Raw genomic sequence first — 57,671 nt, 5'->3', positions numbered from 1 at the left:
TCGCTGGAATCGCAGTATCCCGCGCGGAACTCCCCCGCGACAGCGTCGAGCGACGCGGGCCGTCCAGGCTAACCGGCAAGGCCGTTCGCCTCCGAATCGGCGTTTCACCTGCTGCCGCGCAACGAAATCTTGCCGCGCCGCACCAGTCGGACGCGGACCGTTCAGGGACCTTTGGCCGCTGGTCCGGCCGCTGCGAGCGTGCCACACTGGGCGATCCTGGCAGCGAACCGCGCATTCCGGTTAAAACCGAGATCGTTTTCGAAATGACGATCAAGAGTCTCGAAAAGAGGCGGATCAATGACAAGTCCGCGAAATCGTTCAATGACACTGGCGGCGACAGGGACCGCCCTGTTCGTATTCACCGGCGGCCTCGCGGGTGCCGCGACCTATCGGGGCGCGTGGGCGGGAGTGTTCAGCGTCAAGGCGAACTGCGACGCCTCGAGCGCGAGCCGGAACGACCCGCCGGATCTCCTGACCTATCCCTGTGAATACCACACCAGCGACCCGCGCAGCCCGAGCGGCGGCGGACAGGCCGGTTGGTATTACTTCTACCGCTACCGGACCGACTGAGCCGCGAAACCGGCGCCGTTCCGTGGCTGAATCGCCAGCGCACCCCGGAATGGGTCCTGGCCACCGAGGCGGGATTCATGGCCTTCGGTCCGGATCTCCCCGCGGTCCGCGGCGGCATATCCCCTGGCGCACCAACGAAATCCGCCGACTAGGAGGACTCCCGTGCCGACAGACCGACCGCTGAGAAACCTGGCGAGAACGATCACAGTGCTCGCCGCCGGGGCGTTGCTTCCGCTGTCCGCGCCGCACCTGCCCGCGAAACCGTTGTCCGCCAACGCAGCCTCGGCCCAAGACCAGACACAAGTCGGGCCGCCAGTCCGGCCGCACGGAACCACCACGGTCACCAACTTCACCTCGAGGAACTGGTCGGGCTACTTCACCACCAACGCGGCCCACACGACCGACTTCCGTTCCGTCCACGCGCGGTGGATCCAGCCCAAGGTCACCTGTCCGGCGAACAAGGACGCCTGGGTCGTCTCCTGGGTCGGCATGGACGGCTGGTGGAACGACGTCGTCGAGCAAGGCGGCTCTTCGGCGCGCTGCGTCAACGGCGTCCCGCAGTACGCGCTCTGGTGGGAGATGTTCCCGCACAACGACATCCAGCTCGCGAACCCGATCAGGCCGGGCGACCTGATCGACGCCAGCGTGACCTACGAAGCCGCGACCAAGAAGTTCCGCATCGTCGTCAAGGACCAGACGACCGGGCAGACGCTGATCCAGGTCCAGCCCTGCTATCCGGAGATGGGCGGATGCCCCGGGTCAACGCCGAGGCGATCACCGAGACGCCGCTCGGCGGAAACGCCGGCGACGGCGTCTTCTTCCTGCCCAACTACGGGGCCGTGAGATACGAGCAGGTGTCCGTGACCGACACCAGCGGGCACGTCGGCTCTCTCGACAACGCCCATTGGGATCTCGGGCATGTCAACCAGGTCAGCCCGACAAGCGGCGTCACCAAGCAGACCGCACTGCCGCTCGGGCCGCGCGGCGCGTCCTTCAGTACCGTGTGGGTGCACGAATAACGGCGCGTGCGGGTGGCGGGTTCCCCGCCCTCGTGCTGTCGTGGTGACCGCGTCACCGTGACACCGGAACGCGGCTCGGCAACAATCGTTTCCGCCGACGTCGGAAGAACGGAAAGTTCCCCGTTTTCCTGGATTTCTCCTGTGCGAACACGAGAAAGGTGGCGAGATGCGAAAGAACGTTGTCCTGCCCGTGGTGGCCGCGAGCGTCGCGGCGCTGACGATGAGCCTGACGTCCCAGCCCGCGACGGCGGTGCCGTTGCGCCCGTGCGGACCTCCGGCGGCGACCAAGGGCCACGGCACGAAGGGCACCCCGTTCACGCTCAAATCGATGTACGACGACGATGGCCCGCAGGAGGGCGTGGTGGTCGTCGGCGAGGAGTTCGAGATCCTGACCCAGGTTTCCGGCCAGGTGTGGGACCTCGTCTTCACCTACAACCGGAAACCCTTCTTCACCGGCAATGACACCTCGAAGCCGGGCGGGATCCGGGAGGTTCGGATGACCCGGTACCTCGGCGGGAAATCGCACGTGGCGGCACACGCGAAGAACGAGAAGACCGGGGAGGTCATCGACGGCGCCGTCGATCTGCCGGTCGCGCCTCCGGGCTGCGGCAGGGGCGGCGAAGACTGACCCAGCGAAGATCCGCGTGTGCCCTGTGCCGCGGCACAGGGCACACCGATCGTGCTGGGCGACAGCACGACAGAGCCGGACGCGCCGCCGCGAGTCGATCCAGCTTTCTGTCCTACGGCAGAAAGACCGTTGTGCGAAACGCGTCCGCCGGTGTCCACGTCATCTGTTCAAGGACTCATGATGCCCATCATCCTCCCCATTTTCACCGCACTGGCCCTGGCTTTCGCCCCTGCGACGTGGCGGGTCGTGCCCACCGCCGATCGCGCCGGGCAAGCCGAAGACTTCCTGCAGGCGACCTCCGCCGTGACAGCCGACGACGTCTGGGCGGTGGGGCACGACGCCGGCGCCCAGACCGGCGGCCTGGACCGCACCCTGGCCGAACACTGGAACGGCAGCAGCTGGCAGATCGTCGCCACCCCGAATCCGGACGGCGACTCCGATCTGCTGAGCGTCGCGGCGCTCACCCGCACCGACGTGTGGGCGGTCGGGCTGTCCCGTCCCACGCTCAACACGCTGGTCCCGCTCGTCGAGCACTTCGACGGGACTTCCTGGTCCATCGTGCCCGTGCCCAGCCCCAACCCGGACCCGCCCACCGGATCCGGCCAGTTCACCGAACTCACCGGAGTATCGGCGGTCTCGCCGTCGGACGTGTGGGCCACCGGCTGGTTCAACGACAACCGCGGCCGCATCGTGCCGCTGTTCGAGCACTGGAACGGAACCGCGTGGCGCATCGTGGCTCCTCCGGCGCAAGGTCCGACCGCGCGGCTGCTGCCCCGGGCGATTTCGGCCCGGGCCGCCGACGACGTCTGGGCAGTCGGCACCGACAACACCTCGACCGAGACCGTGCGCACCCTTTCCCTGCACTGGAACGGCAAAGTCTGGTCCGTCGTGCCCACCGTCAACCCGATCCCCGGAGCAGCCAACGCGTTGTCCGCGGTCGTGGCCATCGCGCCGAACAACGTGTGGGCGGTGGGCGACGGCGGCGCGAACAACGCCACCGACGTTCCCCTCATCGAGCATTTCGACGGGCATTCGTGGACGAACGCGGTGCCAGCCAACGCGAAACTGCCGAGCAGGCTGTTCGGCATCGTGGCCCGGTCCGCTGGCGACATCTGGGCGGTCGGCACCCGAGGCGCGCCTAACGGGTCCTGCTGCATCCGAACCCTGGCGCTTCAGACCGCCATGGCCTGAGCCGCGGCGGGGTGCCGCCGGTCGAGTCCGGCGGCGCCCCTTTGGTCAGACCAGAAGGACCCGGCGCCCGCGAGTATGTCCGGCCTGGCTGTCCGCGTGCGCCGCCGAAGCCTCGGCCAGCGGGTAGGACCTCTCGACCGGGATATGGAGTTTTCCTTGCGAGATCAGGTCTACCGTCTCGGCCAGCGCGTCCATCATGTTCCCGCCGACACCCGCGAACCGGATCCCCAGCATCGGGGCCTCCAGGTCGGCGATGGTGATCACTCGCGAAGGATCCCCGGTCAGGTCGAGCAGGCCGCGGATCACCCCGGTGCCGTTGAGATCCAGGGCGGCGTCGATCTGGCCGAGCCGGCGGACCCGGTCGACCCAGCCCTCGCCGTAGGTAGTCGCGATGGCGCCAAGGCTGCGCACATAGTCCTGGTTCGCGGCGCTGGCCGTGCCGATGACCTTGATTCCCCGGTCGCGCGCGATCTGCAATACCGCTGAGCCGACTCCGCCCGCGGCGCCGCTCACCAGCAGCGTCTGTCCAGTTTGGACACCGACGAGCCGGAGGACGCGGAGCGCGGTCTCGACCACCGATGGGTACCCGGCCGCTTCGGCGAAGGTCAAGCCCGAGGGCAGGCGCGCCCAGGACGACAGGACGGCGAACTCGGCGTAGGTGTTCGAGCCCCGGCCCAGCACCAAGTCCCCGACCGCGATGTCGGTGACGCCTTCGCCGACCTCGTCGACCACGCCGGAGGCGTCTTGGCCGACGCCGGAGGGCAGGTCGATCGGGCGGATCCGCCGGAATTGGCCCTCTCGCGTGCGCCAATCGTGCGGGTTCACGCCCGCCGCTCGCACGGCGACGCGGATCTGGCCGGGGCCGGCGTGGGGTTCGGGCACTTCTGCCAGGTCAAGGACGTCGGGGCCGCCGTATGCGGCGAAGCGCACTGCTTTCATGCCGCCAACTTAACAACAACGGTTAGTGTTTTGCAACGGTTAGTGTTACGGTCGGCGGCACCGAGCTGGCTCCTCTCCTGATGGGAGTAACCGTGTATCCACCGCGCATCGACGCTGGTGTCCAGATGAAGACCAGGGACGGCGTCGCCCTGGTCGGCGACCTGTACCGCCCGGCCGCGGACGGTCGCTGGCCCGTGTTGCTGCACCGGACGCCTTACGACCGCACGGGCGTTTTCCGGGTGTCGGGGCTCGTCGCCGATCCGGTGTGGCTAGCCCGGCAAGGCTTCGCCGTGCTGGTGCAGGACAGTCGCGGGCGGTTCGGGTCCGGCGGCGAATTCGACTTCATCACGCAGGAGTACGACGATTCCTCCGACGCGATCGATTGGGCCGCCGAACAACCCTGGAGCGACGGCAACGTCGGCATTTACGGCTCGTCCTACATGGGCATGACCGTGCTGCAGGCCGTCGCCGCGCGGAATCCGCGGCTCAAGGCGGCGGTCGGGATGATCGGGACCGCTGACATGCGGCACACCGCGCGGCCGGGCGGGCTGTTCGAGCTGGGATTCCTGACGATGTACGCCCTGGGAATGACGGAGGAAGGTCTGGACCACGCCTCGTTGAGCGCGGCCGAGCGCGAGCAGGTGCGCGAACAACTGAAGGAGGCTTTCGCCGACCGTCGTGCGGTGGTGGGCCAGTTGCCGTTGACCAGCATCGCTCCGCTCGACGACAGCCGGGTCGCGCCGTCGTGGGCGGATTGGCTGCGGTCGCCGCACGATCCGTTCTGGGACCGGCCCACGTTGCTCACCGAGCCCGAGCGGGTGGACATTCCGTTTCTGCAGATCAGCGGGTACCGGGACTTCACGAGCCCGACGCAGTTCCGGCTCGCGACCCGGCTGGCGGGCAACGAAAAAGCCGGTCTGATCGCTGGACCGTGGACTCACGCGGGCACCTACAGCGCGCTCGGCGACGTCGGCGCTCGGGTGTTGCCGAACGCGGCGGCCGGGGTGCCGACGTGGAGTCCGGTGCTCGCCGCGTTCTTCGACCGGCACCTGCGCGGCGGCGACGGCTCGGATTACCCTGCGGCTGAGCGGTATCTGTCCGATCGAGTCAGCTATTTCGTCGGCGGATCGAATACGTGGGCAAAAGCACCCGCGTGGCCGCCCGCGTCGACGGTCGGGGAATGGACGCTTTCCTCAGACGGCCTGCTGAACCGCGAGGGAGGCCACGGCGCGGACACGTTCATCGCCGATCCGCGGGACCCGTTTCCCACCCACGGCGGGGTAATCGCGTTCGAGGGCGATCCGGCCGCAGCTCCGGGCGGAATTCAGGATCAGCGTGCGGTCGACGGGCGCGAGGACGTGCTCCGCTACACGAGCGCCCCGCTGGCCGAGGACGTGACGATCGCCGGGCAAGCCGAGCTGATCGCGTACGTCACCAGCACCGCACCGGACGGCGACATCTGCGTCACGCTGGTGGACGTCGAGCCGGATGGTTTCGCGCTCAACGTCGCCGAGGGTGCGCAGCGGGCCCGGTATCGCGACGGCGGCGACACCGATTGGCTTGACGCGGAAGAACCCAGCCGCGTGACAGTTGCTCTGCACGACGTCGCGCATCGATTCGGCCGCGGACATCGCATTCGGGTGCAGATCGCCGGGTTCAGTTTTCCGCGGTTCAGCCGCAATCTGCACACTCGCACGGTGCCGGAGTTCGGCACTCTCGACGAGGCGGTCGTCGCGCGGCACACCCTGCACCACAACGAAAGTCATCCATCCGCGCTGCGCCTTCCGGTGCTCGGCGCATAAGCAACCAGGAGCTTCCTTTGTCTGAGATCGTTGTTATTGCCCGCCTCAAGGCCAAGGCGGACCGCAGTGCCGAAATGCTCGCACTGTTTTCCGAACTGGTTCCCGAAGTGCTGCGCGATGAGCCTGAGACGCTGCGGTATGCCTTTTACGTCGAGCAGGATCCGTCGCGGGTGACGGTGGTCGAGAAGTATCCCTCGCGCGCTGCCCTCGAAGCGCACAACACCGGCGTGCTGACGAAGTATCTGCCGCGACTGCTCGAACTCCTCGACGGCGCACCGGAAACAGTCGAGCTGCGACCGGCAGAGCTTGCCGTCTCAGTCAGCTCAGACGACGCCGCCCGACTGAGCCTCTAGCACCGCTCCCGGCCGAGGTACGTGAGGGGAACCCTGAGGGAATCTGATTCCCTCAGGGTTCCCCTCACGTACTTTAGGCGACCCCAGCGGCGGCGAATGCCTGCTCCAGCCGCGGCAGGTAGTCCACCAGGTCCTGGCCCCAGCACCCGGCCGTGTGCTTGCCCTGGCAGTTCGGTCCCCAGGTCTTGCCGTTGCCGTAATCCACGGCGTAGTAGGGGTGTCCGGTCTTGTCGAGCGCCGCCTTCAGGTTCTGCTGGGCGGCCTCGGTGACCGACTCGGCGAACGCCGGTTCGTCGAGCAGGACGTTGATCGGATTGCCGTTGCCGGAGCCGGTGTAGAGCGAAACGCCGACCGTGGCGAGTTTCCCGGCGTTCACGACCGGACCGTGGGCCAGCGCGGCGGACATGTCGCCCGCCTCGTTGAGCGGCCCGAACGCGGAGTCGGTCGGCACAGCCGGGCCGAACCCGCTGCCGCCGGTGGTCTCGCCGGAGCCGGACGTGCCCGACATGGCGAAACCGACGTTGGACAACGTGCCGCGGATCGCGGTACGGACCCAGTACAGGTTGAAGTCGATCGCGCCGGACAGCGAAACAGCCTGGCTGAACAACTCAGGCCGATCCTCGGCGTAATGCAGCGCGCCGAAACCGCCCATGGACAGCCCGCCGATGGCCCGGCCCGGCTTCGCGGCGACGGTGCGGAAGTTGGCGTCGATGAACGGGATTACCTGGTTGAGGTGGAAGGTTTCCCAGTTCTGCGCCCCGGCCGCGGTGTCCTGGCGGACCCAGTCGGTGTACCAGCCGCGGAGCCCGCCGTCCGGGATCACGGTGATCATCTTGTGGCTCGCCAGCATCGCGGGATACGCCAGATACGGGTTGCTCGGATCGTCGCCGACGCCGTGCAGGAAGTAGAACACCGGGTAGCGCTTGGCGGTGTCGGTGTAATAGCTGCTCGGGACGATGACGCGGATGTGGTGCTGACCCGCGACCGCCGGAGTCGTCACGGTGAGGACGAAGTTGGTCGCGGTTCCTTGCGGGGTACCGACTTGGGTGAGGCCGTAGCCGTCGGTCAAGGTTGGCACTGCAGGGGTGTCGGCGTGGGCGGGGCTGCTGAAGGCCAGCACTGCCGCGACAGCGGACACCAGGGCGCGCGTACGCGTAAACAACGGTCTCATGGTCACTTTCTCGGTAGCGGGAGTCACGGGTTCTGGGTCACGTGGAAGCCGGCGCCGTAGGTGCCGGGGTGCGCGGCGTCGCGGGCGCGCAGGTCGGCGAGGATGTTCGCCGAACTGGTGTAGGCGTACTGCGGGACGCCCAGGATGACGGCCTTGGTGATGCCCGCCCACGGTCCGGCCGCCTGGAAGTTGTTGCCCTGCCCGGGATATTCGGTGCCGGGCACGTGCCAGACCGCCGGGCCGCCGGAGTCGCCGCCCTGGTGCTTGGCCCAGGACTGGTAGACACCGTTGGCATTGCTGGTGATCCGGCCGTACCAGACGCCGAGCTGGCCGGACACCACGAGTTCGTTGTTGTTGTTCAGCGCGGCGCCGAGGAGGCGTTCGTCGGCCAGCGACGGGGTGAGCGCGTTGGGGCTCGGCTGCCCGTCGGGGACTTCCATTTCGCCGGTCTGCTTCAGGTACGGCCCCTGCGAGGAGAGCGTCACCGACGGCACCAGCTCGATGATCAGGTAGTCCTTGGTCGGGTGGCCGGTCATCGAGCCTTCCCGGCTCTTGAAGTACCGCACATAGCCGATCGGGCCGAACCCGGTGTCGGCGCGGTCGTAGACCGGCTGGATGTTCTCCGGGATGTCCCGGTCGGAGTACTTCTGCCCGGGCGGATCCTGCAGGCAGTGCCCCGCCGAGACGGCGATCCTCCGGTCGTACCTGTCGGTGCCGACCGCCCCGATCGTGCAGAAATGGTCGGGACTGTTCAGGTCGAACAGGATCTGCATCGAGTTGAAGACCCGTTTCGCCGTCCCGGCCGAGGCGCTGGCCGCGCCGGTGACCGCCAGGACGACGACCGCGATCGCGGCCAGGAAACTTCGGGTGCGCACACACGCTCCTTGATTCGTAGGGTTCACTGCCTGCTGCCGCAGAGAGCGGAGTCGATCACGTCGACCGGCGAGGGCCGGAGGCTCGTCAGCTCCCACGCGTTGGTCATCATCGAGGCGTACCGGCCGTCGTCGGTCACCGCGGTCAACGAGCTGTAGCCGGACGCCGCGAGGCCGTTGTGGAACCACGCCTCCCCGCCGCAGGACAGCGTGATCGCCTGCAGGCCGAGGCCCAGCCCGACGTAGTTCGGATCGTGCACCGGGACCTGGATCGTCCGGCGCATCTCGGCCAGCGCGGCCGGGGAGACGAGCTTGCCGTCGAGCAGCGCGCGGTAGAACGCCGACAGGTCCGACAGCGTCGAGACGACCGCGCCGGCCGAGCTTTCGATCGACGGTTCGGAGATGACCGGAGCCGACGTCGTCTCGGTCCAGAAGAAGAACGGGCCCGCCCGGACGCCGCGGTACCCGGGGAGGTACGGCGCGGGCAGGGAACGGTCGCCCGCGGGCGGGAAACTGGTCTGGGTCAGGCCGAGCCGGTCGATGATCCGGGTGGTGATCGCGTCGCCGACGGACATCCCGGTGACCTGCTCGATCAGCAGGCCGTTGATCAGGTAGCCCAGGTTCGAGTACAACACGCTCGTGCCCGGCGCGGACGCGGGCGGGAAGTTGCGCAGCCCGACCTGGACCAGGTCGCGAAGACCGATGCTGCCGTCCGGTTTGACGAACCCGGCGGCTTTCCGCGCCCAGGCCACCACGTCCGGGGCGGGGATTCCGGCGGTGTGCTGGAGGAGCTGGCGGACGGTGATCCGGTTGCCGTCGTAGCCGTTGCCGTCGACGAGGCCGGGCAGGTACCGCTCGATCGGCGCGTCGAGCACGACCTTGCCCTCGTCGACCAGTTGCAGGACGACCGACGCGGTGAAGGTCTTGGTCTGGCTGGCGATGCGGAAGTGCTCGTCCGGCTGCAGCGGACGCGCCGGTCCGGTGATCGTCGCGCTGCCGGCGGACAGGTGCCACGACCCGGCCGCGTTGCCCGCGTAGACGGCCGCGCCCGGTCCGGCGTGGGACTGGTAGCCGTTGAGGACAGCCTGGGTGTCGGCGTGGGCGTCGGCCGCGGACGCCGGTGCGGCCAGCGCCACGGCGACGGCGGCACTAGCCAGTACCGAAGCCGTCCGTCTCAGTGTGCGCACAAAATCTCTCCTTCGCTCGAAGGGTTCCGGAGTTATCTGAACTGGTACCGGCAGACGGCCACCGCCACGACGATCAGCAGCAGCACGCCCACCAGCACGAGGCACCCGACCCCGCCGCTGGCCGACCGGCGGCGCTCCGCCTGCCCCCTTGGCGGAACCCCGGGATGGCACTCGGCGTAGTGCCGCGTCCGCTGCTCGGCGCTGCCGGCCCGCGTGAGCCAAGGCGTCCGGTAGCCGCATTCGCCGCACCAGTACCGGTAGTCGGCGGCCATACCCGGGTTCCTTCTCTCTTCCGACGACGCGACCGGGCGGGGAGCCGGTGCCGATCATGGTCGCGTTCGCGCAGGTCGGGGCGCCAGAGCACAAGCCGGTCAAAGATGACCGGCCCGCGCGGTAAGGTCCTTTGCGGGAAAGCGGGCGCACAGTGAGGGGTCTCCGCGGTGACGAGCCGGGCCGGCGATCTGCTGCGGGAGATGCGGCGGCAGGCCGGGTTGACGCAAGAGCAATTGGCGGAACGCTCCGAGGTCAGCGTCAGCACGATCCGGCGGCTGGAGAACGGCAAACCCATCGATCCGCGGATGGGTACGGTCAAGCTGTTGGCCGACGCGCTGGGAAGCACGACAGCCGAACGCCGCGCGCTGCTGGCCGAGTTCGGCGTCTCCCCCGCGCCCGAGGAGATTGAGCCGCCGCGAATCCGGAGCGCGCTTGCCGACGCCGCGGACCAATTCGCGCAGGTGGTCGCTTCTCGCTGGCAGCGCGAAGAAGAGCAACGCCGGGTCCACGATCCCTTCCCGCTGCCGGTCCGATGGCAGCTGGCGTCCGAACGGCTGACCGATCGCTGGGACAACATCCGCGGCGTCCCGCCCGGCGGTGCGACGGAACCGCTGAAGCTGGACGGCGAACTGGACGACGTCGCGGACGTCTACCGGCGGATCCCGTCCGGACGGCTGGTGGTCCTGGGACGAGCCGGTTCCGGGAAGACGATCCTGACGCTGCGGTTCGTGCTGAGCCGTCTCCGGACGCGCTCCGCCGGCGAACCGGTGCCGACGATCTTCGCCGTCAGCGCGTGGGATCCGACGGCCAGCACGCTGCGGGACTGGCTGATCGAACGGCTGCCGCAGGACTACCCCGACTATCCCGGACTGACCGCTTCCCTCGCCGCCGAACTGGTTGAAACCGGGTGCGTCCTCCCGGTTCTGGACGGGTTCGACGAGATCTCCGGCGGCTTGCACGCCGCCGCGCTGGCCGCACTCAGCGCCACGTCATTGCCGTTCCTGCTGACCAGCCGTCCCGGCGAATACGCGACAGCGGTCGCCGCGACCGACGTGCCGACTTCGGCCGCGGGCGTGGAACTGCTCGACCTGACCCCGGCGGATGTCGCGAATTACCTGCCCCGCACAACCTCCCGCGACGGAAACCTGTGGGGCCCGGTGCTCGCCGAGGTGCGCGACCGTCCCGACGGTCACCTGGCGACGGCGCTGAGAACACCGCTGATGGTGGGCCTCGCGCGGACCGTCTACAGCGACGTCCCCGGCCGGGACCCGGCGGTTTTGCTGGACACCACCCGGTTTCCGACCTCGGACGCCGTCGAAGACCACCTGCTAGCCAGCTTCGTGCCCACTGTGTACCAACACCGGCCCCCGCATCTGACGCGCCCGCTCCGGAGCTGGGATCCCGGACGCGCCCAGCGGTGGCTGGGCTATCTCGCCCAGCACGTGGGCCAGCTCGACGACCACGACCTGGCCTGGTGGCAGCTGGGCACTTCGCTGCGCCGGTCGTCGCGGATCCTCGCCGTCGTCGCGGCTTCGACGCTGGCGATCGCCGTGCTGAACTGGCTTGTCTTCGTCCCGCTTGACCTGATCGGCCGTGGGACCGCGTTCACCTTCCGCGCGGGCCTGATGGACGGGCTCCTGATCGGGCCGATGGTCGGGCTGGCCTTCGGACTGGTCTACGGCCTGATGATCGTGTACGGCCGGAAGACGTTCGAACCCTCCCGCTTCCAGATCCGGCTGCGGGGAAGACATCGCTCCGGACGGCAGTTCGTCCGCGCGTACGCCGCCCGGCTCGGCACCGCCCTGCTGGGCGGCTTCGTGATCGGACTCGGATACGGCCCGGTGAACACCGCTTTGCACGGCCTGCTCTTCGGATTCCCGCCGGACGGCAAGTCCCTGGTCGAGAAAATGCTGGTCCCCACGCTCGTCTACGGACTCGTCTTCGGGCTCGCCGCCGGTCTCGTGTTCGGACTGATGGCCGCCCTGGAGATCCCGCTGGACGTCGGCTCGGCCGCCACCCCGCTCGGCCTGCTGGCCACAAACCGCACTACCGCGGTGCGGCAGTTGCTGATTCTGGTGCCGACAGTCGCCCTCGCCATCGCTTTCGGCGGGTGGCTGCTGGTTGAGCTTCTGCAAGGTCCGCTGGGTCCTCTTCGCTGGCCGCTGTCGTCGGGCCTGCTCATCGGTGCTGTGGGCGGTCTGGGTGGCGGGCTTTCTTATGTGCTGGCGTTCACGGCTTGGGGACAGTGGGTGCTGCTGGCGCGGATCTGGCTGCCGCTGACCGGTCGGCTGCCTTGGGCGGTGACGACGTTTCTCGACGACGCGTACCGGCGCGGGGTGTTGCGGCAGGCTGGGGCGGTGTACCAGTTTCGCCATGCGCGGCTTCAGGATCATCTCGGGCGGGCGTACCGGGCGCACGCTACCGGTCAGCGAGTTCTGAGTACTCCCGAAGCCAGCCGGTAGCCCGGTGGTCGCCGCGCCAAGTGAAAACTGCGGCCGTCCGCTGGGAACCATCGGCCTCATGGTCCTCGATCGAAGCCTTTCCCTGTGTGACTGGGCGCATCCGGTAGGCCCGGCCTGCCCAGGCAAGGAGCACACTCCCCTCCGGAGCAGTGGCATTGGTTCGATTGGAGTGAAGGTCGATAGTCACCGCAGTCGCGCGTTCGCGCAGCAGCGCCTGATAGTCCTCGTCGTCGAGTCGGCAGTGTCGCGGTCTGCCGGTGGCCGTCCAATCGGGGCTTCGAAGCCCTCGTGCCCTGGCGGCTCGCCATAACTCCGGCACTAGCTCCTCGGCGTTCGGCGGAGTCGCCATCTGCTCGAAGATCCACAACAGCCGCCCGGCGCCGCGCGGAGGTCCGCACCTCCGCCATTTGACCCGTCTGCTCAGGTCTCCGGCAACGATCGCGCACCACGGGTGCACGGTGCCCAATTGCCCCTGAGTGCTGATCCAGTGCAGATAGCGCGGGGCTTCCTCGAGTACCTGGTACAGCGCGGTGTGGGGGATCCCCGAAATGGATCGCACAGGGCGGCGGAACAGACCCGGATCGCCTGCGACCATGAGCAATGCCGCACGGGCCAGGTCGCCAGGCTGGTAGCCGCTGTCCCCGCCCGGCCTCAGCAGCCGGTCAACGGCTTCTTTGAGCGGCTCGGTGATCGCCGCTTTCCTGAGCTTGGGCACCAGCTCCGACACCACGTCGACGAGCGTCCGCTCGGCTTCGGCGGGCGAATCCGGCAACGGGGCGTCGGCAAGGGCGAGCCGAAGTTCGCGGCCGACCTCAACCGGCACCATCAGGCGCGCGGTCAGCTTTCCGAGTTCGGTTGGCGTGAGGCGGACTTCCCCATCCGCAGCCGTCTCGGTCAAGTACTCCGCGTCGACGAGGAATTCGACCGCGGCACGCAAGGGCTGCGGACTTCGGCTCCCTTGGTGGTGGGCCAGCGTGCCCGCCCACCATTCCTCGGCCTCGCGGAGGGACCGAATCCGATGCTGGATCGCTTCGGCGAGAACGTGATCGGCGAGGCTCGCCTCGATCCGGGAAGCGACTTCGTGCCCATCCACCAGCCGGGCCTGCCAGGCAGCGCGTTCCTCTTCGGTGACGATCAGGAATGCCCAGCCCTCGTGCTCGCCCACGCCGATCCGGCCTGCCCGGCCGAACATCTGCTGCACGGTGGCCACGTCGATCGGGTTCATGCCGACCTCGGTGTCCTGGATGACCACCGCGCGGGCCGGCAAGTTCACCCCGGCGGCGACCGTCGTCGTGGCGACCAGTACGTCGATCTCCCTCGCCCGGAACGCTTTCTCGGCCTCGCGCCGGTGTTCCCAGCCCTTGTAGTGCAGACCGACGCCTGCCTGGTCGCAGACCTCGCGCAACCGGTCCAGGTCGTCTGGGTGCACCCCGCCGATCTCCACGCCTCGCGAACCGGCGATCACGAGCGCGGTGCGCCGCACGTTGCGCTTGCTGCCGCAAAACACCAGTACGCTGCCATTGTCCCGGGTGATCATCTTCGTGATAGCGCTGGCCAGCCGAATTCGAGACGTCTCGACGAGGCTCCAGTCCCGGTGCGCGGCGATCGCCGGGAGCTGCCAAGTCAGCTTGCTCGGGCGCCAGGCGACGCGGACGAGGCGGGCGCCCAGCCAGTCGGCGATGCCATCCGCGTTGGACACGGTGGCAGAGAGCCCCACGATCCGCATCTGCGAGTCAGACCCGCGCATCCGGGCCAGCAGCGCTTCCAGCACCGGGCCTCGGTCGACGTCGCCGAGCAGGTGGATCTCGTCGACGACGAGACAACCCACCTCGGCCAGCGCTTCGCGAAGAGAGGTAGTTCTGCAGACGGCTTCGAATTTCTCCGTGGTGGCGACCCAGACGTCGGCGTCGCGGAGGCGCTGGATGTCTGTGCTGTACTCGCCGGAGAGCCGTTCGACCCGCATCCCCGTGCGCCGCCAGTGCTCCAATTCCCGATCGAGTTCGTCGGTCAGCGACCGCTGGGGCACGAGCCAAACAGCTTTGCGGCCCTCGCCCAGCACGGTACGCAGCACGGCCGCCATCCCGATGACGGTTTTCCCCGCGCCGGTCGGCGCGACGACAACCATGTGCTCGCGGCCGTCGAGTATCCGGGGAATCGCCTCGGCCTGAGCCGGATTGAGCGTGTGATGAGGCAGATAACGCAGCCACTCGGCCGGTACGACCTGGTCGGCCGGCATCGAACCGGACGCAGCCGCGTCAACCGGGGCATGCGTGTCCCACAACATCGTGAAGGCATCTCGCGCGGCCTTGGCCGAACTGCCGGAAACGCCCGCGAACTCGCGTTGCACCGGCCTGATGAGCGCGCACTCCGACGAAGTGGCCGAAACCTTGCCGTTGCCCTCGATGACGACTTCGTCTTCGACGAGATAGCGGACCTGGCGGACCGCTACGTCGTCAGCCGCGAGTTTCTCGCGCAATTCGTCGAAATCCGGACCCGCGGGCAAGAGAACTCGCGTGTCTGCTCCAGGTTCGAGACCCGAAAGGTCGGCAGCAGGGTCGGAAACCTTCATCCATAAGCGTTCGGCAACGGAGCGTCGCGCCGATCCGTCAGCAGCAAGCCCCGGCTCGCTCATCCCCGTTCACCACCTCCACCGCGGCGTTCGACAGGCGCGGCCCACCCTGCGGCCACACTAGCCAAATCCGTCGCGGAAACGGCCCGGCAATACCGGATCTCAAAACAAGCCCGCGCTCCGGTAGCCTGCGGCCAGGCTTCGCCCGGTCGCTACCCCCGGGTGCCACGGCCAGAGAGGAGATGCGATCCGAGTGAGCAGTTATATCATCACCATCGCACCCGACACGGGAGATGGCAGCGTCGCTGCTCCGCCGCTGACGAGCGTGATCGTCGACGCGACGACGCCACAACCTCGGATCGTCGAACTGAAGGTGCGGTCGACCGGAAACGGCCTGACCTCGCAGAGTATTCCTCCTGTCGATCTCGATCTGCTCGTACGTGCGTTCCTGCCATCCGCGGAAGAGCCGGGCAAGCCAGCCGTGAAGTTTCGGCAGGCAGTCGCGGAGACTCCCGAGACGCCAAGTGATCCCCCGGGGAGCGGCTCGCCCGACGGAGGCGGCCGCGCGTATCGGAAAATGCCCGAGGTCGCCGAGGTCTTGGCCGTCTACGAACAGACCGGAACAGTCACGGCGATGGCCGCGCACTTCGGAGTCCCCAGGCACACCGCTCAGGGGTGGATGGGACGTATTCGCCGGATGGACCGGTGAAACCGCGCTCACGAGGAGAGAGCAGCGATGGCTGACTCCTACACCATCCGGATCGCTCCCACGTCGGGCAGTGCGGGAGCCTCCGCGACCCTGGTAGTCGAGCTGGCTTCCGGCGAACCTCGGGTGACCGAGGTCGTTATCCGGGCGGGCACCGGGGAAGACACGTTGCCCGAAGAGATGCTCAACGTCGATTTCCCAGAACTCCTGCGAGCGGTCTCCGCGATGTCGCGTGGTGCGCGACCAGCCTCTGACAGCAGCACGGCACCGTCCGCAGCAGACCAGGACCGCGATCACGGCGAAGCAATGCCCCTGCCGGGGTTCGCAGAACACCCGCCGCGACCCCGGCGTGCCTCCCCGAAGAACTCGAACGCGATCCCAGAGCCCCCCTCCGACCTCGGGAAGATGTACTGGAAGCTGGCAACGGTGGCAAAGGTCGCCGGTCATTACCGCGTTTCGCGCCACGTGGCGCAGGACTGGATCCGCGGACTCCGCAAGTCGGGCGCACTGCCTAATCCCTGGCGCGCGCCGGACTCACCCGCCACATGAGCACGCCAATACTTCCGAGGTACGGACAAGCCAGCCCTCTCCCAGAACTGCGGATCCAGCCGGCAAAAAGTCTCGGCTATCCCGTGCTGTCGGCCACCGTCTCCCGAGCCTGCACCGGAGGACGAGCAGTCCGGACCCGCACCGCGCTCCCCGCGCACACCACCACTGCGACGCCGCCCAGGATGGTCTGCCAGGTCAGCTCTTCGCCCAGGAATACCGCTGCCCACAACAGATTCAGCACCGGCTGCACCAACTGCACCTGGCTGACCTGAGTCATCGGCCCCAGCCCCAGTCCCCGGTACCACGCGAAGAAGCCCAGATACATGCTCACCACCGCCAAATACGCGAAGGCGGCCCACTCGCCCACTGTCGCATGTGGAGGGTGGCTCGCCATCGACACGACGGTCAACCCGACCATCAATGGCGAAGCGACCACGAGAGCCCACGAAACGGTTTGCCACGCGCCCAATTCCCGCGCGAGCAAACCGCCTTCTGCGTAGCCGACTGCGGCGGCCAGTACGGCACCGAAGAAGAGCGCGTCCGACCACTGCACTCCGCTGAGGCCACCGCCTTGCAGGACGGCGAAACCGATCGCGGCGACGGCACCCACGGCGGCCAGGGCCCAGAACGTCGCGGGTGGGCGTTCGCGCGTGCGGAGGACCGCTACTACGGCCGTCGCGGCAGGGAGTAGCGCGATGACGACCGCGCCTTGGCTGGCGGAGGCGGTGGTGAGGGCGTAGGAGGTCAGCAGCGGGAAGCCGATCACTACTCCGCCCGCGACGACGGCGAGGCGGAACCATTGAGTGCCGCGTGGGAGACGTTGTTTGGTGACGATCAGCGCGACGGTCGCGAGCACCGCGGCGACCACTGCCCGGGCGGAGCCGATGAACATCGCCGAGAGGCCGCCGTTTTCCACGGCGAGCCGGGTGAACGGCATCGTGAACGAGAACGCCACGACACCGAGCAGACCCCACCAGAGACCGGCCCGGGGTAGCGCCGGTGCCGCCGGAAGAGTAGCGCTATCCTTCAGTTTCATGTCCGACGATAGCAGCTCACGGATCGCTTCGACACTGCGCGAGTGGATCAGCACCGCACCGGCCGGAGCGAAGCTGCCGTCGTCGCGGGAGCTGGTCGCTCGGTATTCGGCCAGTCCGGTGACTGTCCAGAAAGCACTGCACAGCCTGTCTTCCCAAGGACTGGTGGAGAGTCTGCCGGGCGTCGGCACGTTCGTCCGTGCCGCGCCGACCACCGGGTCCGGCGACTACAGCTGGCAGACCGCCGCACTCGGAAGCCCAGGGCACGGGCTGCTCAAACAGCCCGCGTCACTGCAACCGGCCTCCACAAACTCAGTAGCGCTTCACTCCGGCTATCCCGACCCCGAGCTACTGCCGGAACGTCTCGTCCGGAGTGCGTTCTCCCGGGCCGCCCGCACGGCCGCGCTGGTCGGACGGCCGCCGACCGCGGGCGTTCCCGAACTGCAGGCCTGGTTCGCCGCGGAACTCCGCGCGGCGACGCTGGCCGGGATCGCGCCGGTCACGCCTCGGGACGTCGTGATCACCCCGGGCAGCCAGAGCGGCCTGGTCACCGCATTCCGCGCGCTGGTCGGGCCGGGGCAGCCGCTGCTGCTGGAATCGCCGACTTACTGGGGCGCGATCCTCGCGGCGAAGAAAGCGGGAGTCGCGGTGGTGCCGGTGCCGAGCGGCCCGAACGGACCGGATCCCGACGAGCTGGCCAGGACGTTCGAGCAGACCGGCGCGCGGGCTTTTTACGCGCAGCCCAGTTTCGCCAGCCCGACCGGCGCGCTGTGGCCTCCCGACCTGGCCAGCCGTGTCCTCGACACCGTCCGCCAGCACGGCGCGTTCCTGATCGAGGACGATTCCGCGCACGATTTCGGCATCACCGCGGAACCGCAACTGCTCGCGGGCCGCGACGACGACGGCCACGTGGTCTACCTCCGCTCCCTCACCAAGAGCGTCTCCCCCGCGATCCGCGTCGCCGCACTGATTGCCCGCGGCCCGGCGCGCGACCGGATTCTCGTCGACACGCTGGCGGAGTCGATGTACGTCAGCACGGTGCTGCAGACCGTCGCGCTCGACGTCGTGACCCAGCCCGCGTGGCGCACCCATCTGCGCCGGGTCCGGCATCAGCTCAAGACCCGCCGGGATCTGCTGCTCACCGGGCTCCGCGACCACGCGCCCGCGGTGCACGTGGAATCCGTGCCACAGGGCGGGCTCAACCTCTGGGCCCGGCTGCCCGCGACGGTCGATCTGACACACGTGGTCCGCGACTGCGAAACCGCCGGCGTCCTCATCGGCCCCGGCGACGAATGGTTCCCCGCCGAACCCACCGGACGCTTCATCCGCCTCAACTACGCCGGACCAAACCCCGGCGCGTTCACCGACGCCGCGCGAGTAATCCAGGAAGCGGTCGCGGCCAACGCCTAGTTTTCCGCGCGCAGAGCAGCTTTTTGCACCTTTCCGGACGGCGTCAGCGGCAGAGCGGGCCGGAGCACGATCTGGCGCGGGACCTTGTAGTCGGCCACCTTTCCCGCGCAGAACTCCTTCAGCTCCGCCTCGGTGACCGTCGCATCCTGTGCTGGGACAACGTAATACCGGCCAATCTCCCCCAGCACCGGGTCGGGAACGCCGACTCCGGCCGCCATCAGCACCCCGGGGTGCTCGGCGAGGACGTTCTCCACCTCGACCGGGTAGATGTTGAATCCGCCTTGGACGAACATGTCCTTGGCGCGGCCGTGCAGGGTCAGGTAACCCTCCTCGTCCGCGCGGGCCATGTCGCCGGTGTGCAGCCAGCCGTCCGCGTCGACCGCCGCCGCGGTTTCCGTTGGCAGGTTGTGGTAGCCAGCCATGATCGACGGGGTCCGGAACAATAACTCTCCAGTTTCGCCAACGGGCAGCGCGTCTCCGGACGGGGAGGCGATTTTTGCTTCCACGCTCGGGAAAGGAACGCCGATGGAGCGTTCGGTCGCTTCCGTGCTGGCACCCCACGGCGTCATCACGACCGCGCCGGAAACCTCGCTCAGCCCGTACAGATTCATCACGGTCGCCTTCGGGAACGCGGCCGTAAGGCGTTGCAGCAGAGCCGGTTCCGCGTTCGCGCCGCCGGTGACCACGACGCGAATCGCGGACGTGTCGACGCCGGCGAAACGTTCGTGGTTCAGCAGCAGCGTGTGCATTGTCGGGACGCCGACCCACATCGTCAGGTCAGCGGCCCGGAACAGGTCGGCGGCGGCACCGGCGTCGAAGGACGGCAGCAGCACCGTCCGGCTGCCCGCGACCAAAGCGGACAGGATGCAGCAGGTGATGCCGCTGACGTGATTCAGCGGGACGGCCACCGGCAGCACATCGGCGGGGCTCAGCTGGAGGTGGTCGGCTTCAGCGGCGGCGGACGCCAGCTGGCCGCGATGGGTCAGCGTCGCGCCTTTGGGACGGCCGGTGGTGCCCGAGGTGTAGATGATCATCACCGGGTCGTCGTCTTCGACCGCCGCCGACGCTGCGGCCAGCGCTTCGTCAGGCTCCGCTGAACCCAGTTCGGCGAACGTCACGACGGAAACGCCCGGCAGGTCGAGTTTTTCCAGCAGGGCAAGGAAATCGACGTCGCCCGCCGACGGCTCGGTCACCACGAGCCGTGCGCCGGAATCGGTGAGGATGTGCGCGAACTCGGTTTCCCGGTATCGCGGACTCAGCCCGACCACGACGGCACCGATCTTCGCGGCGGCGAAGTACACCGCCAGCCATTCCGGCGTCGTGCGTCCGTTGACCGCGATCCGGTCGCCGCGCCGCAAGCCCCGCCGCAGGAAGTCGGCGGCGATCCGGGCCGACCACGCGTCCATCTCGGCGAACCGGAGGTCACGCGAACCGGCGGTCCAGCCGACGGCGTCCGCGGAGGCGGTGCGGAGCAGGTCGTGAATACGCGTCATCGCTCGTCCTCACTGGGTCAGGTGGACGGCGAGGAAGTCGAGCTGATCCGCGACGACCTTTTCGACCACAGGCGGATGGTAAACCGTGAAGTGATCCGCGTCGTAATGCTTCAGGACCGCGCGCGGCGCGTCGTCGGCCACGCGGGCGGCGATCGACGGATCGATGAGGTTCTCGCGGTCGCAAGCACAGATCAGCAACGGACATCGGACGCGCGAGGCCTGCGCGGCGGCGTGGTAGAACACCATGTCCAGCCCGGACGCGGCGGTGATCCGGTTGTCGAACCGGCAGCCGTCCGGCGTGACCGATTCCCAGCCTTCCAGCGCGCCGGGCTGATTCACGAACGCCAGCTCGCCGGGACTGCCGACCAGCGGAACGTACCGGCGCGGCAAGCGCAGCGCGGACCGCAGCAGGTCGGAGACGATCGGCACGGTGAACCGCGCGAGATGCCGCGGCCCGGCCCGTGCGACGACGGCCCGGCCGCTGAACACCGGGCACTGCACGACCGCCGCGGCCACCGACGGATGCCGCGCCGCGGCGGCGAGCACGTGGCTGGAGCCGAACGACGTGCCCCACAACGCGATCCGGCCGGCGTCGATGTCCGGCCGCGCGCGGGCGAACGCCAGCGCCGCGTCGACATCCTCGGCATACCGGCGCTGGCTGACCAGCTGCCGGGGTTCGCCGCCGGACTCGCCGAGGTGCCGGAAATCGAACGCCAGCACGGCGAAACCCGCCGCGGAGAACCAGGTTTCGTACTGGCCGAGCATCATCTCGTGCGTCGCGCCGCCGCCGTGCACGAGCACGACCGCCGGATGCGGTCCCGGTCCGTCCGGGACCGTCAGCCAGGCCGCGCACTGGTCGCGGCCGGAACGGAAGCTGGTGCGCATGACCCTCCCTTCAAGTACGTTGTACGTGAACCCAGTTAAACACGTACCTTGTACTTAATCAAGGAGAATCATGCCCGCACCGCGGAAGTTCACGCGAGCACGGCTGCAGGCCGCCGCGCTCGCCCTGGTCGACGCCGCCGGCCTGGACGGCCTGACGATGCGCAGCCTCGCGACCGAACTGGGCACCGGGCCGATGACGATCTACAACTACGTCGACGGCCGGGACGGGCTGGAGCAGCTCGTCACGGAAGCGGTGATGGCAGAGGCGACCTGGCCGGATCCGTCCGACGACTGGCGCGCCGACGTGCACGCGGTCGCCGAGGGAATGTGGCGGGCGGTGCGGGCGCATCCGCACGCCATCCCGCTGATCCTGACCCGCCGCAGCTTCGACCTGACGACGCTCCGACCGGCCGAAGCCCTGGTGCGGGCGCTGGCCCGCAGCGGACGATCCGGGGCCGGACTGCTGGTCGCGTTCCGCACGGTTTCCGCTTTCGTGACCGGCTCCGCCCAGGCCGAACTGGCCGGTCCGCTGTCGCGCGACGCGGACGCCGCCGAGACCGCCGACCGGATCGCGGAACTGCATCAAGACCAGTTCGCCGGGCTCCTGGAAATCGCGCAGGCCGCCGCGGCGAGCGATCCGGAAACCGAGTTCGCCGAGGGAATGCGCGTCGTCCTGGTTGGCCTGCAAGAAAAAACCCGGTGACCGCACTCGAGGCGGCCACCGGGTTTCCCGCACCGCGTCAAGACAGGTGATGCACGTCCTGCAGTCCGTACACCGGCGTCTCAAGACCTTCGAACCGCGCCTTCAGCTGCAGCGCAAGATACAGCGAGTAATGCCGCGACTGGTGCAGATTCCCGCCGTGGAACCACAATCCCTCCTGCTGGGTGGGCTTCCACATGTTGCGCTGCTCGCCCTCCCACGGGCCCGGGTCCTTGGTCGTTTCCGAGCCGAGGCCCCAGCATTTGCCGACCCGGTCCGCGGTTTCCTGCCCGACCAGGTCGGCGACCCAGCCGTTCATCGAGCCGTAGCCGGTCGCGTAGACGACCACGTCGGCTTCCAGCTCGGCGCCGTCCGACAGCACCACCGAGTTCGCGGTCAGGTGGTCGACCTGGCCGTGCGCGAGCTTGATGCTGCCGTCGGCGACGAGCTCCGAAGCGCCGACGTCGATGTAGTAGCCCGAGCCGCGGCGCAGGTACTTCATGAACAGGCCGGAACCGTCGTCGCCCCAGTCGTGCTTGAAGCCCGCCGCCTCGAGCCGGGCGTAGAAGTCCGCGTCGCGCTCGTGGATCGCCTGGTACACCGGGATCTGGAACTCCGGCATGATCCGGTACGGGATCGACGCGAAGATCAGGTCGGCCTTCTCGGTGGTGACGCCCGCGGCCAGCGCGCGCTCCGAATACAGGTCGCCGAGACCGAGGTCCATCAGCGAATCCGACTTCACGATGTGCGTGGACGAGCGCTGCACCATGGTCACGTCCGCGCCGTGCTCCCACAGCGCGGCGCAGATGTCGTGCGCCGAGTTGTTCGAGCCGACGACGACCGCCTTCTTGCCCGCGTACGCGTCCGGGCCGGGGTGCTGCGACGAATGGTGCTGGTCGCCCTCGAACTCGTCCATTCCGGGGAACGACGGCAGATTCGGCTTGCCGGACATGCCAGTCGCGAACACCACGTGCTTCGGCGTGAGAACCGCTTCTTCTCCGTCGCGGTCCACCGTGACGTGCCACTGCTTCGCGTCGTCATCCCAGACCGCGGAGGTGACCGCCGAACGCGTCCAGTACGGCACCTCCATCAGACCCGTGTACATCTCCAGCCAGTCCGCGATCTTGTCCTTCGGCGCGAACACCGGCCAGTTCTCCGGGAACGGCAAGTAGGGCAGGTGGTCGTACCAGACCGGGTCGTGCAGGCAGAGGTTCTTGTACCGCTTGCGCCACGAATCGCCGGGCCGGTCGTTGCGCTCCACCACCAGCGAGGGCACGCCGAGCTGGCGCAGCCGGGCGCCGAGCGCGATCCCGCCCTGCCCGCCGCCGATCACGACGACGTAGGGCTGCTGGCCGTAGCCGAGCGTCTCCCGCTCCTCGGCCCGCTTCTCCGCCCACGACCGGCGGCCGCGCACCACGCCGTGCTCGACGCCCTTGGGCCGCCGTTCCCGCTGGGACTCCTCGAATCCTTTCAGCTCGCGCAGGCTGGTGAGCAGCGTCCACGCGCCCTCTTCCTTCAGCCGCAGATGCCCTTTCGCGCGTCCGGCCGCGGTCTCGAACTCGATCCACGCCTCGGTGACGCCGTCGCTTTCCGTCGCCGGTTCGGAGGTACGGAATCCGCTCGGGTCCGTCGCTTCCAGACAGCCGCCGAGCAAGCCCGCGACCCCGTCCCGGCCCTCGACGGTCTTGAGGTTCCAGGTGAACGAAACCAAGTCGCGCCAGTAGGAATCGACGGCGAACAACGCCGCGGCGGCCTCGACGTCGCGGGCGGTCAGCGCGGCCTCGAACCGGGCCAGCCAGTCCTCGACCCGGGCCTGCGGCGTACTCGCCTCCGCGATCCGGTCGACTGTCTGTGTCATCGCTACTCCTCGGACGTCGCTGTCGTGGTGTAGCGCCGATCACACTCTCCGGACGACGGGCGCGGCAAGGGTTGCAGCGAGTTGCACGCGCCCGGTGCATGGAAACATCGGCGCAGGTCACCTATGCTGGGCGGCTAACGCGACGGTGCGGGAGGTGACTGTGGTGGTGCACAGTGCGGTGCCTCCGGGCCGCAACCTGCCCACCCACGCCCGCGACCTCGTCCGCATGCACGAAGCCGTCATCGGCGGCAGCCGCCCCGCCGTGCCGCCGCGCCCGCTCGTCTCGCGCTCCTGGTCCCGCGTGCTGAGCCTCGGCCTCACCGCCGACGGGATGAACGCCCGCGATTCGGTGCCCGGCGACGAGGTCGAACGCCGCAGGCACGACTCGCCGCTGCGGCACGTCATCGAAGACCTCCGCCAGGTCGTCGGCGCGACCTCCGATTCGGCGCACATGCTCCTGGTAGTCACCGACGCCGACGGCATCATCCTGTGGCGCGAGGGCTCGTCCGCCGTCCGGCGCAAAGCGGACACCCTGGGTTTCACCGAAGGCTCCGAGTGGACCGAATCCCGCGTCGGCACCAACGCGATCGGCACCGCCCTCGCCGAAGCCGCGCCCATCGAACTGCTCGCCGGCGAGCACTTCGAGCAGAACCAGCACCCGTGGTACTGCACCGCCTCGCCCATCCACGACCCGCGCACCGGCGAACTGCTAGGCGTCATCGACATCAGCGGCCCCGCCTTGACCCTGCATCCCGCGATCGGCGCCCTGGTCGAAACCGGCAAGCGGCTGGCCGAATCCGAACTGTGGCGCACGCACCGCCAGCGCCTCGAACGGCTGCGCCAAATGGCTGAACCTGTCCTGTCCTCCGGCCCCGCCCTGGTCGTGGACGAGGACGGCTGGGTCGCACACAGCGTCGGCGTCTCCGCGGGCGAACGCATCGCCGCCCCCAGAACCGGCCAGGTAGTCGCCGTCCCCGGCTTGGGAGCCTGCCTCCCCGAACCCATCGCCGACGGCTGGCTCGTCCGCCCCGCCGATACCGCCCGCACCGTCCGCCTCGACCTGGACCTCACGCCCGCTCCCCTGCTCAGCCTCCAAGCAGGCGACACCGGCTGGCGCCGCCCGATCACGAAACGACACGCGGAAATCCTGGTCCGCCTGGAGAAAGCCGGCCGCGACGGCCTGTCCGCGGTCGCGCTGAGCCACGCCCTCTACGGAGACGCCGAACACCTCGTCACCGTCCGCGCCGAAGTGTCGCGCCTGCGCCGCCTGCTGGGCGCCATCGTCGACACCCGCCCGTACCGGCTGGCCGAAGGCGTGCGCATGACTGTCCACGCAGGACAGTGACCAGCAGTGTCGGCGAAACCGGGACCCCCGTGCGGCGTCGCCGAGGCGTCCGCTAATGTTTACGACACGTTGCACAGCAGCAAGCGCGATTAGCTCAGCGGGAGAGCGCTTCCCTGACACGGAAGAGGTCACTGGTTCAATCCCAGTATCGCGCACTCCAGTCCACCCCCGGACTGGTGCGTTGCACAACGGGCGATTAGCTCAGGGGGAGAGCGCTTCGTTCACACCGAAGAGGTCACTGGTTCGATCCCAGTATCGCCCACAGCAGGGTACGGCCTGTCGATGATCTTCATCGACAGGCCTTTTCTGTTGCGGGGCCGAGCCAACGCGGGTTGACCGCCAATGCCAGGCGCTCAAGGCTGCGACGTGGACGCGCTGCTGGCGTGTTTCCCCAGCTCGACTGGTTCGGGTCCGGTTGGGCGCAGGTCGCCGTGGGCTGCGAACCCGAGAGCGGAAGCCGGGCATTGGTCCGTGAGGGGAACCCTGAGGGAATCTGATTCCCTCAAGGAGTCCCTCACGGACTCCAAGACCCGGCCACCTGGCGTCAAGCCGGGCATTGGGGTTGACCGCCCGCCGGCGCTCACAGCGCGATCACGACGGTCCGGCATCGAACTCGCGCTGGCATTGGCGTCGCGGCCGATGCGGGTGCTCCGGCCGGCCCGGAACCAAACTGGGTCTCGCCGGTGCCTGGCCGCATCCGCGACGCCGGAACGAAACGACCGCGGAGAGCAGGCGGCGCTTCTCGCGCGGGTCAAAATCGGCTTCGTCGAGAGCTTCTCGCCGCCCTTGCCAGGCTGCCGCATGAACCCGCTTCGGTCACGGCAACCGCCGAACCTCGACGCAGCCCCGAGTCGTGCGCACATCCCCGCCAGCACGCAGCAGGTCAGCGCGGCCCGAATTCGCGGGACAAGGCAGTCGCGCCCGGATGGTCCGGTCCCCAGCGCAGCGCGGCGTCGAGCGCGACTTGCGCTTCGCCACGATTGCCCGCCAGGAGCAGATCCCGGGCCTGCCAGTAGTTCCGTTCCGCCAGCAGGCCGCGGATCCGTGTGCTGGCCTGGTCGTGCCGCAGAGCGCAGCGCAGCCAGTGCTCGTCACCGGCGAAACTGGCCAGAGTCGGGCTGGTCATCGCGGCGGCGCAGTGCAAGTCGAGCATTTCCTCGAACACGTCCGCGTCGTGCGGGTCCGCGCGCCACGCCAGGTGCGCGGCCGAAATGGCTTCCGCGTGGCGGCCGGCGGCGAACAACCGACGGGCGGTGGCGATCAATTCCGGAGCCGTCGCGGGCCCAGCGGCGCGCACACTGTCCATAGTGGACTTCTGAGTGGCCGGAACGAGCACGGTCGTGGCAAGCGAAGCGAGCGGCCGGGTCCGCCGGAGTCCGGCTGCCGGGCCGGGCTCGTCGTAGGCGGACAACGGCCGGCGGCCGAGTTCTTGAGCGTGGCGCAGTGCGCCGCGGGCGAGCTGACCGGCTTCGGCGGCAGCGACCGGAAGGCCGAGCCCGTCGAGGACCGCACGCACAGCGGGCATCGCGGCAGTGCCTCCGACCAGAGTGATCTGGTCGACCGCGGAGAGATCCGCGCCGGTGCGGGCGAGCAGAGCGGTCAGCGAGTCCAGTGTCGCGGCCGCCGCCGCGCGCACCTGCTGGTTGAACAGAGCCTGGTCGAAGCGGGTGCGCAGCTCGCCCCGGCCGGGAACCGGCACGAAGCACGGGAAATATCCCGATTCGCCGGCCGCGAGCCGGTGTTTGACCTGTTCGGCGAGCTCCCGTGCCCGGCCGGATTCGCCGGGCCGCTTCGGTACCCGGTACCGGTCGAGGGCGGCCTGCCAGCTCCCGATGATGTCCGCATCGAGGCCGCGGCCGTCCGGCTCGGGCGCGGCCTCGTAGCCGAGCACCCGGCAGGAACCGCGCACAGCCCGCGCCAAGCCTAGCTCGCAGCCGTCATATCCCGCGCTGTACACCAAATACGTGCCGGTACGAGTGCCCTCCGCCTGTTCGGTCACGGCGGCGACAGTATCGGAAATCAGGCTGACGTCAGCGAATCCGGCCTCCTCGGCGGCGGCGAGCAGCGCGGTTCGCGCGGCGCTGGAGAACCGGGCAGGCACACTGATCACGGTGTGGCCGAGGCGTGTGCCGGGGACGCGCCCGATCTTGCCGCGCACCGCGCGCAGCGCCGCGGCCACCGTCTCGGCGGCCTCGGGCTCCACCCCCAGTTTGCTTTTCACGCTGGGAAAAGGCCGTACGCCGGACAACCACGGCCATCCGCCGCCGGCCAGCACGGTTGCCGTCACCGCTTCGCCGCGCGCTGCGCTGGCCGCGCGCAATGCCGTGCTGCCCAGGTCCAGCCCGAGATGGACAACGGTCACCGCGCTCTCCCCGCCGTCAAGACCAGAGCAGCTTGAGCAGCCCGGCGAAGTCCTCGGCGTCCTGGACGTCGTCGACCTCGTCCCGGCGCATGCTGTTGGCCACCAGCACCTTGAGCACTCGCGCCTGGTCGGTCACCAACGTGTGCTTGCCGTCCCGGTGCGCCTGCTGTACGGCCTGGATGGCCTGGTTGAGCTGGTCCTGCTCGCCTTTGTCCCGCGTCTGGTCGGCGGCGCGCTGCGCCAGGTACAGCGAGGAAGCGACGCCCGAACTGAACAGGTCCGATTGCAGAACCGCTGCTATCCGGCGGCATTCCACCGGTTCTCCGAAGGTCAGCGCCTCCGACGCGTGCGCCAGATCGCCGGCCACCTTCGTCGCCTGCTCCGGTTCGAGGAACTCCCCGAAGTCGCGCAGGAACGCGTCGGCCGCCCAGGCCGCCTGCTTGAGACCGGTGCGGTGCGTCGTGTCCTCGACCGGTTCGGGGGCCGGGGCGACCGGCGCACGCGGCACGATCCGCAGCTTTGTGACGTGTTCCAGTTCGGTGCCGGGCACGGTGATCGTCACGTGCAGCTCGCGGTTGCGGTCGAACATGAAAGCCACGTCCACCCGGGTGTTGACGTCGATCTCCTCCGGCAGCTCGAAATCGATCACGCCCTGTTCCTGGTTCTGGCTGGCCAGCGGGTCATTGCCCTCGTACACCGGCACCCGGATCCGCCGCCCGTCGGTCGCGCCGAAACTGTGCGTCATCGGCGCGCCCATCGGATACGGCGTGTCCTTCGGGATGATCGGCACGAACTCGTCGCGGTGCGCGCCCTTGACCGCCTTGACGCCCAGGGTCATCCCGGTGACGTCGTGCAGCTTCGTGTCGCCCGCGGACGGCGCGTTGATCAGCGAACGCCCGCATTCGGCGCAGTCGCCCGCGGTCTCGTCGTTCACCGCGAGACAGGACTGGCACTGCACCCCGTGCAAAGTGCTGGCCAGGATTCCGGCCCCGATCGCGACGCATTCCATCGGATCGACGTCGCGGCGCACTTTCGCCGCGCCGAACAGCTCCTCGACCGCCTCGTAGACCTTCGGGGTCAGCGTGGCGCCGCCGACCAGCAGCACATCGGAGATCTCCGCCGGGGTCAGCTTCTGGTTGTGCAGTACGGTTTTCACCAGCTCGATCGTCCGGGCCACCAGCGGCGCGATCAGCTCCTCGAACTCTGCCCGGCTCAGCGTCATGGCGACGTCGATGTACTCCCCCGCCACCCGGTACGCGCGCCCGATGGTGATCTCCGCCGAGGTGTTGTCGCTGAGGAACCGTTTGGCCGCCTCAGCCGCCTCCCTGGCCAGGAACGCGAATTCCGCGTCCTCGGACGGGTCCGCGCCGGCTGTCTCGCGCTTGACCCAGTCCACGATCCGGTCGACCACCAGCGCGTCGAAATCGTCGCCGCCGAGCCAGTTGTCGCCGTTGAACTCCATGACGTGGAAGTGCGCACGGCCCTGACCGTCGCGGGTCATGTTGAGCACCGAAATGTCGAAGGTGCCGCCGCCGAGGTCGTACACTAGCACCCGGCGCCGGTCCCGGTCGCCGAGTTCGAGGCCGAACGCGACCGCCGCCGCGGTCGGCTCGTCGATGATCCGCTTGACCACCAGCCCGGCCCGCTCGCCCGCTTCCCGGGTGGCCGCCCGCTGCCGTTCGTGGAAGTAGGCGGGCACGGTGATCACGGCATGGGTGACCGGTTCCTTCGAGGCGGCGTTCTTCAGCCGCTCCAGGATGAACGCGGACACTTCGGCCGGACTGCGGACGGTGTCGCCGAGCGCCACGTGTGCGTGCGGGTCGCCATCCGGGCCGGGGACGATCCGGTAGCTGCGCCGGTTCCGCGCCTGCTGCACCGCCGGATCGTCGAAATCCCGGCCCATCAGCCGTTTCACCGACAGGATCGTGTTCTCCGGATCGCGTTTGCCCCAGTTCAGCGCGTTCTGGCCGACCAGGATCTCGGCCGCCGCGCCGTGCCCGCGCACGCCGACCGCCGACGGCGTCGACTTGGCGCCGCCGACGCTCACCACCCTCGCTTGGTTCCTCTCCGGCGCATAGGTGGCCGCCACCGAGTTGGTGGTGCCGAGGTCGATGCCGATTGCGGTCACTGGATTCCCTTTCCCGAGGCGACGACGACCGCGGCCGGGCGCAGCAGCCCGCCCCGGTACCGGACGCCGTGTTCGATGACCTTGACGACCGTGTCGGCCGGCAGGCCGGTCGCGTCGGTCACGTCGACCACGCGATGGGTGTGCGGCGCGGCGAGTTCGCCGGGTTCGCCGACCAGCCGGACGCCGCCGTGCGCGGACAGCACGGCGGTGAGCCGGTCCACCGTCGCGCGCAGGACGGCGCGGCTGGTCACTCCGGTCCCGTCGTCCAGCGGGCGGCGCAGCACGTCCAGGACGTCTGCGACGCCCTGAACCAGGGCTTCGGTGTCCAGGTCCAGCCGGGTGAGCTCGCTGAGCAGGAGCCGGTCCGGGCTGTTCTCGGGGGCGGTCATCGGCGTTCCTCCCAGCGTTCAGCAGTCGAACCGGACCAGGCCGTCGAGGAACGGCCGGCTCGGGAAAACGGCGGACGGGGCTTCGCCGCCGAGCTCTCCGAGCAGTTCGCCGGAGAGAAAGGCCACCAGCGCGGCCGGGAGGCCCGGCGGCCCGGCAGGCGGTTCCGCGAACGCCTCGGGCGGACCGACGGTGGCCGGGTCAAGGTCGTAGTGCAGCAGGTCGGCGAGCAGCCGGACGGCCGGATCGCGCAGCTCGTCGGCGGCGCGCTGGGTGACCGGGTTCATCCGGTCCCGCGCCATCAGCTCGAACACGACGTCCTTGACCTCGGCCTGGCTGGACCGCGGCGTGATGCCGAAATCAGCCAGCACCCGGTACGGGAACTCCCCCGGCCACTCGGTCAGCGGATCTTCAATCACCCTCCGGCCCTCCTTCGCCCGTCAGTTCCGCCAGCACCGCCAGCAGGTCGGCTCGGTACTGCGCGGTGCCCGGATCCGCCCGCGCCGCGACGGCCAGGCGGTACGCGCAGCGGGGCAGATCTCCGCCTGCCCGGTGCCGTGCGGCTTCCGCCGCGTGCGCCCGTGCCTGGTCCGGCCCCGGCAGGTTCGCTGCCGGGGCCGCCCCGAGTTCCTGGACGAGCCGGTGCAGCTCGCCCTGGGGAAGCCGGCCGAGAAGCAGCTCCGCCAGCGCGTCGAGCGCCTGCTTCATGGCCGAGGCGAGCCGGTCTGACCGCGCCAGCCCGTCATGCAGGCATCGCACGGCTTCGACGACCAAAGCCAGCTTCCCGGTGAAGCCGGGCTCGGCCGGAGAAAGGCGGATCAGCCCTTGTGCCAGGTGGTACCGCACCCGATCCGAATCCTGGTCGCAGGCGAACGCGCGGCGCAGCTCGCGGACCGCGCGGACCGGATCGGCCGGCTCGCCGGATTCGAGACAGCCGGAGCCGTACCGGACGCCGCGGTCGGCCAGCAGGTTCGCCAGTTTCCCGGACAGCTCCGCGGCGAGCGTCCCGGCGAAGACCGGCGCGGCGCGCTCCACCAGTCCGATCGCCTCGTCCAGCCCGGCCGCGCCGGTGCCGGCCGCGGCCAGCGCGTCGGCCCGGCCGGTCACGATGCGCAGCACCGCTTCCCGGGTCCGGACCTCGATCAGCCCGTTGGCGGCGAGGCCGAGCGCATCGGACAGCTCGGCGAGCGCCGGGTCGGCCCGGCCGTCGGCCAGCAGGTCGCGGGCGATCAGCAGCCGGGCCCGCACGGCCAGCCCGACCGCGTCCCGCAGCAGCCCGAACCGGCGCTCCGGCAAGAAGGCGAAGGCCGGATCGCGGGCCAGGAACTCCTGGCACCGCGGGCAACCTTCGACGCCGCCGTGCCGGGCCGGGCCGGCGCAGTCCCCGGGCAGATCGGCGCGGCGCGACCGGTGCCAGTCCGGCAGCGCGCTCAGCGCCGCTTCGAACCGATGCCTCTCCAGCAGTGAAGAAGCCCGCGCCAGCCCGGAAAACGCGCAGCGCAGCCGGTTCAGCAGACCGCGCCGGGCATCGCCGGGAGAGTCCCGGCGGTGTTCCGCGGCGATGAACTCGCCGAACGCCTCGGAAAGCCCGGTCAGCCGCAGGTACTCCGGACCGCAGCTGAGCCGGCCGCCGCCGCGCACCGGCAGCCCGCCGGCTTCGCGAAGGCAGTGCGCCGCATCGAGTTCCGCTTCGAGCAGCGACACCAGCTCCCGGTAGCGGGCCGCTTCCGTCTCCCGTCCGGCCGCCGAGTGCCGGTCCGCGTGTCCGGTCAGCACGTCGGTCGTGTACCTGCCGAAATCGGCGCGCAGCTGCCGGGTGTCGGCCGGGGTGACCGCATGGCCGTAACGCAGTGCCCGGTCGTGGCGCCAGCGCGCCCAGAACTCGTCGTCGGCCAGCAGCGCGGCCAGGCAGGCCAGCGCGGTCCGCCAGACCGGCGCGGTCTGCTCCCACGCGCCGTTCTCTTCGAGGTCCTGGGCGTGCCAGAACGACACGAGGCCAAGGCAGTGCACGTCCGGCAAGCGGTCCGGACGCCGGGCCAGGCGCTCCCGCCACTGCGCCGCCGCGCCCGCCCGGTCGCCGGCCAGCAGAGTCAGCAGCGGGCCGTCGGCGGGCAGCCTGGCGCGGAGCCAGGAAAGCGGGTCGGCGACCGTCGCGTCCAGTGCGGACAGTGCGGCGGCGAGCGCGGCCGGCTCGCGCACCGGGTACATCCGCACGTCCACCAGCAGCCGCTTCGCGGGCGTGCGCAGCTGGCCCCACGCCATCCGTTCGTGCCAGCTGATGCCGCCCCGCTCCATCAGCACGAACGTCGCATCGGCCACCGCCTCGGTCGGCGAGGCCGCCGTGATGCCCGCCGAACGCAGTGCCGGATAAGGAAAATCCAGGGAACGCAGAGTCACCGGGTCGGCGGCCAGCGACGCCGCGGCGATCCCCTCCGCGAACGACAGCTCGGCCAACAGGAAGTCGAGCCGCGCCAGCCGCTGCCGGAGGTCCCGTCCGGCAGCGGCCCGGGCGTACTCCGCCTTCGCCGCCGACCAGTGCCCGGCCGCGTCCAGCTCACGGCCCCGGGCGTACCCGGCGCGGCTGTCCGCGTCGCCGTGCCCGGGGCACGACTCGTACGCGGCGATCGCCGCCGCCCAGTCCTCTCCGTCTTCGGCGATCCGGCCGCGCGCGTAAGCGGCGGCGACGGCTGCGTCCAGGTAACCGCCGAGCGGTCCGGCGGCTTCCGCCGCTTCCGCCCACCGCTCCGCCGTCGCCGCCGCGCGAAGCACCGCGTAATCCCGTTTCCGCGCGGTGTCCTCGAAATCGTCCGGCAGCGCGGCATACAGCTTCACGGCGCGTGCCCAGTCCTCCTCCGCCGCTGCGGCGCCTGCGGTCAGGTACCCGACCCGCAGCCCGACGTCGCGGTACTGCGCGGGCATCCCGCGGTACGCCTTGAGCGCGGCCGGCAGACCGTCGTTCAGCTCGTCCCGGCGGGCGCCGGCGTAGCGATGGTCCAGCTCCTGCTTGCCGCCGGTCGCGGCGTAGCACTCGGCAGCCCTGGCCCAATCTCCGCTCTCCTCCGCCAGCCTGCCGCGCGCGGTCCAGCGGAGCACGCCGACCGAACCGTCCCGGCCGGTGTCCGGTGTCGCACCGAGCCCGGTGAGCACGCCCCGCCAGTCGCCGCGTTCCCCGGCCAGCTTCGCCCGGGCGAACTGCCGTCGCCTGCCGACCTCGCCGTCGGCGAACTCGTCGGGCAGCTCGCCGAAGCCGGCCAGGACTCCCGGCCAGTCCTCCCGGGCATCGGCGACCATGCCGTCCGCGTAGCCGCGCCGTGCGCCGACGTCGGACAGCACCTCCGGCAGCTCCGCGTACAGCTGCCGTGCGGCTTCCCAGCGGCGGCTGCTTTCGGCGACTCGAGCCGCCGCGTAGCGGGCGAGCTGCTCGCCGCCGGCGCCGAGCTCGGCCGCGACGCGGAACTGGTGCTCGGCCCCCGGCCAGTCCGCGGCGGCGGCGAGCACCTGCCCGCGAACCAGCGGCAGCCGCGCCGCGCTGTCGGAAAAGCCTTCGCACGCCAGGTATCCGTCGACCGCGTTCGGCCAGCGCGACTCCGCTTCCGCTTGCCGGGCGGCGAAGTAGCGAGCCCGGATCGCGGTGTCCCGGTAGCCGTCCTCGCGGACGGCCAGGATCGCCGATGCTTCGGCGTGCGCGGCCGGCCAGCGACCGGCCTCCTGGTGCCCGAGCATGTGCTCGTACTGCCCGGCGAGTACGACCTCCTGCCGTGCCGTCGCCAATTCCGTTCCGACGTCCCGGATTCCGGCCAGCTGCTCGCGCTCGGCCCGTTCCAGAATGTCCACTGTGGACTGCCAGGCCCCGGTGCCCGCTGCCTCGCGCGCCTGGCCGAGAAGCCGGTCCGCCTGCCGGGCGGCGGCGATTTCGGCGGTCAGCACCCGCACGACCGCGGAGGGAAGCAGCTTTCGCGCCGGACCGAGCAGGTCCTCGGCCGCACCGGGATCGCCGTCGGCCAGTGCCGCGCACAGCCGTTCGACGCCCGGCCACGCCTGCTCCGCCCGGGCCTCCGCGATCAGCTCGCGCTGCGCCGGCGTCGGCGGCCGGACAGCTTTGGCAATCGACTCCGTCCGCCGCCATTGCTTGCTCAGCCGTAAGTATCGCGCAGCGGTCAGCGCGGTGGCCGGGGTGATGTTGCCGTCCTCTTCAAGTTCCTTGACCGCTTCTTCGCCGTCCCGCAGCGGATCGACCGACGCGTTGTCGTCGCGCACCTCCCTTGCCTTGAACAGCCAGCCGAGGCGGCAGCCCTCGTGCAGGAACAGCGTCGGGGTGGCCCATTCGATCGCGGTGTGCCCGGGCAGGCTCGCGATGTGCTGGCGGGCCGAAGTCACCGCGTCGTCCACCGGACGGTTCGCGCAGATGCCTGCGAACACCTTCGGGCCGAACACCGCGGCGGCCCGGTCGGTCACCAGCCCGTGCATGCCGACCACCGCCGGGATTCCCTTGCCGACCAGCGCCTGCGCCAGCCCGCCGAACGGTTCCCGCGCGGAATTCCGGGCGCTGAAACAGAGGTTCAGCACCACCAGGCGCAACCGGCGGGCGCGCACCAGCATCCCGCTGAGCAGGTCGGCGGGCACCAGATCCGCGGTGCCCTTGCTGGTTTCCAGGACGATCCGGCTGTCCTCGCGCCCGGGCGCGCAGACACCGTGCGCGATCAGCAGCACCGCGGCCGGTGCGTCGGCGTTGTCCGCCAGCCATTTCTCCAGATCCGAGAGGGTGGCATGGCGGATGATGTCGGTCTGCACGACGAAATCCGGCAGCTCGGCCAGTTCGGCCAGCTCCGCGTCGGCGTCCAGCCGCCGCAGGTCCAGATCCCGCGGCGCCGCGGTGGCGATCAGCAAGCGCAGCACCTCGGGTGGCTCGCTGCCGGTCGGCAGCCGTCGCCCGGCAGCGACTCCTGCCAGCGACCGCGCGATCGACAGCGTCCCGTCCAGCGCGAACGTCTGTTCCGGCTGCTCGGGCGGCGTGCACAGGGCCTCCACCGGCAGCGCCTGCAGCACCGGCGGCAGATCGAACCTCAGCCGCAGGCCGCGCCCCTCGCGCTCGGCGGCCGCGCGGGCGGCGCGCACGCATCGAACCAGAGCGTCGTCGAAAAGCACATCGTGGACGGACTGGCCCAGCCGCCGCAGCCCGGCCGACGGATCGGTGCCGCGGGCGGGCGCGTTCCCGGTCTCGATGTCGATCAGCCGGGCCAGCTCGACCTGCAGCCGGGCCGGGTCGCCGTCGATCGGGACCGCACTCGCGCCGAGCGCCGCGCCGCTGGCCAGCACCAGGTAGCGCGCCGCGCCGATCCGCCGCACGCGCATCCGGAGCTCGTCGACCTCCCGCACGGCCGTCACGGGTTCTCCTCCGGCGGCCGGTCCTCGTAAGCCTCGACCATCAGTTTCAGCATGTCCCGCGCCCTCTCCAGCTCCGGGCGGAACTGCTCGGCACCAAGCACAGTCGCGCCGTACTCGAAGTGGCTGACCGCTTCGGTGAGCAGCCGGATGCCGTCCGCATAGTCGAACCCGCGCGCAGCCTGGACCCCAGCCGCTCTGAGCACGATGCCGAGGTTGAACCGGGGCAACTGCAGATCCGGGCACAACGCCACCGCGCGGCGCAGGTCGGCCAGTGCCGCCGCGCAACTGTCCGGCCGGTCGTTGAACACGCCGACGCCGCGGGCGTTGAGCAGGAACGCCAGTTCGGCCGCCACCCGGCCGTGCTCCACCGCGTCCTTCGCCGGGATCGCCGCGGCAACCGCGTCGAGCACCGCGATAGCTTCGCCGCGATCGCCACGTTCGGCGAGCACCTTGGCGCGGCCGAGCGCCTCGTCGGCCGCCTCGCGCAGGATCGCGTCCCGGCGGTCGAACCGCCGTGCCAGTGTCACTGCCGCGCGCCAGCATCGGCGTGCGTCGGCCAGGTCCATCACCGGCCTGGCGATCGCGCCGCGGGCGAGGTCGAGCAGCGTGCGCACGGCCAGCGCGGCGCCCGCTCTGGACAGTTCGCCGGTCTTGTCCGGACCGGCGCTGAACCCGGGATTGCGGCGGTCGAACTCCGGGCACCCCGGTGCGCACTGCAGCGGCTCGGTGATCATCGCCGGGTGGGACTCGCCGCCGGTCTCCGCGCAGGACGGGCAGCGCACGTCCAGCGCGGCCCGGGCGGCCGCGGCCGAGCGGCCCGCCGCCAGCAGCGCGGTCGCCAGCCCGAGCGCGGAGAACTGCCTGCGCAGCGCCGCCGCGTCGTAGCCGGTTCCGGCCAGGGCCCGGACAAATTCGCCGAGCTGGCGTTCGAGCCCGAGCTCCGCGAGCCACAGCGGTCCGCACACCAAGGGCGGCCCGGCCGGACCGGGCAAGCCGCCCGCTTCCGCCAGCAGCGCCGCCGCGGCCCGCTCCCGGCGCAGCAGCACCGCCAGCTCGTCAGACGGGACGCGGTGCTCGATCAGTTCGTCCAGCGCGGTCCGCGCGGCGCGGACCGCGTCCGCGGGGACTGGGCAGCGGTAGCGTTGGCTGGCCCGGGTCTGCCAGCTCGTCCAGAACGCCGCGTCGTGCAGCAGCGCCACCGTCGCGCCGATGCACGCGCGCCAGCCCGGAACGTCCGGCTCCCCCTCCGCCGCGCTGAGCGTGTGCAGATACAGCATCGCTCGCGCGTGCCCGATCCGAGATCCAGCCCGCCGCGGCGCAGCAGCGGCCGCGGCGGCGAGCTGCGCCACCGCTTCGGCCCGACGGCCGCTCACCGCGCAAGCGACCGCCTTGAGCAATGCCACGTCCGCAGACACCTCTTCGGAATGCTCCGGCAGCGTTTCGGCGGCAGCGGCCCAATCTCGGCGGCGGGCGGCCGCGATTCCTTCCGCGCAGCGGGCGGCCGTGCGCTTCCTATCTGATTGGTGTCCGGTCAAGGAGTCGGCGACCAGGCGTCTGATCCGGGCGGGCACGGTCTCGTCGCCGGCCAGCTCGCGCAATTCGGCTTCGGCCGGTGCGCCTTCGCGCATCGCGTTCACCGCGAGCCCCCATCGGCTGACCGGGTCGGCCGGCTCCGCCCGCCACCGCCGCACTGCCGATTCGTGCTGTCCCGCACGAAATTCCAGAACCGCGAGACAGCGGTGCCCGCGCCGGCCGCTCTCCCGCAGCCGGGCGGCGGCCAATTCTTCTTCTCCCCGCTCGAGATGCCGGACCGCGTCGCGCAGATTCGTTTCCTCGACGGCTTCGGCGAGCTCCCCGTGCTCCGCGCGGAGCGGCTGCCAGGCCGCTTCGCCGTCGGCGGCGTCGCCGCGGCGGAAGCAAGCCAGGCCGTGGTAGAACAGCACCGCTTCGTCGCGGCATCCGGCGGCGACGGCGCGCTCGAATTCGGCCGCCGCAGCTTCGGTTTCGCCCAGCTGCCATCGGGCCAGGCCGCAGACCGCCGCCGCGGCGCCGCCTTCGATCCCGGCCGCGGCCGCCAGCGCCCGCTCGGCCTTCCCCAGTCGCACCAGCACCGCGGCGGTCGCCAGGCGGGTCCGGTCGTCGGCCGCCCGGTCGTCGGCCGCGGCGAGCAGATCGGCCAGCGCCGATTCCGCCCGGCCCAGCTTCAGCCGGACCTCGGCCCGCCGCGCATATGCCTTGCGGTACCGGGGATCCCGCTCCAGCGCGGCGGTCAGCAGCCATTCCGCTCTCGGGTAGCTCGCCGCGCGCGCGGCCGTGCAGCCGGCCCAGTAGAAGCCGTCCGGCGCCGCCGGGAGCAACCGCTGCACCCGGTCGAAGTTCAGGTCGGCGGCGCGGATGTCGTTGCCGGCCAAGCGGACCCGCCCGAGGCCGAGGTGCGCGGCAGCGGCGAGCCCGGCCTCGCCGCCCTGCTCTCCCAGCATGCCGAGCGCGGCGGAGAACGCTTTTTCGGCGGCACGCGGGTCGTGCCCGGACAGCGCCCGCTCGCCGTCAGCGACGGCCGCGCGAGCCTGGTCGAGCACAGTTTCTCGACTGCCCGGTTCGGTCATCGCGCCGGATCAGTCCTCGGCTTCGCCGAGTTCGTCCAGTTCGGACCGCCATTTCTTCCGGTGCCGGTCGTAGTGCAGCGGCCCGTTCCGGTACGCGGCCAGGTCGAGTCCGGCCAGCGCGCGGATCGCCTCGGCGGGCAAATCCGCTTCGAGGACGACATTCAGCTCGGTCTTCGCGTCCTGCAGCACCAGCGGCGGACGCGGATCGGATTTCCCTTCTTTCGCGCCGGGCGCCAATTTCTTGGCCTTCGCATACAAGTCCTTGACGACCTCGCCGCCGAGCCCGGTCAGAAATGCCTGCAGCGGCAACGAGGCCAGCATCAGCCAGGTCAGTTCGGCGGGCCCGCGATGCGTCAGCCGCCGCCGCGCCGAGGGAGCGAAACCGAGTTCCCGAAACACGTCTTCGACAGCGCCGGCCGATTCCGCGCTGACGTCGTGGTCGAATATCAACTCCGCGCGCGAAGTAGGCAGTCCCATTGCGGCGGTCCCCTCCCGTGCGGATCTCTGAACGTGCGGATCGGCCCGCCGCCGGACGTCTGCCCGGAATTTTCGCGAACCCGGCCGCATTGCGCGGCACCGGGTTGTAAGCTGACCACGATGCCGCGCGCAAAGCCTAGCGCACCGCACGAGATCGCCGGCGATTACGGGGGAAACCGTTGCCGATTCCGGAAGACCGCAGCCCGAACGCGAACATTTTTTCACCGCCGACGACGGGCGGCAGCCGATGACCAGCGCGATCGACGAATCAACTGAGGAAATCGCCGTCGAATTCCGGTTTGTCGCCGAAATCGGCGGCGACGCGGCCGAAGTGGCTGCGGAAAATTTGGCCGCGCTCTGTGCCGAACTGGACGAATCCGGCGCGACAACCGCCGCGCGGCGGATCCGGGAAATCGACGCGGCGGTGAGCACGCTGCCGTTTCCGGTCATCGAACGGCTGGCCGCTCCGGAACGGGTGCTGGCCGAACTGGACGAGGTGCGGCACGAGCCGGTGCGCAGGCTGCATTCGCAGCGCAATCAGTTCGCGCTGGCCCCGATTCTGCTGACCTGGCTGTCCATCGGGCTGGCCGTGCTGGTCGGCGAGGGAGTCGGTCTGCTCCCGGTCTACGGGCTGGTCGCGCTGGCCGACGCGGCGCTGATCGCCTGGGTGGTCTGGCTGACCCGGCTGGCGCACGTCAAGGAACAGGACGCCGCGCGCGAGTACGACCGGGTCGCCGAGCGCGTCGACACCGCGATCAGATCGCTTGCGGTGGCAATGGAACAGCACGCGTCGCGAGCACCGGCGAATGCCGAGGAATGGGCGCTCGCCGCGCGCGAGGTGCTCGAAGACGCACGGCAGCAGACCAAAGAGCAGTTCGACGCGACGATGGCCGTGGTCGAAGCGGCGGGCGACGGTCTGAAATCCGTGCACGCCGAGTCCGAGAAAATGATCGGCCTGCTCGCCGAGCAGACCCGGAAAACCCTCGCTTCGCTGCAGCAGGCCAACGAGCAGATGGTGGACCGGGTGGCCAAGGAAGCGGTCTCGGTGCTGAATTCCGCGGTCACCGAGGACCGGACGCTGGTCAACGAGCAGCTGGCCCCGCTGGTCGAGCAGTTCCAGGCCAACGTCGAAGCGTTCTCCCGCAGCCACGAGCTGTACCAGGAGAACACCGCCGCATTCGTCGCCGTCACCTCGGACGTCGGGGTGGCCGCCAAGGTGCTCGGCGAAAGCGCCAAGTCCTACACCGACATCGCCGGATCGATCGACACCCACTTGCGCAACATCGACGGCTCGCAGCAGCATTTCATCGAACAGGTCACCGAAAGCGCGCGCACCATGGGCACCGCGGCCGCGTCCATGGAGACGGTGAGCACGCTGCTGAGCGACCAGCTGCGCACCGATCTGGAGGCGATCACCGTTCGGCTGAGTTCCTCCAGTGCGCAACTGGCCTCTGTGGACACGAATCTCGTCGGCACCACCGCCGCGCTCGGTCAAGCGGCAGGCGAACTGCTCGCCGCCGCCCAGGCACTCGGCCACCGTCGCCGCCCCTGGCCCTTCAAGTAGGACAGAGCGCATGCGAGCGAACCGATCCCGAGGCGCGGGCGACGCCCTGTTCGGAAATGCCGGCTGGCTTTTCGCCGACCTCATGCTGGCGCTGGTGGCCACGGTGTTCATCGCGACCACGGTCACCGCGAAGGAAAACGAGCCGCCGAAACCGCCGCCGGTCACGGCCAGCCCGTCGCCGAAACCGCCGCCCTCGCCGAAGCCCCAGCCTGCCGCGCCGCCGGCGCTGCTGCCGCAACCGGTGGAGATGGACCTCACCGTGGACACCGCCGCGTTGATCGGCAACGACCGCGCCGCCGTCGACGCGATGACCGGCGCCGTCCGCAACGCGGTGGCGGCGCGGATCGGCGGGCACCGGGTCGGCGTGGTGCTGACCTTCGGCACCGCGCCCAGCAACCAGATCGGCCGCGCCACCTCCGCCGCCGACCATTTCAACGACCTGATTCTGAAAGCGTGGGCCGGCCCGTTCTCCGGCGCGGTCTACCGCGGCTATTTCCAGGGCGGCAGCGACCTGAACAAGATCAGCCTGACCATGTTCGTCTACAACCACTGACCCGTTCTCCGTGCACAGACGCAGAGACCGCGCCCGAAGGCGGCACTCGCGCGACGGCTGTCTCACGCCCGCTTTCGTTTCCACTTCCGGCGTTTCGCCGGAGCCGCTTCCGCCGAACACCGCACGCCGGTCGCGACGAACACCTCGTCCTCGCGGATCTCCGCCGCCGCGACGACGACGAACACCTTCCGCCCGGACGCCGCGCCGTCGAACCGGTACGACCCGGTCTCCTCGTCCCCTGCCCGTTCCACCACGGTCCGGGACGGCGCGTCCGCCGGGTCCGGCGGCCAGTCGTCCCGGCCGCACGCGACCACCGCCGCACGGCAGCCGTCCGGCCATTTCCAGGTGATCAGCACCGCGCCGCCGCGGTCCCGCGCTTCGAGCCCGCCGACCTCGTCCCGCGCCGCGTAACGGCGGATCTGGCCGACGTACCCGACGCCGTTGCGCAACACCACCTGGGCGAAGTAGTACAACCCGGCCCGCGGCAAGGCGAATCCCTCCGCCGCGGCCGCGTCGATCAGGGAGCCGCTCTTCGCCAGCTCGGTGACCGAATACTGTTCGCCCGCCCGGATCCGCGGCCGGTGCTGTGTCCACAGCACGGTCGCGGAGTCCGGCCCGGCTCCTTGCGGCAGCAGGTCCACGATCCGGTAGCAGAGTCCGAGATTTCCCGGCACGGTCCGCACCCGCACGGGCCCCGGCGGCTCCGGGGGCTGGCACGGCACCAGCGAAACGGTGACGCCGCGGGACAACCGGCCCGGATAGACGGCGCGCACGGTGTAAGTGTGCGGCACGTCGTTGGCCAGCCCTTCGTCGCGCAGCCGGGACAGCCCGAGCGGCGCGATGTCCGTCGTCTGCCCGCCGGTCGTCCGCTGGACGGCCGCGCCGACCGCGTGGACCGGCAGCCGCCATTCCAGCTCGACCGTGCCGTCGCCGACGCGTTGCGAGACCAGGGAAATCTCGCCGGCGACGAACGCGGGCTCCGCCGTCGCCGCGCCCGTCTCCGACACGATTCCGGTGACCCGCTGGGCAAACACCGTGTAGTGCAACGGAATGCCCGGCTCCGGCGCCCGATCCTCATATGCAGTCCGCCGCACGGTGGCGAGCCGCACGCCGTCGGCGAGCGTCGCGGGCGGCGCGTCTCCGGTTTTGCGGACCACCACGTAGCGCGGGTTGTCCGAGTCCGACGGCTGCCAGGAAAGCCGGATCGCGGCTCCGGCAGGCTCGGCCCGGAGATCGTGCGGCGACTCCGGGGGCAACGCGTTGATCGCCCGCCGCGCCCGCTGGTGATCCGCGCACTGCGCCAGCGCCAGCGCGTAGCCGGCAAGCTGCTCCTGGACGTCCGCGGCGCGATCGGCGCGATCGCAGAGCCGATCGGCTTCGTCGATGTGTTCTGTCGCCTCGCGCAGGAACTGGTCCCGGCCCGCCAGGGTCGCGCGCGCGTCGGTGACGCGATTGCGCACGGCGTGGTAGTTGCGCTGGCCGATCAGCGTGCGCACCTGCCCCACGACACGCCGCTCTTCGGCGGCAACCTGCTCGCGCAGCCGGTTCACCTGTTCTCCGCACTCGCCCAGCCGGACTGCCAGCTCGTCCGCTCCGTCCGAGGGCCAGGCCCGCTTCGCCGCGGCCAGTTTTTCCTCCGCGGCGGCGAGATCGTCGCGGCCTGCCGCCTCGGCGCATTCCCGGGCGAGCAGCGCCGCCCAGTCGTAGTCGCCGACCGGGAACCCGCAGCCGCCGCAGGAACCGTGCCCGGAAACGGTCCGGGCGCAGGCGGGGCACTCGATCCGCAGCCGGACCCCGCACGCCAGGCAGAACTGGTTCTCCGGGTCGTTGCGCGCCTGGCACGCCTCGCACCGCTGCCGCGCAGCTTCCTCCGGATCGGCGTCGGCTGGGAAGGGGACCACCCATTTAAGCCTGCCGAAGTGCAGCATCAGCATCGCGCGCGCGACGTCGGCCTCCGCACCCGCCGCTACCGCCTCGGCGAGAAACTGGTCCACTTGGCCGGGTTCGAACCGCTTGATCGCGTTCAGCGCCGACTGGTACTTGGCCATCAGCTCGTCCACCGGTGCCAGCGCGAGCGTGTTGTCGTACCTCGCCTGTTCTTTCTCACTGGCGAAGATACTCATCGCGTGCCCGGCGAGCGCCTGCGTCTCGGCCACCCCCGGCAGATGTTTCTCCCTGTTGAGGTTCTTCTCGCTGAGCCGCTTCGCGGCCTGGTGCAGCCGCGGCAGCGGCGACTTGGCCCCGACCGTCGGGTCGGCCTTGAACAGCAAGGTGTACAACGATTTCTCGCCGACCGCGGCGAGCAGGCCCGCGATGCTCTTGGCAGTGGAGGGGTCCAGCCGCTCGGGCACGCGGAACTCGCCGGAGACGTCCCGCACCGGCAGCCCGGCGAGCCGTTCGGCCCGGTCCCGGTCCGCGGACGGCACCGGATGGTCCCGGTGCAGCTTGGCCAGCTCGGCGTCCCACAGGAACCCCTTGGCCAGCATGATCCCCAGCTCGCTGTCGAACGCGGCGGCGCGCCGCACCCGCTCGTCCGCCATGATCCGCCGGGCCGCGGCGCGTTCCTGTTCGCGAGCGGCCGGATCGGCGAGCACCCGCCTGAACTCGTCCATGCTGTCGAGCGCGCGTCTCGCCGCGGTCGCCTTGGCGCTGCCCAGCGGCTTGTCGGAGTCCCTGCTCCACTCGGCGCGCTTGGTCTGCAACGCCACCTCGTAGCCCGCCGGATCCCACGGCGCGTCCGGGTCGATCCCGAGCGCCACAAAGGCGTTCGGCCGGTCTTCGACGGCCATCCGGTGCCCTCCCGTCACTCCGGCTGCCGCGCCAGCGCCGCGACGCCCCGGCCCTCGGTCAGCTCGCGCGCGATGGTGCTGAACGACTCCGTCAGCCGGTTCAGGTCGGTGAACAGGCTCTGCTCGGACGACGAGGCGATGCGGGCCAGGAAGTCCCGGTCGGCCGAGCCGAACCCGATCGCGACCGTCTCGATGCCCGCCTCGCGGCACCGCACCGCGCGCGGCACGACCTCGTCCTGCCGGGACCAGATCCCGTCGGCGAGCACCACCGCGTACCGGGCGCCCGGCAGTCCTGCCAGCTGCTCGTGAAGCACGTCGAACGGGTGCCCGAGGTTGCTGTACCCGGTGCGGCCCGTCTGGAGCCGGTCGATCGCCCGGCCGAGGTCCGCGGCGTTCTGGGTGGCGGGCTGGCAGATCTCCGCCCGGTCGGAGAAAGCGATCAGCCCGATCGAGGTGGTGCTCAGATCGCATTGGCCCGCGAAGGCGTGCGCGGCGCGTTTCGCCTCCTCCAGCGGACGGCCGGACATGCTGCCCGACAGGTCGAACGCCAGGTACACCGTGGTGCGCCCGCGCCGTCCGCCGCCCGGCCGCCCGGCGAACCGGGCCGGCACGTCCGGCGGCACCGCTTCGACGGTGACCAGCAGCGGCCGGGCCGTCCCGCGGTCGGTCGCCTCGACGTGCACCACTCCGCTGCGGTCGTAGACGTAGTCGATGTCCACGACCGTGTCCCCGGAGCCCGGGCCGAACCCGGTGACCACGTACCGGCCGAGGTAGGCACAGCCGCCCGGATCGTCCGTCTCGCCCTGGGTCAGGAACACCTCGAGCAGGTTCTCCCCGTCGTCGCGCAGCCGGAACTGGAACGGCCGCCGCTGCGACGCCGGGATCGGCAGGTTCTTCCGGATCAGCACGCTGTTGAGGTAGCGCGCCCGGTCCGGCGATTCGGCGATCATCCCGAGGCTGTGTGCGATCACGTCCCGCGCCAGCCGCAACCCGGGCGGCGACGCCGGGCCGTCCGCCCGGGGCCTGGAGCGGCGGGTCTCGCCCGCCGCTTCGATCGCCGCGCCGAGCGCGACCGCCTGATCCGGGTGCGCGCCGCCGAGCGGCGGGCGGCCGGAAAGCCGGGCGATGCACTCGCTCACCATCGGCATCCGGGTCGAGCCGCCGACCGGGATCACCCCGCCGACCCGGCTCCAGTCCAGTCCCGTGTCGGCGAGCGCCCGCTCGGTCAGCAGGCCGGTGCGGTCCACCAGGTCCTTGGTCAGCTCCTCGAATTTCTCCCGGGTCACCGGGCAGCGCGCGGAGCGACCGCCGGAATCGAGCCGGATCTCGCCGCCGCGCCGGGCGGACAGCGTGTGCTTGAGCTGTTCGGCTCTGGCCAGAAGGACCAGCACGTCGTCGTCGGCGATCTCGACACCGAACTCGCGGGCGAACCAGTCGTTCGCATACTCGCAGAGCCGGTCGTCCCAGTCGCGGCCGCCCAGCCGGTGGTCGCCGTCGGCGCCCAGCACCCGCAGCTCGCCTTCGGCGATCTGCACCAGGGAAACGTCGAAGGTGCCGCCGCCGAGGTCGTACACCGCCAGGACGCGTTCGTCCGGCGCCGCCCGGAGGCCGTACGCGACCGCCGCGGCGGTCGGCTCGCTGAGCACGCGCACGACGTCGAGCCCGGCCCGCCTGCCCGCTTCGATCGTGGCGGTGCGCTGCGGATGCGTGAAATAGGCGGGCACGGTGACTACCGCGCGGGCGACCGGCTCGCGCAGGAATGCCTCCGCCCGCGCTTTGAGCTCGGCGAGCACCAGCGCCGACAAATCGGTCGCGTCGTAGTCTTCGCCGCCGAAGGAAAGCCGGAATTCCGGGTCGCCGACGTGTCGTTTGAACGCGGCGGCGATCCGGGTTTCGCCGTCCGCCTGCGCGGCTTTCGCCGCCGCGCCGACCACCGGTGCGCCGTTCGCGAAACTGATCACGGAGGGCACTAGGAATTCGCCAGCAGACCCCGGGATTACATACGGATTCCCATCGTCACCCAGGCATGCAACCGCAGAATACGTAGTACCAAGATCTATGCCGACAATCCTGGCCACATCGCCTCCCGCCTCCGCCGGTGTTCTCGCTCACGGTAACCTACCGGGCACCATAAGAATGGCTCAGTGGTTCGGCCAAGTTACTGGGAGGTAGTGTGCCGACCGAGAACGAGCTCGACCCGGCGGAATCAGACACGGCGGAATCCGGCACAGAATCCCGGACCACGGAAATCGGCTCCGAAACCGCCGCCGGTGACGCCGGGGCCGCTGCCGCGAAACCGCCGCCGGAAGAAGACCCCGTTGCGCCGGAAGGAAAACCCGCGGAGGCGGACGTCCGGGGTCTTGCCGGTCTGGTCGACCGTCTCGGCGGCGAAGTCGCCGGGCTGCGCGCCGAATTCGCGGGAAAGATCCGGTACGACGAAGTCAAGAACCGGCAAATCGAGAGCATGCACGAGGAACTCCAGCGGCACCGCACCGGCCTGCATCTCCGGCTTCTGCAACCGATTTTCGCCGATCTCATCGCACTGCACGACGATTTGGCCGACGCGCTGGCCGCAGACCGGACCGCGGCCGGGCTCGCCCCGTTCCGGGATTCCGTGCTGGAAACGCTGGAGCGCAACGGAGTCACCGGCTATTCGGTCGCCGAGGCCGAGATCGACCCCGCTCGGCAACGGGTGATCCGTGCCGTGCCGACCGCGGACGAAACGCAGGACCGGCAGGTACGGGACCGGCTTCGGTGCGGATTCGAATACGACGGCGGCAAAGTGCTCCGCCCGGAATGGGTGGTCGCTTATCGTTATCAGAGCACCGGGGAAACACCAGCGGAAACCGCCGGCGGAGGGGCATGACAGTGGACGACAACAGGGCATTCGGCATCGACCTGGGCACTACGCACTCGTGCATCGCCTATGTGGACGAGGCGTCCGGGCTGCCGTCGGTGGTGACGAACGCGGAGGGCGATCTGACCACCCCCTCGGTGGTGCTGTTCGAGGGTGCCGACCGGGTGGTCGGCAAGGAGGCCAAGAACGCCGCGGTGATGTACGCCGACCGGGTGGTTTCGATGGTGAAGCGCCACATGGGCTTGCCCGACTGGCGGTTCGGCTACGAAGGACAGCAATACCCGGCGGAGGAGATCTCGTCGTACGTGCTGCGCAAGATCGCGGCGGACGCCGAAACGCTGACCGGCTCCCCGGTCAAGGAAGTGGTGATCACCTGCCCCGCGTACTTCGGCATCGCCGAACGCGAGGCGACCGCGAAAGCGGGCGAGATCGCCGGCCTGACCGTGCTGGAAGTGATCAACGAGCCGACCGCCGCGGCGATCTCCTACGGCGTGCACACCCGCGACAGCGAGACCGTGCTGGTCTACGACCTCGGCGGCGGCACCTTCGACGTGACGCTGATCAAGATCGAGGAAGGCTCGGTGTGCGTCCGCGCGACCGACGGCGACCATCAGCTCGGCGGGCGGGACTGGGACACGGCGGTCGTCAACTACCTCGCCGGGCAGTGGCAGGAGGAAACCGGCTCTCCCGAAGACCCGCACGATTCCGAGGAGACCCTGCAGGACCTGTGGCAGCGCGCGGAGGACGGGAAGCGCGCGCTGAGCACCCGGCAGGAAGTGTCCGTGCTGGTCAGCCACGAGGGACAGCGGGCAAGTGTGAAGCTGTCCCGGGAGAAGTTCGCGGAACTCACCGCGCATCTGCTCGAACGGACCGTCGATTTCACCAAGGCGGTGCTCGCGATCGGCGCGGAGCGCGGCATCGACGGCTTCGACAAGCTGCTGCTGGTCGGCGGGTCCGCTCGGATGCCGCAGGTGCGCGAGCGGCTGGCCGCGGAATTCGGCGTCGAACCGGTGATGCACGACCCGGATCAGTCTGTCGCCAAGGGCGCCGCGATCTACGCGCACAAGCTCAAGATCGGCGCCAAGATCGGGTACCGGATAGACGAGCTGATGAGCGCCCGCGGCGAGTCCGCGGACGGGGCGGACCAGCCGGTGCCGGAAGAGGTTCGCGACAGGGCGCTCAACGACGTGGCCGACGAGACCGGTTTGCGCCGGGAAGAGATCGAGGAAATCGACAGCTTCACGGTGACGAACGTGGCAAGCAAGAGCTTCGGCATCATCGTGCTCAGCGGCCGCGGCGAGGACCAGCGCCGGGTGGTGGCCAATCTGGTGCTGGCGCAGGAAGAAGTACCGGTGACCAAGAGCCAGACGTTCTACACCACGGCGGCCGGGGTTCCCCACGTGAACATCGACATCATGGAGAACACGCTGCGCGACCAGGACGCGGAGATCGAGCAGAGCAGGCAGATCGGCATCGCCGTGCTGCCGCTGAGCCCCGGGCTGCCGATCCATTCGCCGGTCGACGTCACCTTCGCGCTTCGGCAGGACGGCAGGCTCAAGGTGACCGGCCAGGACGTCGCCGAGGGCGGCAAACAGGCCGAAGCGATCATCGAGACCGACCGCGGCCTCTCCGACGAAGAGCTGCAGCGGGCCAAGGACCGCGCGACCGGCCTGACCGTCAGCGGGTAGCCCGGCGCGGCGAAGCGGACGGTCCGCGGGCGATGCCCGGGGCCGTTCCCCCCGGCCCGAGGAGGCGGCGTCCAGGCCTCGCCGCGGCAGCCGCGTTGCCTAAATCACGAAAATGCGGACCGCGCAACGGTTTCCCCTGGCTGTCCCGCACACCGGAACCCGCCCGTCGCAGTATTCACCCGCGCGCCAGATCCGGGACACCAAGCTCGTTCATGCTCTCTCCCGGGCGGGCGGCGGCCGGTAAATCCGGGTGACCGCTGTCTCGCCGCGAACACGTGGAGGAACGAACCATGGCGGGTACGAGTCGCCGGAATTTTCTCGGCATGGCGGGGGCTTCGCTGGCCGGAGCGGCGGCCGGCGGGCTGCTGCCCGGGTCTATCGGGAAGGCTCTCGCGGTCGAACCGGCCCGCCGGTCGGGCACTATCGAGGACGTTGAGCACGTCGTCGTCCTCATGCAGGAGAACCGGTCCTTCGACCACTACTTCGGCACCATGCGCGGCGTGCGCGGCTACGGCGACCCCCGGCCGCACCTGCTGCCCAACGGCCGGCCGGTGTTCTACCAGCCGCCGGCGAAGGTGCGCACTTCCGGCTACAACGGGCGCGGGCTGCCGAACGACGCCGAGTACGTGCTGCCGTTCCCGCTCGACGCGCTGCGCACCAGCGAGCACATCGCCGGCACGCACCACGGCTGGGGCAGTGGCGAACCGCTCTGGAACGGCGGGCGTTACGACGGCTGGGTGAACGAGAAGCAGGACGTGTTCACCATGACCTACCAGCAGCGGTCCGAGCTGCCGTATCACTACGCGCTCGCGGAAGCGTTCACCATCTGCGACGCCTACCACTGCTCCGTCCCGGCGGACACCGCGCCGAACCGGATCCTGCTGTGGTCCGGCACGATCGACACGCAGAACCGCCTCGGCAGCAAGCAGAACGGGCCCGGGCTCTGGGAACGGCCGGACACCAACGGCTACAGCTGGACGACCTACCCCGAGCGCCTGCAGCAGGCCGGCGTGAGCTGGAAGCTTTACCAGGGCGGCAGCGGCATTCCCGGCGAACCGACGGACAACTACACGGACAACTCGCTCGAGTTCTTCGCGAAGTACCACCGCCAGGAAGGCGCGTCCGGGCCGCTGGTCGAGCAGGGCGTTTCGACGCACACGCTCAAGGAGTTCCGTGCCGACGTGCAGGCGGGCACCTTGCCGCAGGTCACCTGGATCGTCCCGCCGTACCAGTACAGCGAGCACGCCGCCGCGTCCGCCAGCGACGGCGCGTACTACCTGAACCTCGTCCTCGACGCGCTCGTCTCCAACCCCGAGGTGTGGAGCAAGACCGTCTTCTTCATCAACTACGACGAGAACGACGGCCTGTTCGACCACGTCGTCCCGCCGATGCCGCCGCTGGTCAACCGGCCCGGCACGGACGGGCTCGTCTCGCGGTCGCTCGCGGCGAGCCTCCCCGACGAGACGCTCGACTTCGACAAGCTGCCGAAGGGCACCGGCGGCGGACCGGCCGGCGTCCCGCTGACCGGCAAGCACCCGGCGGGACTCGGTTCCCGCGTACCGATGCTCGTCGTGTCGCCGTGGTCGCGCGGCGGCTGGGTCTGCTCGGAGACCTTCGACCACACCTCGGTGCTGCGCTTCCTCGAAGCCCGTTTCGGCGTGGCGGAGCCGAACATCAGTGCGTGGCGCCGTTCTGTCTGCGGCGACCTCACCTCGGCGTTCGACTTCTCCCGCCCGCAGACCAAACCGGTCGTGACGCCCAAGCCCGCTCCGTTGCCGAGCAAGAACCAGCCGTTCTCGGTGAAGCTGCCGCAGACGATGCCGACGCAGGAGCCGGGCGTCCGCCCCGCGCGGGCGCTGCCGTACCGGTTCACTTCCGAGCTCGCCGGGAAGCGCGACGGACACTCGATTTCGGTGCGGTTCACCAACAACGGCAGCGCGGGCGCGTACTTCTACGTTTACGCGCACGGCGATTCGCCCCGCCGCTACACGGTCGCCGCGCACGACACCGTCAGCGACATCTGGGAAGGCGCGCCGGGCACCGACGAGCACGGCAACTACGACCTTCGCGTGACCGGCGCGAACGGTTACCTCGCGCAGTTCACCGGCACCACGGCGGACACCGCTGAACCCGAGGTTTCGGTGTCTACCAACAACTACGGTGCCCCGCTGCTGACGCTGACGGTCACGAACCCGGGCCGTCAGCGCCGGAAACTCAAGCTGCGCAACGACTACAGCCGCGGTGCCGCCCGGACGATCGTGCTCGGCCCTGGCGAAACCCGGCGGGTGCCGTGCGAAACGGCGTCCGCGTTCGGCTGGTTCGACATCTCGCTGACCGACCCCGCCGCGCCGGGCTACCTGCGCCGGTTCGCCGGGCACAACGAGACCGGCCGTCCCAGCTTCAGCGACCCCGGTCCGCGACGGTAATCCCCTGGGAAGACCACTAACGAGAACGGAAACGCCCGGCCGGGTGGAACCTGCCGGGCGTTTCCGCATCCCGCTTGCTTCATCGATTCAGTCGTGCCACTCTCGCCTCATGCGGATCGGCATGCTGGCCGGCGACCTCGACTGCCCCGGATCGAACGCGGTGGTCCGGGCCTTCGCTCGCAAAGGCATTCAGGTGTACGGCTGGGAAATCGTCGGCATCCGGGACGGGTGGGCCGGGTTACGGGAGAACCGCACCGTGCCGATCGGGCCGCGGGAGATCGACGAGACGTTGACCCGCGACCGTCCGTTTCTCGGCGCCTCGCACGGCCCGGTCAAGCCGGGCGATTCGCTGCACGGTCTCGACGCGCTGGTCGTGCTCGGCGGGGAGGATGCCGTTGCCGGGGCGGCGAAACTCGCTGCCGACGAAGTCCAGGTCGTCGTCGTTCCCGCGACCGTCCGCAATGACGTCATGGCGACCGATGCGACCTTCGGCTTCGACACCGCGGTACAGATCGCCGCCGACGCGCTCGACCGGTGCCGCACCACGGCCGAATCGCACGAGCGCGCGCTGGTCGTCGAGGTCTCCGGCCGGGATTCCGGCTGGATCGCCCTGCACGCCGGGCTCGCGGGCGGCGCGGACGTGATCGTCGGCCCGGAGCACCCGTTCGACCTGGACCAGGTGCTGGCCCGGGTGACGCGCCGGTTCGAGCGCGGCCGGGCGCCGATCGTCGTGATCGCCGAAGGGGCGCTCCCGCAAGGATCCCCGGTGCCGAACGGCGTCGCGGCTTGGCTGTCCGAGGAGATTTCCCGGCACACCGGCAAGGAAGCCCGCGCGGTCGCGGTGAGCCAGGACGGCGGACGGCCGACTGCCGCCGACCGCGAACTGGGCACGCGATTCGGCCTGCGCGCGGCGGACGCGGTGCACGCGGGCGAGTCCGGGGTCATGGTCGCGCTGCGCGGCACCGATCTCGGCACTGTCCCGTTGGCCGCGGCTGCTGGACTGAAGACGGTCTCCCCCGAGCGCTACCGCGAAGTCGAGGCTCTGCTCAGCTGACGTCTGCCCACTGTGGACGCACCAGGCTAGAGTCCGGCCATGAAGCGCGCATCGGTGGCCGAGGGGCTCGACCTCTACCTGCCCGTCTCCACGACCCGCCCCGCGCACGCGCTCGAAACCGCCCTGCGCGCGGCGGTCGTCGACGGTCGGCTCCCGGTAGGCACCCGCCTGCCCGCCTCGCGCGCGCTCGCCACCGACCTCGGGATCGCCCGCAGCACCGTTTCCGAGGTCTACTCCCGGCTCGCCGCCGAAGGCTGGCTGGAGAGCCGCGTCGGAGCCGGGACCTGGATCGCTGGCTTCCCTCGACAGGCGCAACCGGTTGCGGCCCAACGACAATCGCCGCCAGAGTACGAGCTTCGCGGCGGCCTCGCCGACGCCGGCGATTTCCCGCGCAGCCAGTGGAGCGCGCAAACCCGGCGGGCGCTGTCGGAAATGCCGGTCTCCGCGTTCGCCTACGCGCCGCCGGAAGGAGCGACCGAACTCCGCGACACCCTCGCCGGTTACCTCGCCCGGACCCGCGGCGTAGCGGTCAGCGCGGCGGAAGTCCTCATCGGCAGCGGCTTCGGCGACCTGCTTTCGTTGACCTGCCGAAGCATTCGCGCGCGCGGCGGCAAGCGGATCGCCGTCGAGGAGTTCGGGCACGAGCGGCACCGGCGCATCATCGCCGAGTCCGGGCTGGAGATCGTCGCGATCCCCGTCGACTCCGACGGCGCCGACCTCGCCAACACCCAGGCGGACGCGGTCTTCCTCACCCCGGCCCACCAATTCCCCACCGGAGTGCCGCTTTCCCCGGAACGCCGCCGGGCCGCGATCGAATGGGCGAACTCCCGCGACGCGCTGATCCTGGAAGACGATTACGACGGCGAGTTCCGCTACGACCGCCGCAGCATCGGCGCGCTGCAAGCCCTTGCGCCGGACCGGGTCGTCTACCTGGGCACGTCGAGCAAAGCCCTGGCACCGGCCGTCGGCGTCGCGTGGGCGGTCGCCCCGTCCGAGCTTCTCCCCGAACTGCTCCGGCAGCGCAACCTCAGCGGCGTCACGCCCAGCGGACTGCACCAGCAGGTCCTCGCGCGCTTCCTCGACTCCCACGAGTACGACCGCGCCGTCCGCCGACGCCGGGCCACCTTCCGGACCCGCCGCGAACTGTTCGCCCAACTCCTCGCCGAACGCTCACCAGACCTGCGACCGGGCGGACTCGCCGCCGGTCTCCAATGCCTGGTCGAACTCCCGAACGCGGCCGCCGAAGAACGCACCCTCGCCGCCGCCCGTCAGTTCGGCGTCGCGCTCGAAGGACTCGCCGACTACCGCGCGCCCGGCGGCGATCCGGACCGTGCCGGGGTCGTCATCGGCTACGGCGCGGTGTCGTCCGCCCGGGCCACGCGCGCCCTCGCCCTGGCCGCCGATGCGCTGGCAAATGGACTGAGTTCCTAGCGACAGATTGGCCGGGAACTCGGTCCATTCGCGACCTAACCTAGGTCCATGACATCGACGAACCCCACTCTGGTCCCGATCCCCCAGCGCCTCGATTTCGACGCTCTGGCCCCGATTTTCTCCCGTGCGATGAGCACTTTGGACGACGCCGCGACCCAGCAGCTCGACCACGCCGGCATCGAGCCGGGCCTGCGCGAACTGGTCCGCCTCCGCGCCTCCCAGATCAACGGCTGCGCGTACTGCGTCGACATGCACTCGCAGGCCGCGCGCAAGGAAGGCGTCACGGCTCAGCGGGTCGACGCGCTGGCGGTCTGGGCGGAATCGGGCCTGTTCACCGCGGCCGAGCGGGCCGCGTTCGCGCTCACCGAGGACGTCACGCGCCTCTCCGAAACGCACGTGCCCGAGTCGACCGTTTCCGACGCCGTCACGGCTCTCGGCGAGGAAGGCGCGGCGGCGGTGATCGCGCTCATCACCGCGATCACCATGTGGAACACGGTCGGCGTGACGACCCGCTGCTGGTCGGTCAGCCCGGCATGACCACCGCGCGCACGGCGATCCGGCGGCTCGCCACCGCACAAGCCCTGACCTCGGCGGGCGACGGCGCGGTGCTGGCCGTGTCCGCCGTCCACTTCACCACCCGGGTCGGCCTGCCGGCGGGAATCGTGGCGCTCGGGCTCTCGCTCGGCACCGCGACGAGCCTGACCACCACCGTTCCGTTCGGGACGCTGCTGGACCGGATCGGCGCCCGCCGGGCACTCGCCGCGGCGACCGTCGCCGCGGTCGCGGGCCTGCTGCTTTTCGCCGTCGCGCACACTGTTCCGCTGTACATCGCCGCGTGCGCGCTCTTCGCCTGCGGGCAGAGCGCGCTCGCGGCGGGCCGCCAAGCCGTCGTCGCCACCGTGGTGGCTCCCGAAGGCCGCGTCCGGGCCCGCGCACTGCTGCACACCGCCGTCAACATCGGCATCGGCGCGGGCTCCGGAATCGGCGCGCTCGTCCTGGCCGCAGGAACCAACGCGGTGACCGTTTTCCTCGTCGACGCCGGATTGTTCGTCTTCGCCACCGCGCTCTACCTGCACGCCGGGCCGGACGCACCCACCGAACGCCAGACCGGCTGGCCGGCCTTGCGCGACCGCCGCTACGTCACCCTGACGCTGCTGGCCGCGATCACCCAGCTGACCATGCCGATCCTCAGCGTCACCCTGCCACTGTGGATAGTCATGCGCAGTTCCGCTCCACAATGGACTTCCGCGGTGGTGCTGCTGGCCAACACCGTGCTCGTCGTGCTCCTCCAGCTGCCGATCAGCCGACAGGTCCGCGACGCCCGCACGGCCCGCCGATCCCTTGCCGTAGCCGGAATCTTCCTGATCGCCGCCTGTTCCGTCTTCGGCTCGCTCGGCGCTTCCGAGCACCCGGTAGTCCTGGCGCTAGTGGGCGCACTCCTGCTCACCGTCGCCGAAACGACCGCCTCCGCCGGTGCCTGGCACCTCGCGTTCAGCCTTGCCCCCGAAGGACATCAGGGCCAATACCAAGCGCTGTTCGCCACCAGCACCGCGCTCGCGCGCATCACCGGGCCGATCGTGCTGGTCCCGCTGGTGCTGACGTTCGGCTTCCTCGGCTGGACGTTCGCCGGGCTCGGGATGCTGGCCGCGGCCGCCGCACTGGCGGCCATGGCCGCCCCTCGGCGGAAACCTCAGCGGAAAGCCGACTGCCCGGTGATCGCCTGACCGACCACCAGCGTGTGCATCTCGACGGTGCCCTCGTAGGTGAGCACGGATTCGAGGTTGTTCATGTGCCGGATCACCGGGTACTCCAGCGAAATCCCGTTCGCGCCGAGGATCGTCCGCGCGGTGCGGCAGATCTCGATCGCCTCGCGGACGTTGTTCAGCTTGCCGAGGCTGACCTGTTCCGGCCGCAGCACCCCGGCGTCCTTGCGCCGTCCCAAGTGGATCGCGAGCAGCAACGCCTTCGTGTACTCGAGAGTCATGTCGACAAGTTTCTGCTGCGTCAGCTGGAACGCGGAGATCGGCTTCCCGAACTGCGTGCGGTCCTCGGCGTACGACATCGCCGCCTGCAAGCAAGAACGCGCCGCGCCGACCGAACCCCACACGATGCCGAAGCGGGCTTCGTTGAGACAGCTCAACGGCCCCTTCAGCCCAGTGACCTCCGGGAGCACCGCGTCCGCGGGCAGCCGCACGCCGTCGAGAACGAGTTCACTGGTGATCGAAGCGCGCAGCGACAGCTTGTGCTTGATCTCCGGAGCCGAGAAGCCCGGAGTGTCCGTGGGCACCACGAAGCCGCGCACGCCCTTGTCAGTCTGCGCCCACACCACGGCGACGTCCGCGACGCTTCCGTTGGTAATCCACATCTTCCGGCCGTCGAGGACCCAGTCGTCGCCGTCGCGCCGCGCGCGGGTGCGCATGCTGCCCGGGTCGGAGCCGGCGTCCGGTTCGGTCAGCCCGAAGCAGCCGATCGCCTCGCCCGCCGCCATCGACGGGAGCCACTGCTGCTTCTGCTCCTCCGAACCCCACTTCCAGATCGCGAACATCGCGAGCGATCCCTGCACCGACACCAGCGAGCGGATGCCCGAGTCGGTCGCCTCCAGCTCCAGGCACGCGAGCCCGTACTCGGTCGCCGACATCCCCGCGCAGCCGTAGCCCTCCAGGTGCATGCCGAGCACCCCGAGCGACCCCAGGTCCTTGGCGAGACCGCGGACGTCGGGCAGCTCGCCGCGCTCGAACCAGTCGCCGACGTACGGGTCGATCCGCTCGGAGCAGACCCGGCGGACCGCGGCCGCGATCGCCTTCTCGTCCTCGGTGAACAGGTCGTTGAGCCCGGCGGGGTCGCGGGGGTCCAGCGGCGGCAGGGACTTCGTGGCGCTCATTTCTTCTCCTCTGCGAGCCAGCGGCGAATCTCGTCGCTGTGCTGCCCCAGCCGGGGCGGGGCGGAATAGCGGGCGACCGGCGTGTCCGAATAGCCGATCGGATGGCGGACCTGGGGCGGCGAGTCGCCGACCGGCACGGTGGGGGCGAGACCGAGCGATTCCGCGAGCTTGAACCCGTCCGCGAGATCGCCGACCGGACCGGCGGGCACGCCGACTTCGGTAAGCCTCGCGGCCCACGCGACCACAGTGTCGGTGCCGAGCCGCTGTTCGAGCGCGGCTCTCAGCTCCGGACGGTTGCGGACGCGTTCGGCGTTCGTCGCGAACCGCTCGTCGTCGGCCAGTTCCGGAACGCCCAGCACCTCGGCGAGCCGACGGAACTGCCCGTCGTTGCCGCAAGCGAGCGCGAGCACGTCGTCCTTGCAGCGCAACGTTTCGTACGGCGCGATCGACGGGTGCGAGTTGCCCATCCGGCGCGGCGCGCGTCCGGTCGTGAGGTACGAGGAAGCCTGATTCGCCATCGAACCGAGCAAACTGGACAGCAGGTTCACCTCGACCCGCTGGCCGCGTCCGGTCTTCTCGCGGGCTCGCAACGCGGCGAGAATGCCGATGGTGGCGTCCTTCGCGGCGAGCACGTCGACCAGCGCGACGCCGACCTTCGCCGGTTCGTCGGTGCCGGTGATGCTCATCAAGCCGCCCATCGCCTGCACGAGAAAGTCGTAGCCGGGCAGGTCCGCGTCGCCGCCGAAGCCGGAAACCGAGCAGTACACAATGCCGGGATTACCCACGCGGACGGATTCGTAGTCGAGCCCGCGCCGTCCCAGCGCGCCGGACCGGAAGTTCTCCACGAGCACGTCGGCGCGGCCGGCGAGTTCGCGCGCCAAGACCAGGTCGTCCGGATCGCCGAGGTCGAGCACCACGGACTGCTTGGACCGGTTCGCGCATTCGAAATACGAGCTGGAGTGTTCGGTCCACGGCGGTCCCCAGCCGCGGGTGTCGTCCCCGGAACCGGGCCGCTCGACCTTGATCACCGTCGCCCCGAGGTCGGCCAGGTTCACGCACGCCAGCGGACCGGCCAGCACCCGGCTGAAATCCGCGACGACGACACCGTCCAGTGGCATGCTCACGAGCGCACCTCCTCGCTACGCATACTGGCATCAAAATACGTATTTACGCAACCCGCAGGTCCGGGTAGAGTTCCCGATCACCCGAGGAGAGAAAGCACCGATGCCGACGCACCCCACGCCGGACGGCCGCCCGAGGCCGCACCACCGGATGATCGACCGGGTGTCGACCATCCTGGAGCGGGCCGCGCGCTCCCGGAACGGGGTCACGCTCACCGAGTTCGCGCGCGAGCTCGACGCGCCGATGAGCTCGATTCAGGGCCTGGTCAACGGCCTGGTCGCGACCGGCTACCTCGACGAGCACGACCGCCGCTACTCCCTCGGCCCGGCCCCGTTCCTGCTCATCCGGCTGGTCGGCCGCCCCACGGTGACGACGGTGTCGCACGAGGATCTCGAAGCGCTGCACGAGGAAACCGGGATGACCGCGGTGCTGGCGATCATGGTGGGCAGCGACCTTTACTACGTCGACTACGCCTCGCACGACCCGCGCTACGCCTACCTCGCCGAAGGTTTCGTCCGCCGCTCGCCGATCCGCACGTCGACCGGCTGGATCCTGTTGGCAGCCATGGAAAACCGCGATCTGTGGCCGCAGATCGGCGCGTTGCCGCCCTCGGATGCCGAACTGGTCGAGCGTTTCGTGCAGGACCTGACGCGGATCCGTTCCGAGGGCTTGGTCGCCGCGCCCAGCGCTTCGACTGAGGCGGACGGCGTGTCAGTCGCCGTGGTCGAGGACGGCCGAACCGTCGCCGCGGTGGGGATCATGGGCAGCCACGCCGAGGTAGCCGAACGCAAAGACGAGCTGATCGAGGTGCTGACCCGGCATCGGCGCGAATGGCGGAAACGGCCCTAGCCTCAGAGGGCGTCTGAGAACTGGATGGGGTGGTTGGCGTGGTGATGCCCTGAGGTTGGGTGAGCTCCCGGTAGGACTGGTGGTTCCTACGCCAAC

Annotated in this window: 43 protein-coding genes and 2 tRNA genes; 24 read left to right on the top strand and 21 right to left on the bottom strand. The window is 70.1% G+C overall.

Features of this window, described 5'->3' with window-relative positions:
- Nucleotides 1-321 precede the first annotated feature (321 nt).
- The 5 genes from ABZX37_RS37080 to ABZX37_RS37060 all read left to right on the top strand — a co-directional run bounded on the left by ABZX37_RS37080 (nt 322) and on the right by ABZX37_RS37060 (nt 3,408).
- Nucleotides 322-570, top strand: coding sequence for a hypothetical protein (locus tag ABZX37_RS37080; RefSeq protein ID WP_354747656.1), 249 nt, complete (start codon nt 322-324; stop codon nt 568-570).
- A 162-nt stretch (nt 571-732) separates the two neighbouring features.
- On the top strand, nt 733-1,413 hold the full coding sequence (locus ABZX37_RS37075) for a G1 family glutamic endopeptidase (RefSeq protein WP_354747655.1): 681 nt from the start codon (nt 733-735) through the stop codon (nt 1,411-1,413).
- A 17-nt stretch (nt 1,414-1,430) separates the two neighbouring features.
- A complete protein-coding gene (locus ABZX37_RS37070) occupies nt 1,431-1,589 on the top strand; it encodes a hypothetical protein (protein WP_354747653.1) in 159 nt (52 codons plus the stop codon).
- A 166-nt stretch (nt 1,590-1,755) separates the two neighbouring features.
- Nucleotides 1,756-2,217 (top strand): hypothetical protein, encoded by a 462-nt coding sequence (locus ABZX37_RS37065; protein WP_354747651.1) that lies wholly within the window; start codon nt 1,756-1,758, stop codon nt 2,215-2,217.
- Nucleotides 2,218-2,397: 180 nt separating this feature from the next.
- The gene (locus ABZX37_RS37060; protein WP_354747649.1) at nt 2,398-3,408 is read left to right on the top strand and encodes a hypothetical protein; all 1,011 of its coding nucleotides are present in this window, start codon (nt 2,398-2,400) and stop codon (nt 3,406-3,408) included.
- 45 nt (nt 3,409-3,453) lie between these two features.
- Here ABZX37_RS37060 and ABZX37_RS37055 read toward each other — a convergent pair whose 3' ends face one another.
- Nucleotides 3,454-4,347, bottom strand: coding sequence for an NADP-dependent oxidoreductase (locus ABZX37_RS37055; protein WP_354747647.1), 894 nt, complete (start codon nt 4,345-4,347; stop codon nt 3,454-3,456).
- A gap of 125 nt (nt 4,348-4,472) precedes the next feature.
- Between ABZX37_RS37055 and ABZX37_RS37050 the strand changes: the two genes are divergently transcribed.
- Nucleotides 4,473-6,149: a CocE/NonD family hydrolase gene (locus tag ABZX37_RS37050; protein WP_354747645.1), complete on the top strand. Its 1,677-nt coding sequence runs from the start codon at nt 4,473-4,475 to the stop codon at nt 6,147-6,149.
- 17 nt (nt 6,150-6,166) lie between these two features.
- On the top strand, nt 6,167-6,502 hold the full coding sequence (locus tag ABZX37_RS37045; protein WP_354747643.1) for an antibiotic biosynthesis monooxygenase: 336 nt from the start codon (nt 6,167-6,169) through the stop codon (nt 6,500-6,502).
- Nucleotides 6,503-6,575: 73 nt separating this feature from the next.
- On the opposite strand, the gene ABZX37_RS37040 is transcribed toward ABZX37_RS37045, so the two are convergent.
- From ABZX37_RS37040 to ABZX37_RS37025, 4 genes are read right to left on the bottom strand one after another with little or no spacing between them, the layout of a single operon-like run.
- Nucleotides 6,576-7,673, bottom strand: a complete 1,098-nt coding sequence (locus ABZX37_RS37040; protein ID WP_354747641.1) for an alpha/beta hydrolase-fold protein — start codon at nt 7,671-7,673, stop codon at nt 6,576-6,578.
- A gap of 23 nt (nt 7,674-7,696) precedes the next feature.
- Complete coding sequence (locus ABZX37_RS37035) at nt 7,697-8,548, bottom strand: hypothetical protein (protein WP_354747639.1); 852 nt, start codon at nt 8,546-8,548, stop codon at nt 7,697-7,699.
- Between the two features lie 23 nt (nt 8,549-8,571).
- A complete protein-coding gene (locus ABZX37_RS37030; RefSeq protein WP_354747637.1) occupies nt 8,572-9,732 on the bottom strand; it encodes a serine hydrolase domain-containing protein in 1,161 nt (386 codons plus the stop codon).
- Nucleotides 9,733-9,764: 32 nt separating this feature from the next.
- Complete coding sequence (locus ABZX37_RS37025) at nt 9,765-10,004, bottom strand: hypothetical protein (protein ID WP_344283063.1); 240 nt, start codon at nt 10,002-10,004, stop codon at nt 9,765-9,767.
- Between the two features lie 168 nt (nt 10,005-10,172).
- On the opposite strand from ABZX37_RS37025, the gene ABZX37_RS37020 reads away from it, so the two are divergent.
- On the top strand, nt 10,173-12,467 hold the full coding sequence (locus tag ABZX37_RS37020; protein WP_354747635.1) for a helix-turn-helix domain-containing protein: 2,295 nt from the start codon (nt 10,173-10,175) through the stop codon (nt 12,465-12,467).
- Here the strand turns inward: ABZX37_RS37020 and ABZX37_RS37015 are convergent.
- Complete coding sequence (locus tag ABZX37_RS37015; protein WP_354747633.1) at nt 12,424-14,970, bottom strand: DEAD/DEAH box helicase; 2,547 nt, start codon at nt 14,968-14,970, stop codon at nt 12,424-12,426. The genes ABZX37_RS37020 and ABZX37_RS37015 overlap by 44 nt on opposite strands.
- A 391-nt stretch (nt 14,971-15,361) precedes the next feature.
- Here ABZX37_RS37015 and ABZX37_RS37010 point away from each other — a divergent pair, with 391 nt between their 5' ends.
- Complete coding sequence (locus ABZX37_RS37010) at nt 15,362-15,745, top strand: hypothetical protein (RefSeq protein ID WP_354747631.1); 384 nt, start codon at nt 15,362-15,364, stop codon at nt 15,743-15,745.
- Nucleotides 15,746-16,367: 622 nt separating this feature from the next.
- On the opposite strand, the gene ABZX37_RS37005 is transcribed toward ABZX37_RS37010, so the two are convergent.
- Nucleotides 16,368-17,327 (bottom strand): DMT family transporter, encoded by a 960-nt coding sequence (locus ABZX37_RS37005; protein WP_354747629.1) that lies wholly within the window; start codon nt 17,325-17,327, stop codon nt 16,368-16,370.
- Between ABZX37_RS37005 and ABZX37_RS37000 the strand changes: the two genes are divergently transcribed.
- Entirely contained in the window at nt 17,326-18,735 is a 1,410-nt protein-coding gene (locus ABZX37_RS37000; RefSeq protein ID WP_354747627.1) for a PLP-dependent aminotransferase family protein, read from the top strand. The two genes, ABZX37_RS37005 and ABZX37_RS37000, sit on opposite strands and share 2 nt — an antisense overlap.
- Here the strand turns inward: ABZX37_RS37000 and ABZX37_RS36995 are convergent.
- Both ABZX37_RS36995 and ABZX37_RS36990 read right to left on the bottom strand, forming a co-directional pair.
- Nucleotides 18,732-20,228 (bottom strand): AMP-binding protein, encoded by a 1,497-nt coding sequence (locus tag ABZX37_RS36995; RefSeq protein WP_354747625.1) that lies wholly within the window; start codon nt 20,226-20,228, stop codon nt 18,732-18,734. The genes ABZX37_RS37000 and ABZX37_RS36995 overlap by 4 nt on opposite strands.
- A 9-nt stretch (nt 20,229-20,237) precedes the next feature.
- Nucleotides 20,238-21,113: an alpha/beta fold hydrolase gene (locus tag ABZX37_RS36990; protein ID WP_354747623.1), complete on the bottom strand. Its 876-nt coding sequence runs from the start codon at nt 21,111-21,113 to the stop codon at nt 20,238-20,240.
- A 70-nt stretch (nt 21,114-21,183) separates the two neighbouring features.
- Here ABZX37_RS36990 and ABZX37_RS36985 point away from each other — a divergent pair, with 70 nt between their 5' ends.
- Nucleotides 21,184-21,816, top strand: coding sequence for a TetR/AcrR family transcriptional regulator C-terminal domain-containing protein (locus ABZX37_RS36985; protein ID WP_354747621.1), 633 nt, complete (start codon nt 21,184-21,186; stop codon nt 21,814-21,816).
- Between the two features lie 37 nt (nt 21,817-21,853).
- Here the strand turns inward: ABZX37_RS36985 and ABZX37_RS36980 are convergent, their stop codons facing one another.
- Complete coding sequence (locus ABZX37_RS36980) at nt 21,854-23,671, bottom strand: NAD(P)/FAD-dependent oxidoreductase (RefSeq protein ID WP_354747619.1); 1,818 nt, start codon at nt 23,669-23,671, stop codon at nt 21,854-21,856.
- Between the two features lie 160 nt (nt 23,672-23,831).
- Between ABZX37_RS36980 and ABZX37_RS36975 the strand changes: the two genes are divergently transcribed.
- From ABZX37_RS36975 to ABZX37_RS36965, 3 genes are all read left to right on the top strand, one after another.
- On the top strand, nt 23,832-25,016 hold the full coding sequence (locus tag ABZX37_RS36975) for a transcriptional regulator (protein ID WP_354747676.1): 1,185 nt from the start codon (nt 23,832-23,834) through the stop codon (nt 25,014-25,016).
- An 83-nt stretch (nt 25,017-25,099) separates the two neighbouring features.
- Nucleotides 25,100-25,171 (top strand) — tRNA-Val (locus tag ABZX37_RS36970).
- 35 nt (nt 25,172-25,206) lie between these two features.
- Nucleotides 25,207-25,278: transfer RNA gene (locus tag ABZX37_RS36965), tRNA-Val, on the top strand.
- A 621-nt stretch (nt 25,279-25,899) separates the two neighbouring features.
- Here ABZX37_RS36965 and ABZX37_RS36960 read toward each other — a convergent pair.
- The 7 genes from ABZX37_RS36960 to ABZX37_RS36930 are packed head-to-tail and all read right to left on the bottom strand — an operon-like array spanning nt 25,900 to nt 38,361.
- The gene (locus tag ABZX37_RS36960) at nt 25,900-27,378 is read right to left on the bottom strand and encodes an Hsp70 family protein (protein ID WP_354747617.1); all 1,479 of its coding nucleotides are present in this window, start codon (nt 27,376-27,378) and stop codon (nt 25,900-25,902) included.
- Nucleotides 27,379-27,394: 16 nt separating this feature from the next.
- Entirely contained in the window at nt 27,395-29,506 is a 2,112-nt protein-coding gene (locus ABZX37_RS36955) for an Hsp70 family protein (protein WP_354747615.1), read from the bottom strand.
- Entirely contained in the window at nt 29,503-29,895 is a 393-nt protein-coding gene (grpE, locus tag ABZX37_RS36950; protein WP_354747613.1) for a nucleotide exchange factor GrpE, read from the bottom strand. The genes ABZX37_RS36955 and grpE (ABZX37_RS36950) overlap by 4 nt, the downstream gene beginning before the upstream one ends.
- An 18-nt stretch (nt 29,896-29,913) precedes the next feature.
- The gene (locus ABZX37_RS36945) at nt 29,914-30,312 is read right to left on the bottom strand and encodes a hypothetical protein (RefSeq protein ID WP_354747611.1); all 399 of its coding nucleotides are present in this window, start codon (nt 30,310-30,312) and stop codon (nt 29,914-29,916) included.
- Nucleotides 30,305-35,278, bottom strand: a complete 4,974-nt coding sequence (locus ABZX37_RS36940) for a CHAT domain-containing protein (protein ID WP_354747609.1) — start codon at nt 35,276-35,278, stop codon at nt 30,305-30,307. The genes ABZX37_RS36945 and ABZX37_RS36940 overlap by 8 nt, the downstream gene beginning before the upstream one ends.
- The gene (locus tag ABZX37_RS36935; RefSeq protein WP_354747607.1) at nt 35,275-37,884 is read right to left on the bottom strand and encodes a hypothetical protein; all 2,610 of its coding nucleotides are present in this window, start codon (nt 37,882-37,884) and stop codon (nt 35,275-35,277) included. Before ABZX37_RS36935 ends, ABZX37_RS36940 begins: the two co-directional genes overlap by 4 nt.
- A 9-nt stretch (nt 37,885-37,893) precedes the next feature.
- On the bottom strand, nt 37,894-38,361 hold the full coding sequence (locus tag ABZX37_RS36930; RefSeq protein WP_354747605.1) for a hypothetical protein: 468 nt from the start codon (nt 38,359-38,361) through the stop codon (nt 37,894-37,896).
- Between the two features lie 247 nt (nt 38,362-38,608).
- Here ABZX37_RS36930 and ABZX37_RS36925 point away from each other — a divergent pair, with 247 nt between their 5' ends.
- Both ABZX37_RS36925 and ABZX37_RS36920 read left to right on the top strand, forming a co-directional pair.
- On the top strand, nt 38,609-39,925 hold the full coding sequence (locus ABZX37_RS36925) for a hypothetical protein (RefSeq protein ID WP_354747603.1): 1,317 nt from the start codon (nt 38,609-38,611) through the stop codon (nt 39,923-39,925).
- A 10-nt stretch (nt 39,926-39,935) separates the two neighbouring features.
- A complete protein-coding gene (locus ABZX37_RS36920) occupies nt 39,936-40,478 on the top strand; it encodes a hypothetical protein (RefSeq protein WP_354747601.1) in 543 nt (180 codons plus the stop codon).
- A 62-nt stretch (nt 40,479-40,540) separates the two neighbouring features.
- Here ABZX37_RS36920 and ABZX37_RS36915 read toward each other — a convergent pair whose 3' ends face one another.
- On the bottom strand, nt 40,541-43,267 hold the full coding sequence (locus tag ABZX37_RS36915) for a zinc ribbon domain-containing protein (protein ID WP_354747599.1): 2,727 nt from the start codon (nt 43,265-43,267) through the stop codon (nt 40,541-40,543).
- 14 nt (nt 43,268-43,281) lie between these two features.
- Nucleotides 43,282-45,345, bottom strand: coding sequence for an Hsp70 family protein (locus ABZX37_RS36910; RefSeq protein WP_354747597.1), 2,064 nt, complete (start codon nt 45,343-45,345; stop codon nt 43,282-43,284).
- A gap of 95 nt (nt 45,346-45,440) precedes the next feature.
- On the opposite strand from ABZX37_RS36910, the gene grpE (ABZX37_RS36905) reads away from it, so the two are divergent.
- From grpE (ABZX37_RS36905) to ABZX37_RS36875, 7 genes are all read left to right on the top strand, one after another.
- Nucleotides 45,441-46,133: a nucleotide exchange factor GrpE gene (gene grpE / locus ABZX37_RS36905; protein WP_354747595.1), complete on the top strand. Its 693-nt coding sequence runs from the start codon at nt 45,441-45,443 to the stop codon at nt 46,131-46,133.
- The gene (locus tag ABZX37_RS36900; RefSeq protein ID WP_354747593.1) at nt 46,130-47,812 is read left to right on the top strand and encodes an Hsp70 family protein; all 1,683 of its coding nucleotides are present in this window, start codon (nt 46,130-46,132) and stop codon (nt 47,810-47,812) included. The genes grpE (ABZX37_RS36905) and ABZX37_RS36900 overlap by 4 nt, the downstream gene beginning before the upstream one ends.
- Before the next feature lie 290 nt (nt 47,813-48,102).
- Nucleotides 48,103-50,238: a phosphocholine-specific phospholipase C gene (locus ABZX37_RS36895; protein WP_354747591.1), complete on the top strand. Its 2,136-nt coding sequence runs from the start codon at nt 48,103-48,105 to the stop codon at nt 50,236-50,238.
- 109 nt (nt 50,239-50,347) lie between these two features.
- Nucleotides 50,348-51,292 (top strand): ATP-dependent 6-phosphofructokinase, encoded by a 945-nt coding sequence (locus tag ABZX37_RS36890; protein WP_354747589.1) that lies wholly within the window; start codon nt 50,348-50,350, stop codon nt 51,290-51,292.
- Between the two features lie 39 nt (nt 51,293-51,331).
- Nucleotides 51,332-52,723: a PLP-dependent aminotransferase family protein gene (locus ABZX37_RS36885; RefSeq protein WP_354747587.1), complete on the top strand. Its 1,392-nt coding sequence runs from the start codon at nt 51,332-51,334 to the stop codon at nt 52,721-52,723.
- A gap of 48 nt (nt 52,724-52,771) precedes the next feature.
- Nucleotides 52,772-53,260, top strand: a complete 489-nt coding sequence (locus ABZX37_RS36880; protein ID WP_354747585.1) for a carboxymuconolactone decarboxylase family protein — start codon at nt 52,772-52,774, stop codon at nt 53,258-53,260.
- Complete coding sequence (locus ABZX37_RS36875) at nt 53,257-54,447, top strand: MFS transporter (RefSeq protein WP_354747583.1); 1,191 nt, start codon at nt 53,257-53,259, stop codon at nt 54,445-54,447. Before ABZX37_RS36880 ends, ABZX37_RS36875 begins: the two co-directional genes overlap by 4 nt.
- On the opposite strand, the gene ABZX37_RS36870 is transcribed toward ABZX37_RS36875, so the two are convergent.
- Together ABZX37_RS36870 and ABZX37_RS36865 are read right to left on the bottom strand one after the other, a co-directional pair.
- On the bottom strand, nt 54,414-55,604 hold the full coding sequence (locus ABZX37_RS36870; protein WP_354747581.1) for an acyl-CoA dehydrogenase family protein: 1,191 nt from the start codon (nt 55,602-55,604) through the stop codon (nt 54,414-54,416). The two genes, ABZX37_RS36875 and ABZX37_RS36870, sit on opposite strands and share 34 nt — an antisense overlap.
- On the bottom strand, nt 55,601-56,722 hold the full coding sequence (locus tag ABZX37_RS36865) for a CoA transferase (RefSeq protein ID WP_354747674.1): 1,122 nt from the start codon (nt 56,720-56,722) through the stop codon (nt 55,601-55,603). Before ABZX37_RS36865 ends, ABZX37_RS36870 begins: the two co-directional genes overlap by 4 nt.
- A 106-nt stretch (nt 56,723-56,828) precedes the next feature.
- On the opposite strand from ABZX37_RS36865, the gene ABZX37_RS36860 reads away from it, so the two are divergent.
- Nucleotides 56,829-57,575, top strand: a complete 747-nt coding sequence (locus ABZX37_RS36860; protein WP_354747579.1) for a helix-turn-helix domain-containing protein — start codon at nt 56,829-56,831, stop codon at nt 57,573-57,575.
- The last annotated feature ends 96 nt before the right edge of the window (nt 57,576-57,671 follow it).

It is taken from the genome of Amycolatopsis sp. NPDC004079, assembly GCF_040610415.1.
Classification (GTDB): domain Bacteria; phylum Actinomycetota; class Actinomycetes; order Mycobacteriales; family Pseudonocardiaceae; genus Amycolatopsis; species Amycolatopsis halotolerans.
Note: the sequence above shows the minus strand (reverse complement) of the source record. Positions and strands in the feature narration are given on the sequence as shown.

What these genes read in the sequence shown, in the direction of transcription:
- ABZX37_RS37025 (WP_344283063.1), bottom strand. Translation starts at nt 10,004, where the DNA reads ATGGCCGCCGACTACCGGTACTGGTGCGGCGAATGCGGCTACCGGACG.
- ABZX37_RS37005 (WP_354747629.1), bottom strand. Translation starts at nt 17,327, where the DNA reads ATGAAACTGAAGGATAGCGCTACTCTTCCGGCGGCACCGGCGCTACCC.
- ABZX37_RS37065 (WP_354747651.1), top strand. Translation starts at nt 1,756, where the DNA reads ATGCGAAAGAACGTTGTCCTGCCCGTGGTGGCCGCGAGCGTCGCGGCG.
- ABZX37_RS36925 (WP_354747603.1), top strand. Translation starts at nt 38,609, where the DNA reads ATGACCAGCGCGATCGACGAATCAACTGAGGAAATCGCCGTCGAATTC.
- ABZX37_RS36915 (WP_354747599.1), bottom strand. Translation starts at nt 43,267, where the DNA reads ATGGCCGTCGAAGACCGGCCGAACGCCTTTGTGGCGCTCGGGATCGAC.
- grpE (WP_354747613.1), bottom strand. Translation starts at nt 29,895, where the DNA reads ATGACCGCCCCCGAGAACAGCCCGGACCGGCTCCTGCTCAGCGAGCTC.
- ABZX37_RS36990 (WP_354747623.1), bottom strand. Translation starts at nt 21,113, where the DNA reads ATGCGCACCAGCTTCCGTTCCGGCCGCGACCAGTGCGCGGCCTGGCTG.
- ABZX37_RS36895 (WP_354747591.1), top strand. Translation starts at nt 48,103, where the DNA reads ATGGCGGGTACGAGTCGCCGGAATTTTCTCGGCATGGCGGGGGCTTCG.
- ABZX37_RS37040 (WP_354747641.1), bottom strand. Translation starts at nt 7,673, where the DNA reads ATGAGACCGTTGTTTACGCGTACGCGCGCCCTGGTGTCCGCTGTCGCG.
- ABZX37_RS36880 (WP_354747585.1), top strand. Translation starts at nt 52,772, where the DNA reads ATGACATCGACGAACCCCACTCTGGTCCCGATCCCCCAGCGCCTCGAT.
- ABZX37_RS36995 (WP_354747625.1), bottom strand. Translation starts at nt 20,228, where the DNA reads ATGACGCGTATTCACGACCTGCTCCGCACCGCCTCCGCGGACGCCGTC.
- ABZX37_RS36890 (WP_354747589.1), top strand. Translation starts at nt 50,348, where the DNA reads ATGCGGATCGGCATGCTGGCCGGCGACCTCGACTGCCCCGGATCGAAC.
- ABZX37_RS36900 (WP_354747593.1), top strand. Translation starts at nt 46,130, where the DNA reads ATGACAGTGGACGACAACAGGGCATTCGGCATCGACCTGGGCACTACG.
- ABZX37_RS37060 (WP_354747649.1), top strand. Translation starts at nt 2,398, where the DNA reads ATGCCCATCATCCTCCCCATTTTCACCGCACTGGCCCTGGCTTTCGCC.
- ABZX37_RS36920 (WP_354747601.1), top strand. Translation starts at nt 39,936, where the DNA reads ATGCGAGCGAACCGATCCCGAGGCGCGGGCGACGCCCTGTTCGGAAAT.
- ABZX37_RS37000 (WP_354747627.1), top strand. Translation starts at nt 17,326, where the DNA reads ATGTCCGACGATAGCAGCTCACGGATCGCTTCGACACTGCGCGAGTGG.
- ABZX37_RS36885 (WP_354747587.1), top strand. Translation starts at nt 51,332, where the DNA reads ATGAAGCGCGCATCGGTGGCCGAGGGGCTCGACCTCTACCTGCCCGTC.
- ABZX37_RS36930 (WP_354747605.1), bottom strand. Translation starts at nt 38,361, where the DNA reads ATGGGACTGCCTACTTCGCGCGCGGAGTTGATATTCGACCACGACGTC.
- ABZX37_RS36865 (WP_354747674.1), bottom strand. Translation starts at nt 56,722, where the DNA reads ATGCCACTGGACGGTGTCGTCGTCGCGGATTTCAGCCGGGTGCTGGCC.
- ABZX37_RS36935 (WP_354747607.1), bottom strand. Translation starts at nt 37,884, where the DNA reads ATGACCGAACCGGGCAGTCGAGAAACTGTGCTCGACCAGGCTCGCGCG.
- ABZX37_RS37080 (WP_354747656.1), top strand. Translation starts at nt 322, where the DNA reads ATGACACTGGCGGCGACAGGGACCGCCCTGTTCGTATTCACCGGCGGC.
- ABZX37_RS37050 (WP_354747645.1), top strand. Translation starts at nt 4,473, where the DNA reads ATGAAGACCAGGGACGGCGTCGCCCTGGTCGGCGACCTGTACCGCCCG.
- ABZX37_RS36870 (WP_354747581.1), bottom strand. Translation starts at nt 55,604, where the DNA reads ATGAGCGCCACGAAGTCCCTGCCGCCGCTGGACCCCCGCGACCCCGCC.
- ABZX37_RS36980 (WP_354747619.1), bottom strand. Translation starts at nt 23,671, where the DNA reads ATGACACAGACAGTCGACCGGATCGCGGAGGCGAGTACGCCGCAGGCC.
- ABZX37_RS36985 (WP_354747621.1), top strand. Translation starts at nt 21,184, where the DNA reads ATGCCCGCACCGCGGAAGTTCACGCGAGCACGGCTGCAGGCCGCCGCG.
- ABZX37_RS36860 (WP_354747579.1), top strand. Translation starts at nt 56,829, where the DNA reads ATGCCGACGCACCCCACGCCGGACGGCCGCCCGAGGCCGCACCACCGG.
- ABZX37_RS36875 (WP_354747583.1), top strand. Translation starts at nt 53,257, where the DNA reads ATGACCACCGCGCGCACGGCGATCCGGCGGCTCGCCACCGCACAAGCC.
- ABZX37_RS37055 (WP_354747647.1), bottom strand. Translation starts at nt 4,347, where the DNA reads ATGAAAGCAGTGCGCTTCGCCGCATACGGCGGCCCCGACGTCCTTGAC.